Source organism: Desulfocicer vacuolatum DSM 3385 (assembly GCF_900176365.1).
In the GTDB taxonomy this organism is placed as follows: domain Bacteria; phylum Desulfobacterota; class Desulfobacteria; order Desulfobacterales; family Desulfobacteraceae; genus Desulfocicer; species Desulfocicer vacuolatum.
In genome coordinates, this window is the sequence record NZ_FWXY01000013.1 from 57,672 (window position 1) to 115,342 (window position 57,671).

Below are 57,671 nucleotides of genomic sequence, written 5' to 3' on the forward strand. Positions count from 1 at the left end.
CCGGGTTTCCCAGATCCTGTTCCCTGTTGATGGTTTCATAGTGGTCTGTGATGATGGCTGCAAAGGCCTGATTGACAAATTGATAAATACCTTTGTATTGGTTCAGGGCCTTTTCAAAATGAATCACAAAGCTGGTGCCACGGGCAAGCTCTTCACCCAGGGTGTAAGCCACGGGACGATTGTCCACATAGTAGATGCCGCCGCATAACTGTAGTGGATCACATTTTTCAAGGGCTTCCCGGGCCGCGAGATAATCTCCGTGGTCCCGGCGGTTTTTTTGCCATTCATCCAGTACACTCACAGCCTGGGGAATATGTTCATCCAGAAGCGGCCGGCCTTCATAGGCGTAATTATTAACAAATGCTTTTATGAGATTTCGTTTTTTGTGGTATTTTCTACCGGAAAGTTCAGCAAGGCTCTTCCGGGAATAGAGATAATCAAAGTTGTCCCGATCCCGGGTGACGATAAATCCTCTTTCTTCAAAGTGATTTGCCTGGAGTCTGGTGGCACATTTCAAGGTAACATGGGTGTCAAACAAGTTATTGACGGCTGCCTGGGAGGGTAAGCCAAAGGGGCACATGAAAAAGGAAGCACCATTGTCATCTCCCAGAATTACCAGATGTTTTTGATCCACCCTGGTGAGGCGATAGTTGTGCTGCTGGCGAAAAAGATAAATATTGGCAAAGGTGAATTCTGAAATACCCTGTTCAAGTTTTTGGAACATGGGGTGCAGCACTTCTCTATGATCAATGGAAATTTCAACACTGTCTGGATAATCTGGTATCATTGGATATACTCCGTCCTGAAAAATCTGGGCAAGGGCTTTTTGTAACTGCCGCAAGCAGACCTCATTCTGATCCGGTTCTGCCCACAACTCAGCTTGGAACACACCCTTAAATGGTGGAGTATTTCATGTAAACCGCTATGGGCGGACCGTATGATTACATGGGCCAGAAGTTGTTATCGCCCCATACCTGATCCATCAATGCTTGATCCATTTCCATGAGCATATTTAGATGCTCTCGTTCCCATGTGGACAACCAGTTATACAGTTTTTTTTCTTCAGGATCATTGGTGGCATCCGCTTGGTCTGCATAAATGTTCACAGCCCTTTGTTCCATGGCGATGGCAGCTGAGATGGCAGAGGCTTCAAAACCTGCCGATGCAATTTGTTTCATGGTTTCTGGATTCAGCACTTTTTGGGGAAGCGCGCTGCTTTGTGCAGCTTCAAAGGTTCCCGGGTCAAAAGTGCCCCCTTTGTTAAAGGCCTTGAACTGGGCTGACAATACCTTTAAATGCAGAATTTCTTCCTGGGCCATGGATTCAAAAAAATATTTTACTTCTTTATTTTCAGCTTGTTCTGCCACTTTTTTATAAAAGGCGTGGCCGCGTTGTTCCAGAATTATGGCTTTTTTTAAGATGTTTAAGGTGTTACTCTCTGTCATGGCAGCCTCCTAAATTGTATGTTTTTTTATGGGTCTTTTTAAGCTATCTTTAAAGGTCGGGGGATAAATGGAACTTGTAAATCAAATTCTTGTGGCTTTGATTTTGAGTCTACTTTAATAAGTTACATATCCCATTAATGGGAAAAGTGCAATCCAAGGATTGGTTGCTCTCCATGGTTTTAGGGCTTTATGCATGGGAATTATGTTTTTAGTTTGACTTCAAGTTTTTCCATTGATATCCATGCTATTTTATATTGTTCCAACAATGCCATATATATAAATATATCCAGTGGAAGGAAAAATGAACATCATATGTCTATGATGAAGCAAGTAAAGTCTAATATATTAAGGCTTTATATTATAAAAATATCCAAATGGCTCATGCTCACCATGCCCATTGTTTTTCTTTTTTACCGGGAAAACGGTTTGGCTACCCAGGATCTGTTTGTCCTTAAGGCAGTATACTCTGCTTCCATTGTCATCATGGAGGTGCCATCGGGATATTTTGGAGACATGTGGGGCCGTAAAAAATCCTTGATTCTGGGGAGTTGCCTGGGATTTTTGGGCTTTTTGCTTTATAGCTTCTCCTCTGGTTTTTGGGGCTTTCTGCTGTGTGAAATTGTGCTTGGGGTGGGGCAAAGCTTTATTTCAGGATCTGATTCTGCTATTTTGTATGACACCCTGTTGTGGGCAGACAAAGAAAAGCAGTATTTAAAAATTGAGGGAAGACTCATTTCTCTGGGAAATTTTGCCGAAGCCATTGCAGCCCCCATTGGGGTGCTTCTTGCAGCCGTTTCCCTTCGAACTACTTTTTATTGCCAGACCTTGGTTGCTTTTTCTGCCATTCCTGCGGCGTTGTATCTGTTTGAACCCCATAAAATAAAAAAATCTCAACAAAGGGCAGTGGGGCATATTTTTTCTATTATTAATTATGCACTGGTTCAAAATAGAGCTCTCAAATGGAATATTATTTTTTCATCTGTTATGGGCACGGCAACTTTAACCATGGCATGGTTTGTTCAGCCCTACCTTGTGTTTATTTCTATTCCCCTTGCTTTATATGGTGTTATTATACCTATTTTGAACATGACCACCGGAATTACTGCCATGCATGCCCATCGTTTGGAAAAAAAAATGGGAATGACGTGGACGGTTTTTTTTATTGCTGCTTCCATTGGGTGTGGGTATATAGGGCTTGGTCTTTGTCACACCGCCTGGGGGGTTTTGGCGCTTTGTTTTTTTTATGTTTTCCGGGGCATTGCCACCCCTGTATTGAGAAATTATATCAATGAAATAACGCCGTCAGAGATCAGAGCCACCGTACTTTCTGTCAGAAGCCTTGCCATCCGTCTTTCTTTTGTATTTGTCGGTCCTGTGATCGGGTGGCAGGCGGACATTTCTGGAGTGCCATACACCTTATATATCAGCGGTGCACTTGTATTGCTTGCCGGAGGATGGTCAGCCTTGATGTTGGTTCGGGAGCAGAAAGAAAAAGGGGAAATACCCCATTTAATAAAAGATGTTCAGATATGATTCTTGGGGTTTTTGATTTTCATCTGTGAACAATCGCTGTCGGTAAACTCAACGGTGATTTTTTAGATATATCATCATTTGATGAGGAGTAATTTGGGAGGGGGGTTATGATAGTTGCCATTGCAGGGGGGAATCTTCAGGGGGTTGAAGCCACATATTTGGCATCAAAGGCAGGTTGGACCACACTTGTGATGGATAAACGTGCCTTGGTTCCGGCATCAGGCCTTTGTGACCATTTTTTTCACCTTGATGTTCACAATGAGGCCGCATTACTCGATGCTGTGAGGGGAGCAGATTTTATTTTGCCTGCTTTGGAAAACCAGTCCGCTCTTAATGCTTTGGTCTGTTTTTCCCAAAAATATGAGATACCCTTGGCTTTTGATGCCAGAGCTTATGCCATTTCATCTTCTAAAGTAACATCGGACGCTCTTTTCAAGAAAAAAAATATCCCTGCGCCCTTACCATGGCCCCGGTGCGGATTTCCTGCTGTTGGAAAACCAGACAATGACAGCGGCAGTCAAGGTGTTACTTTATTTTATACCCCGAAGCAGTATGAGCAATTTTTGGAAAAATTTGGGAAGCGGCCAGATGTCCTGCAGGAGTATGTAGAGGGACCATCCTATTCCATGGAAGTTATGGGAATGTCTGGAAACTATATTGCTTTGCAGAGTACACAATTATTCATGGATGATATCCATGATTGCTGCCGCGTTACAGCACCCGTGCCCCTTTTTCAAGAGGTCGATGATGAGCTTGTGAACGTTTCTTTGGAGCTTGCCCGGGCAATTGATTTAGAAGGCATTATGGACGTGGAGGTTATTCAGCATAAAGGATGCCTGAAGGTTCTGGAAATTGATGCCCGGCTGCCCAGTCAGACGCCCACGGCGGTTTTCCATTCCACCGGTATCAACATGGTTGCTCTGTTGGGGGATATTTTTGTTCATAAACTCCTTAACCCACCTCATATATGCCAACGCCCTGCCTGGGTGAGTTATGAGCATGTTGCTGTATCCAACCAAGGCTTGTTGTTCCAGGGAGAACATATCATGAGCATCTCTGAACCGCTGAAATTGATACGGAATTTATTTGGAGCCGATGAAGTAATCACCAATTATCAGCAGGGACGCAGGGAATTTGTGGCCACATTGATTATAAAAGCTTCCTCTGAACAAGAACTTGAAAAGAAAAGAAAAGGCGTTTTAAAATCCATAGCTGAACATATTGATTTGTTTTAAATATGACTTGTTAGTCATATATTTTCATTATTGCTTATTAAGGTTTTGCGTAACTAATTGATGTTATTGGATTTTTTTTAAAAAAATCATTGGAGCCAGCATGATGATTGCGGGCAGTTCTGATAACTTATGACTCTGAAAAAATATAGAACAAAATAAAAATTTGCTAAGCTTGTAAAAAGTTTTGAGTTCGTTTTTTAACCACAATTTATGTGTGTAAATTGGGATTAAAGCCAATATTATGATGTGGAGGGGTGCATTGGTGGTGTGCTCAATGTTGAAATTTGTAACCATAAAATATTATCAGGCATTTTGCAAAATCACCTCAAATTTGCTGTTTCCCCATGGAGCTGAAGACCATGACTCGTTTAAAAACGTGTGATATTAATACTATTGTTAAAAATTTAGATAATTACAACAGAGAATTGATTGAAAAAACAGGGCATTCTCTTTTGGGAATTGCCTGCCATGCTTGTGGTCGGAAAAAAGCTGAAATTCTTAAACTAATTGATGATTTTGCAGTCAGTGTGGTTCCTGTCACGGCGGGTCAGGGTATTATAACCACATTTTCCGATACTGTGGCGGCTATCATGAATTACCTTGGGTTTCAAGTGTCTGTAACCACAGCAACGGACACCGCAGGGGTGGCAGAAGCCTTTGAAAACAAGGCCCATGGTATCATGATGTCCGATGATAACCGTTTTGTGGGTTTAAACCTTACACTTCAACAGGTGGCAGATAATTCTGAGTCCACGGGCAGAGGGTATGCGGCTGCTCTGGATCTCATGGCAGGGGGCTTAAAAGAGCAATCCGTGGTGGTGGTGGGATGTGGCCCCGTGGGAACCGGAGCCGCCACATGGTTGAAACATACCGGTGCCCATGTGGTATTGTACGATGTTGATCCCGGTACTGCTCTGGATTTGAAAAATACGTTGTGTAACGATGCCGCAATTGGCCCGGGTAGGGTGAGTATGGCAGATCAAACCCTGGAAGTTTTGCTTCACCGGGTAAGGTATGTTGTTGAGGCCACCCCTGTGGAGAATTCCATTCCTGGAAATGCTCTTTTTGACAATACTTATGTAGCTGCCCCGGGGGTTCCTCTGGGGGTTTCAAAAAACGGGTGTGAGAGGATTTCCAGTCGTTTGATTCATGATAAACTGGAGATCGGTGTTGCCACCATGGCTGTGTCAATGCTGTAGTTTGGTTTTTAAAACAGTCCGGCCCTGTCTTTGGGGGGGATCCCCCGTTTAGGCGGGCCCAGAATAAGGATTCTAATTTGAATGAGATAGTAACATGGACAGATACCCAGCTGTCCCGACTCAAAGAGCTGGAGGCAGGGGAAAACGATTTAATTTGTCCCTGTGCCGCCATGGAAGAGAGAAATCAATGTTTCCAGCGCATTGAAAAGCGTTTGGTGAAGCAACAGCAGCAAAAGTTAAGACAATTTCTCACCGTTGATTTGAAACCACGCTTGATTGAGCTGGAAGAACGCCTCACCGCAGTTCTTAATGAACTGGGATTTTCCCGGGTAACCACCCCTGTGATTATTTCCCGGGAGGCCCTTGACAGAATGACCGTGGACAGGGATCATCCCCTTTCAAAGCAGGTCTATTGGCTGGATGATAAGCATTGTCTGCGTCCCATGCTGGCCCCTAATTTATATCAATATATGGTGAGCCTGGGGCGCTTGAAGGCTCGACCCATCCGATTTTTTGAGATTGGCTCCTGTTTTAGAAAAGAATCCGACGGTGCCAGGCATAACAGCGAATTTACCATGCTCAATCTGGTGGAAATGGGGGTTCCCATGGATCAGCGGCAAAAACGTTTAAAGCAGTTGGCCAAGGTCGTGGCCGATGCCGCAGGTTTGAAGGAGTATGAATTTGAAACCGAAGAATCCGTGGTGTATGGAGAAACCCTGGATGTGGTGGCAGGCAGTGACGGCATTGAAGTGGCCTCGGGTGCCATGGGACCACATCCACTGGATGCTGCATGGCGAATCACCGACTCCTGGGTGGGGCTTGGTTTTGGTCTGGAACGTCTGGTCATGGTGGCCCAGGATTCCCAAAGCATTGGCAAATGGGGTAAAAGTGTTTCCTGGATAAATGGCATTCGATTGAACTTGTAAGGTGCATTTTTGCCATGCTTCATTTTCCAGTTTGCACTTTTTAGAAAGAGATCCCCATTTTCCGGGAAAACTTGATCAAAAAGTGTAAACTACTTTTGAAGCTGTATGAAAGAGGCCCATTGTTTTAGGATTGCAGGTCAAAATGGGTGTTTAAAAGGGTAGGGACAAAAGACAGAAGCTGCCTTTTATCCCCGATTTTTTTAGATTAAAATATGGCTAATATGCCAAAGTTTCAGAAATTGAGGGTTTCCTGGAGCTCATCTGTGGAAAAACCCCAGTCCACATTGTGTGGGGGTAGTTTCTCATCAAACATATCTGGGAGCTGGTCATCTGCCTTGGTAAAGCCGGCCCGTTTATTGAACTCTTTTTCATCATTGAGGATGGATTTGCCAAGACTCACCACATCATCGGGGGTCAGGCTCAATCCGTATTGGGCATTGATCAAATCCACAATGGTCTGAACCCCGTCTTCATTGTCCAGAACTGCAAAGGCTACAAATAAACATAACCCTGCGGCATCAATGGCTGCGGTGGCAATCTGTAGATTTTGTGACAGCTCAATGTTTCCTTCTTTTTTCAGGGGATCAATGTCGCCCCCCACCTTGAGGATATTGGCGGTTACACCATAACCTGCGGTGTGATCTGCGCCCATGGGGGTGGTGGCGTAGGTGACCCCGACACCCTTGACGGCCCGGGGATCATAGGCGGGAAATGCCTGCCGTTTGACCACGGGAAGTCTATCCACGCCCAGGGCGTCACCCACAAATGCTGCGCCATTGCCCAGAATTTTGCCGTTGCCTGTGCCCTTGGCAACTTCTTTTATCAGCTCAATGGCAGCCTTGCCGTCACCCCATTCCAGAAGTCCGCCTTCCATGGCAATACCGATGGCCACGCCGGTGTCTATGGTATCTAACCCATAATCATCACACAGGCGATCCATCATGGCAATGTCATCTATATCCTTTATGGTGGTGTGGGCACCAAAGGCCCAGAGGGTTTCATATTCAAATCCGGCGGTTAACTGCTTTCCATCTGCACTGTTGTACACCTGGGAACATTTGATAACACAGCCCGGGTGGCAGCCTTCAGCAACAATACCGCCCCTTGCTTCTATGTTTTCCACCATTTTTTCGCCGCTGATATCCTGGGCGTGCTCAAATCGTCCATCTCTAAAATTTTTGGTGGGCAAAGAACCGGATTCATTGATAACATTGACCAGTACGGCTGTTCCCAATCCAGGCAGGCCCTGGCCGGTGACCGGGTGGTCGTTAAGCATTTTTACCCATTTTTTATTGGCAGCTTTGAAGGCGTCCGGGTCTGCCATGGTGAGTCGATCGCATCCTTTATCATCCACCACAATGGCCTTTATTTTTTTAGACCCCATTACTGCGCCCAGCCCACCACGGCCCACGGCACGTCCCGGGGTTCCCTTGAGATCTGCCTGCTGGATGCTGGCGGCTTTGAGACGTTGTTCTCCTGCCTGGCCAATACACATGACGCCGGTTTTGGCACCATAGGTGGTCCATAGTTTTTCAATGGCTTCGTAATTGCCCATACCCACATATTCATCAGCCGGTAGAATTTCCACAGAGTCTTTTTTAATGACGATCATGCTGTAGGCATCTCCTGCGGGTTTGCCTTCCAGTACCACAGCTGCAATTCCCAGTCGGGCCAGCTTCTGGGAAACAAATCCACCGGAGTTACTTTCTTTAATTCCGCCGGTGAGGGGGGATTTGGCGCCCACGGACAATCTGCCGGAGTTGGCGGCGGGTGAGCCTGAAAGAATGCCCGGGGCCATGATCAGCTTGTTGGCAGCCCCCAGGGGATGACAGGTGGCAGGTACTTCATTGAGTACCATTTTGGAGGTCAGGGCTCTGCCCCCCAGGCCCGCCAGTTCTGCTGGAATGTCTTCAAAATTAAAGGTAAGCTTTTCTGTGTTTATTCTAAGAATTTTACTCATTTTAACTCCTTTTTGTCCCATGCCGGGCACACCTGATTTAAACAGAGAGGGTGCAAACGGGCAGTTGCATTGGTAATGTGTGTATACACGACAATTACATTAATATTTTTCGGGTTGATGAAGTAGCGGGTTTGAAAAAAATATTTTTCTTGCAAGAAATGGGTTGACTTTTGAAAAATCAAACCGTTAAAAACCACAACGCACAAATATTTTGCATTATAGGCGAGAAAGGCAGATCTGTAAAGCCCATGAGTGTAAAAATATAAATGAAATTCAACTAAAATTGAGGAAGAATTGTTTCTGAATTTAAATAAAATTAATACTGTTTTTTCGTTTATTTTGGTTGTTCCTTTGGGTTAAAGCAAAAGGAGGAAAAGGATGAAGTTGTTCAACGGGTAAAACTGTGTTAAATTAACACTTGAAATTACATCGTTCTGACCTTACTTCCGTTGGAAGTAAACCATAAAAAATGGGCATGTTTCATTTTTCAGTTTACACTTTTTAGAAAGAGATACCCATTCCCCAAAAAAATTTGATCGAAAAGTGTAAACTACTGTTGAAGTTGCATGAAAGATGTCAAAAAATGAAGGGATTTTAAATCCATGAGAATTGTAACCCGGCCCGATTTTGACGGGGTGGTATGTGCTGTTTTTCTTTGTGAGGCAGAAAAAATAAATGAACCCATAAAATGGGTGGAACCCAGTCAAATACAAAATAGTTCCATTGAGATTCGGTCTGGAGATGTTTTGGCTAATTTACCCTATGATCCCCGCTGCTCCCTGTGGTTTGATCACCATGTGTCCAATTCCATGGAAAAGATGCCCCATGGCCTTTTTCGAATTGCCCCTTCTGCCGCCGGTCTGGTCCATGAGTATTATAAAAAAAAAGGAAAGCTGGATAAGGATTTTGATGAACTTGTGAGGTGGACGGACATCATTGATGCAGCCCTGCTGGAAAAGGACCATGTGCTTTATCCTGAAAAATACCCTTATCTTTTGCTTTCCATGACCATCAAAAATCGAAATGGAGCAGATGCTTCATATTGGGATCATCTGGTTCAATTGCTTAGAAATCATCCCATTGAATTTGTGATGGAAGACCCGCAGGTAAAAGTCAGATGTGAACAGGTGGTGCAAGAGAATCGGACCTATGTGGATATTTTAAAAGCCCACACTGTTGTGAAGGGGGATGTCTCTGTGACGGATTTCCGGGAGCTTGACATTGTTCCTTCGGGAAATCGTTTTTCTGTTTATTGTATTTATCCAGATATCATGGCCAGCGTTAAAATACGATACCATGAGCAGGATCGGGATACCACCATTGTCAGCATAGGGCAGAGCATCTTCAAAAAAGGGCTAAAGGTGAATATCGGGCACTTGCTTTCACGATATGGTGGTGGGGGGCATGCTGGCGCCGGTGGCTGCAGTATGAAAAGTGATTTTGCGCCTGGCAATATCCGTGAAATCCTCACCATCCTGGAAACCAATGTCCCCTTGACTTAACCCTGTAGAGACACCTTGTGTCTTGCATGAAATTACAGAGTGTTTTACCAACAATTAATAGTGATTCAGCCATAAAAAAGTCGAGAGTTGTTGATTTATCGTTTATAATTCCATGCAGCTGTTTTTTTGAGATTATCTTGAGCATACGGTAAGTTTAAATCAGCTCATTCCCTAAGAAATCAGTTGGTATAAAGGTTTGAAGCCAAAGTCCACTGTGGTGCTGATGGTACTGGAAATTAATAGACCACCCGGGTGGACTTGGCATCAAAAATATGCATCTGGTTAAGATTCATGGTAATCTCAATGGTGTCCTGGTGGTTAACCACCAGGCGGCTTTCACACCGGGCAATGAATTTCACACCTTTTAAATCCACATGGATGTGGGTTTCATTGCCCAGCGGCTCCACTACATCCACGGTCCCCTGGAACCGGGCCTCCCCCGGAGCCAGCGTCGTTCCCTCGGTGGGATGAATTTCTTCAGTTCGAATTCCCATGACAAGATTCTGGCCATCCGTTATGTTTCCTCCCTCCCTTGGGGGGACCGGGATCTCAAGCCCCTTTTCAAAGAGCAGCACAAAATCGTTTTCTTTTTTTGCAGCTTTACAGGGTAAAAGATTCATGGGAGGGGTTCCAATGAATCCTGCCACAAATGTGTTGGCCGGTTGGGAGAAAAGCTCCATGGGAGTTCCCACTTGTTCAATGTAACCATCCCTTAAAACCACAATGCGGTCAGCCAGTGTCATGGCCTCCACCTGGTCATGGGTTACATAGATAATGGTGGCGTTTACTCTATGGTGGAGGCGCTTGATTTCCGCCCGCATTTGAATGCGCAGCTTGGCATCCAGATTGGAAAGGGGCTCGTCAAATAGAAAAACCGATGGTTTGCGTACCATGGCCCGGCCCATGGCCACCCGTTGCCTCTGGCCTCCTGATAATTCATGGGGTTTTCGGTCCAGCAGATTTTCAAGGCCTAATATTTGAGCCACTTCCTGGACTCTTTCCTGGATTTCGGTTTTGGGTGTTTTGTTCAATTTTAGACCAAAGGACATATTGTTAAATACATTCATGTGGGGATACAGGGCATAGTTCTGGAATACCATGGCAAGGCCGCGGTCTTTGGGAGCCAGGTCATTAACCACCTTTCCACCAATGGAAATGGTTCCTTCTGAAATAACTTCAAGGCCTGCCACCATGCGTAGAAGTGTTGACTTTCCGCATCCAGAAGGACCCACCAGAACCAGAAATTCCTTGTCTTTTATATCCAGATTGATGCCATGTACCACCTCTGTTTTTCCATATTTTTTTACAACTTGATCAAGTTTAAGTTCTGTCATTAAAGTTTTCCGTTTAACGTTTAGGTGGTGGTGCTGTGATCTTTATCAGGTAAAATTTTTTGTTTTTTTATTCTCAAAGCAAAATTTCGATTAATGAGGGACTCAGATCTTATTGATTTACCATTTAACCATACCAAAATTGATATGTTTTATGGATGAAATTTCGGGTAAACGGTAAATTGAAAACTGCTGATTCCCTAATAGCTTCCCTATGTGCATAAAAAAACAATAAATCAATTAATTATGCAACTCTTTTCTTGGATTTTTCATAATAATCTTGACGGGTATTGGTTAAAGCATTAAATCATGAAGAGGTGTTTTTTTTTAAGAAGTTTTATACTATTTATGGATAGTCATAGGTGGCGCAAAAATACCATGGCTGTCCATGGAAGTTGTCGGTGTTGTGCTTTTTTGCCATTGACGCGTTCTGTGGTAATGCTTTGAAGCATAAAATAGTTTTAATAAAAAGGGGGAAACATGGAAATGAGAAAAAGTTTGATTCTGGCCATTGTGGGCATCTGCTTGATATTCCCAGCATCTACCTTTGCTAAACCGGTGACCATTAATTGGTGGCATGCCATGAGAAGTGCCCGGGGCAAGGTGGTGGATACCATGATTGAAAAATTTAATGCCTCCCAGTCTGACTATGTGGTGGTGGGGACCAATAAAGGTAATTATGATGAAACCATGAATGCCGGTGTGGCAGCTTTCAGGGCAAAAAAACAACCACACCTTCTCCAGGTGTTTGAGGTGGGTACTCAAACCATGATGCTTTCTGGAGCCATTTATCCGGTGCATGAGCTCATGGCCAAAGCTGGGTTTGACATTGACTGGGACAATTATCTCCAGGCGGTTCTTTCCTATTACATGAACGCCGATGGAAAATTGATGTCCATGCCCTTTAATTCTTCTACACCTATTATGTATTACAATGTGGATATGTTAAAAACAGCTGGCATTGTCCCTTTGTCAAAGTCGGAGCCCATTACCTGGGATCAACTGGGGGAGATCACCAAAAAATTGGTGGATCAGGGTATTGCACCAGCAGGAATGGTAACTGCCTGGCAGTCCTGGACTCAAATTGAAAATTATAGTGCCATTCATAATCTTGAGTTTGCAGATAAGGCCAATGGGTACAAAGGGCTTGATTGTGAATTGAAAATCAATAACTCCAAAGTGGTGGACCACATCAGACGTTTAAAAACCTGGATTTCCGACAAACGCTTTATGTATGGCGGTCAGAAATATCAAGGTCCCAAGGCTGAATTCATTGCGCAGAATGCCGCCTTTTACATTGATTCCATCAGTGGCATTGCAAAGTTGAAAAAAGCTGTGAATGATTTTACCTGGGATGCGGCTCCCCTTCCTGTGGAGGTATGGATGAAAACTCCCCAGAACAGCATCATTGGCGGGGCTTCTTTGTGGGTGCTCCAGGGGCACAGCAAAAAAGAATATAAAGGGGTTGCCACATTTTTAAAATTTTTGGCCAGTAATGAGATGCAGGAATACTGGCACAAAGAAACCGGCTACTTCCCAATTACCTTAAATGCCTATGATGACCTTAAATCCAAAGGCTATTATACTGAAAATCCCCTCCAGGAAGTGGGTATTAAACAATTAAATCGTGCCGTACCCACAGAAATTTCCCGGGGATTGCGTTTGGGTTATTTTGTCCAGATCCGAAACATTATAAATGAAGAGCTGGAACAGGTGTGGAATGGCGATAAAACCCCCCAGGAAGCCATGGATAATGCCGTTGCCAGAAGTAATATTCAGTTGAGAACTTTTGAGAAGACCTACAAATGATTAATTAACTGCGACAATAATTTTACCAAATTAATTTAAAATTTGCGCCATCTTTCATACACTATTAAAAACAGGCTGCACTTTTTGATGAAGGAATTCTGGAAAATTGGGTATGTTTTTTGAAAAGTGTAAGATGGGAGATGGTGCATGTTACATTTTTTTGGCTCAATGAGCGATGTTGTGATCATGTTTTTTTATCAATAACCTTTGCGAGAAAAACTGGCATTTGTTTCAATCTAATGAAGCAGGTGGAAAATTTTTTACCAATGATTAAACGATCTTTTTTTAAATCAAAATACATTCCTTATCTGTTGATTTTACCTCAGCTGCTCATTACACTTACTTTTTTTTATTGGCCTGCCATCCAGGGTTTAATCCAGTCCTTTCTTCTCAGCGACCCCTTTGGCAGACGCAGTACCTTTGTATGGTTTTATAATTATATTGAGCTGTTCACAGATCCTCTGTATTTAAAATCCATCATGATCACATTGATTTTCAGTGTGCTGGTGGCTGGGGTCTCACTTTTTTTGGGCCTGTTCATTGCCACTATGGCCAATCGAGCGCTTAAAGCCAAAGCGGTGGTGCGAACTTTGCTCATTTGGCCCTACGCAGTGGCTCCTGCCATATCCGGTATATTGTGGCTTTTCCTTTTACACCCTTCCTATGGCATTGTGGCTCTTGGTATTAAAAACTGGCTGGGAATTGACTGGAATCCCGTGCTCAAGGGAAGTGATGCCATGATCATGGTTACCCTGGCCAGTGCCTGGAAGCAGATCAGTTATAATTTTGTTTTTTTTGTGGCAGGTATGCAGGCCATTCCAAAATCCCTGATAGAGGCAGCTGCCATTGACGGAGCAAGTCCCCTTCGCAGGTTCTGGTCCATCACCTTTCCCCTTTTATCGCCCACTTTTTTCTTTTTGTCGGTGATGAACATTATCTACTCCTTTTTTGAAACATTTGGTATTATTCACACCGTCACCCAGGGAGGGCCCGGAGGGTCCACCAATATAATGGTATACAAGGTGTATCAGGATGGATTTGTGGGCTTAAACATGGGGGCGTCCTCTGCTCAATCCGTGGTGCTCATGTCTCTTATCATCCTCATCACTGTGATTCAGTTTAAATTTGTTGAAAAAAAAGTACAATATACAGGTTAATATTATGGTTGAACGCACGCCGCTTCTGGATATTTTTACCTATTTGTTTTTAATGGCAGGTATTCTCATAGTCGGGTTTCCCATTATTTACAGCCTCATTGCCGCCACTCAAACCCTGGAAGATGTTTCAAAGGTGCCCATGCCCCTGATTCCTGGGGATCAATTTTGGGTGAATATGCAGGAGGCCTGGTCACGGGGGGATCTTGGAACCCAGATCATGAACTCCTTTATCATGGCAACGGGCATCACCATGGGAAAGATTACCATTTCAATTTTGGGCGCATTTTCCATTGTTTACTTTGATTACCGATTCCGGGCTGTGGCCTTTGCCTCGGTTTTCTGCACCTTGATGCTGCCGGTGGAAGTAAGAATCATGCCCACCTATGAGGTGGCTGCCAATGTGTTAGGGCCGTTGCAGGCTCTGTGGGATTTTTTACACCTTAATGCCGTGGTTTCCTGGTTTACCGCCAATGAATTTGAACTGGCTCTGGATTGGAGTTTGCTGGACAGCTATACAGGATTAATTCTCCCTCTGATTGCATCAGCCACCTGTACTTTTTTATTCCGACAATTTTTTTTAACGGTGCCAGAGGAACTGTGTGAGGCGGCAAAGATGGATGGAGCCTCCCCCATGACTTTTTTTAGAAAAATTTTATTGCCCTTGTCCAAAACCAATATAGCAGCCCTGGTGGTTATTGAATTTGTGTATGGTTATAATCAGTATCTATGGCCCCTTCTCATCACCACCAACCCCAAAATGACAACAGCGGTCATTGGGCTTCAAAATCTTATTCCCCAGGCAGATGATTTACCAGAGTGGAACCTGGCCCTGGGGGCGGCCATTCTGGTTATGCTGCCACCGGTGCTTGTGGTACTTTTTATGCAACGCTGGTTTGTTAAGGGACTCATAGAGAAAGAAAAATAATGGCGTTTGTAGCCGTTTTTATGAAAAACTCAACTTTCGGTGTTCGCATTTCGTGGTGGGGTCAGGCTTTCGTTATTGACATTATCGAGGCTTTTTCCGTTGGCAAAGGCCTTGGTCGATAACATCAATAACAAAAGCCTGACCCCGTGGGCACACTGAGCCCATCGGTACATTTAAAAATGCTGGCTTTGAAATGAAGCCCGAAAGTTGAGTGAAAAAAAAAGGATGATCTATTTTGAAAAAAACATTGGTATTTTTGTTGATTGTATTATTTTTTGCCACCACAGCTTCGGCAAGTATGAAAATCAAGCTGGCTGTTGTGACAAAACCGGGTTCTGCCCAGAATATTGTGGCAGATAAATTTAAAGAACTCATTGAAGCCCGTTCCCAGGGAGAAATAACAGTTAAGGTGTTTCACTCTGCCTCACTGGGCAATGAAACAGAAATTCTTCAACAGATTCAGATGGGAACTGTGGAAATGGGCATCATCACCGCAGGCCCTTTTGATACCTTTGACCCCATTGTCCGGGTTGTGAATTATCCTTTTTTATTTAAAGACAATGACCAGGCAGACTTGATTCTGGATGGCCCTTTGGGGCAGGAAATCCTTAAAAGTCTTGAAACATCAGGGTTTAAGGGGCTGCATTTTTCAGAAAACGGATTTCGGAATTTGACCAATAGTAAAAAAGCGGTGAAAACCCCCGATGACATCAAAGGGCTTAAAATCCGGGTCATGGCATCTGCGCTTCATAAAACCATCTGGCAGACATTGGGTGCCAACCCCACGCCCATGCCCTGGCCCATTTACACGGAGCTTGAACAAAGCGTCATTGACGGTCAGGAAAATCCTTTGTGGGTGATGGAGGTGTACAAGTTTTATGAGATTCAAAAGTACATGACCATGACCCGTCATGTCTATTCGTCCCACATTGATGTGGCTGGACTGAAATGGTGGAATGCCCTTTCTGATGACAACCGGGCCCTCATTGCCGGCGCAATAAAAGACGCAGCAATTTTTCAACGGACAGATAACCGGGCCAAGAATGCCGGTCGCATGGCTTTGCTTGGAAAAAAGGGGATGATCATTGAACAGCATCCTGATGTAACCGCCTTCAGGGCCCGGGTGGCGGATTTGAAAAACATGGACCTTTACAGTGATCCCCGGGTGAATGCCCTGCTGATAAAAATGATTGAGGCCACCCGATAAGCCGGGAATGGCTGGAATCAAAATATGATAAGATTTTTTCAAACTCTCAGCGATGGCATAAACCGCAGGGTGGAAGCACTGCTTTTTGTCATGGGGGGCACCATGACCTTGATTGTGGTGGTACAGGTGTTTTCCAGATATGTTCTTAATCACTCTCTATTCTGGTCCGAAGAGTTGGCCCGTTTTCTTCTGGTGTGGCTGACCTTTATGGGGGCTTGTGTGGGGTATCACAAGGGTGTGCATCCCGGTGTGGATGTCTGCTTTAAAAGATTTTCCCCCCGGGGGCAACAATGGGCCATGGTGGGAATTCATCTGGCTTCTCTGTTGCTGTTTGGGGTGATGGTGATCAAAGGAATCAGCTTTGCCTGGTTTATAAGGCTTCAGATTTCTCCGGCACTCTCCCTTCCCAAATGGATTCTCATGGGTATTGTTCCCCTGGCCGGAGTGGTGCTTATGATACATGGTGTGCGATTTCTGCTGGAGGCCCTCCATGGCCAAGATTTGATGGATTAGGATGGTATTGTGACTGCGCCGCTGTTGATTATAACCCTGTTTTTTCTTTTTGCCATGAACACCCCCATTGCCATTGCCATTGGGGTTTCATCCCTGGTGAGCATTCTGGTTCAAGGGGACTATCCCCTGATGGTGATGATCCAGCGCATGGTGTCGGGTACCGATTCCTTTCATCTCATGGCGGTGCCGTTGTTCATGTATGCCGGGGTGATCATGGAGGCCGGCGGCATCAGCCAGAGACTCATTGATTTTGCCAATGCTTTGGCTGGCTGGCTGCCCGGGGGGCTGGCTGCTGTCACCATTGTTTCTGCCATGTTTTTTGCCGGAATTTCCGGTTCGGCTGCTGCTGATGCCGCTGCTGTGGGGGCTGTATTGATTCCAGCCATGAAGCGTTCCGGGTATGACTCTGATTTTGCAGCGGCAGTGCAGGCTTCAGGGGGCTCATTGGGGGTGGTGATTCCCCCCTCCATTCCCATGATTATCTTTGGATTCCTCACCGGTGCCTCCATTGGTCAGCTTTTTGCCGCCGGTATTTTGCCGGGCCTGCTCATTGCTGTCACGCTGATTGGTGTTTCCACCTTTGTTTCCCGGCGCAGGGGGTATGCCCCGGACACCCGGTTTTCGTTGAAAAATATTTTTATTACCTTCAGGCGCGCCTTTCTGGCCCTGGGGGCGCCTTTGATCATCCTGGGCGGAATTTTAACCGGCGTGTTTACAGCCACAGAATCGGCGGCCGTGGCCGTGGCCTATGCCCTGTTTGTTTCCATGGTGATTTACAGAAAAATTAGTATAGGCGATCTGTTTCATCTTTTCAGGGATGGGTCTGTCACCGCCTCCATCGTCATGTTTATCATTGCCACCGCCTCGGTGTTCAGCTGGATCGCCGCCATGGAGGATCTTCCCGGTGCCCTGGCAGGCAGTCTCATGGAAATAACCGATAATCCGGTGCTTCTTCTGCTTTTAATCAATGGAGTGCTTCTTGTGGCCGGTACCTTTGTGGAAACCACGGCCGCCTTAATTCTGCTGGTACCCATGATTACGGCCATGCTGCCTTCTCTGGGTATTGACATGGTTCAACTGGGGGTCATTGTGGTGACCAACCTCTCCATTGGCATGCTCACCCCGCCCATGGGCATTTGCCTCATTGTGTCGTGCAGTATTTCCGGGGACTCCCTGGGGGCTGTGAGTCGACGGGTATTGCCTTTTTTGCTCGTCTTGATCATTGATCTTCTTATCATTACCTTTTATTCTCCAGTCACCATGTGGATGGCCCGCTTGGTTCGTTGAGCCTTTTCCGGAATTTTCAACACCTTTCATACAACTTCAAAAGTAGTGCTTTGTCATTTTTAATACTTAGAATCGCCGATTTTTAGAGATGCCGTGGTGTAATGTTGTGCGGTATGCACTATCCTAAATTTTAGCCTTGACCATGCAGTGGTCTGTATTTTTTGATCAAGTTTTCCCGGGAAATGGGTGTGTTTTTCTGAAAAGTGTGAACTTAAAAATGAAGCATGCCGAAATTTCTTATTAATTAATTGATTATGCTCAATGTTGGGTTTATAACACAAGGTGTGAGAATCCAAAAACCACAGGAGGTGGGTATGACCATAAAAATTGGTATTAACGGTTTCGGCAGAATCGGCAGAAACATTTTTCGTGCCATTGGTAAAGATAAAGCCTTTGCTGATGTGGAAGTGGTTGCCATCAATGATTTAACAGATAATAAAACCCTGGCACATCTGCTTAAGTATGATTCGGTCATGGGAACCTTTGAAGGAGAGATCACCGGTGACGACACCGGTATCACCGTGGATGGACGTCACATTGCCGTGTCCGGCCATCGCTCCCCCGGTGATATTCCCTGGGGGGATCTTGGGGTGGCGTATGTGGCGGAGTGTACCGGTATTTTCCGGGATGGTGAGTCGGCCCAGGCCCATCTGGATGCCGGGGCCAAAAAGGTGGTGATTTCTGCCCCGGCCAAGGGAGGGGTTAAAACCCTGGTCATGGGGGTGAACGAGGAAGAGTATGACCCCACTCGGCACCATGTGGTGTCCAATGCCTCCTGTACCACCAATTGCCTGGCACCGGTGGCCCGGGTGATTCTGGATAATTTTGGTATAAAACGGGGCTTGATGACCACCATCCATGCCTACACCGGGGATCAGCGCCTTCTTGATTTTCCCCACAGTGATTTAAGGCGGGCAAGAGCTGCAGGACTTTCCATGATTCCCACCAAAACCGGTGCGGCCGCTGCCGTTTCCCTGGTTATTCCGGAGTTGAAAAATAAATTTGACGGCCTTGCCGTGCGGGTTCCAACCCCCAATGTATCCTTGGTGGATGCGGTGATGGAGGTGGAAAAAGAGACAACGGTGCAGGAGGTGAACCAGGCACTGAAGGCGGCATCCGGGCGATATCTGGGATACTCTGATCTTCCCCTGGTTTCCATGGATTATCAGGGAGACCCCCATTCATCTGTGGTGGATGCGGACTCCACAAAGGTCATTGGAACCACGGTGAAGGTGATGAGCTGGTATGACAATGAATGGGGCTACTCCAACCGGATGCTGGATTTGATTCTATACATGGAAGCCATGAAGCCTTTATGATGGTATTTTGCGGGAGGGTGTGATGGAGCGGGTGTCATTTTCTCAGTTTGTTGAATCATCGGATGCCCTCCGGGCCAATTTAATGGAGACCGCCCAGGAGGTGGTTGTTCGCAGGGAGTATCAACTTCTTCTGGATATTGTGGCGGATTTTCGCGGTATCCATAATCAGCTTGAGCTGCTGCTCACAGAGGTGTGTCATACGTATCGAAATTGGGAGTTGCTGTTACCCCAGTTGAGAAATTTTACCCTTAAAAACAGCAATTACTACAAGCGACATCCCAAAGGGCCTGAAGCCTTTGGGATTTTCAGCAGCATCTATCTGGATGCCTTGAAAGAATCCATCAGAAAAGAGGGGCTGCCCTCCCGTTTAATGGAATCCCTCTTTGCCTGGGTGGATAAATTTATCACTCTTTTTTCCGGGGAAGACTTAAGAGAATATCAAACCGTTCTCAGTGGTCTGTTTGATGATTTGATCAGCCTTGGTAAGGCCCATGACGGGCTTATAATTTTCATGGTACAGGGCCGGATACCCATGCAGCGGGTGGCCCGTCGCCTGCTGGCATTGCAAAAAGAGATATCCCCCACCCTTGATCATTGTTCCCTTGCGCGGCTTATGACCTTTATTCTGGACAATAATTACCGTTACTGGCTGGAAGAAGAGGACCCCATGTTGTGGTTCCATGCCGAGTGCCGGGATCTTTGCCATGATATTCCCACCATGGAATTGTTTGAAGCCATATCCCATGAAGCCCTGGTAAAATATCGTACATCCCTTGCAGACATTGACCCGGAATCCAATGACAATAACGATTTGAACCGGTTGATGGACCTGCCTGCCCATGTGGATTTTGTCAAGGTTTACAAGGAGATTTCCACCCGCATTACCCGGACAAAACCTGCCGGATCCCCATGTGAAGAACAGTCTTCCCATGGGGAAATTGTTCCGGATACAACCATGGTGTACGAACACCAGAAGCTCATGTTTTTGTTCAGAATCATGGACACAAGCGGTCTTTATCTCATCCATGAAGAGACTCTGAGGACCATTAATCAAGGCCTTGTGAGGTTAATCCGGCAACAGCCCTTTGAGGATATTGAAGCTTTTTTGCTCACCACTTTTCAGTTGTTAAAGGTTAATGTCAGAAAATTTCCCCACACCTCCTTAAAATGCATTGAAATTTTGGGAGAAGAGGTTTTTAAACGGGGAAATTCCCGCATGGTGGAGGCTTTTTTGTGGGAGGCTGTGCGCTTTGGATTCCAACATGCCGGTGTCACCGGCATTGACGAAGACTGGCAACCCATAACCAATCCGGCCCATTTGACCAATATCCGGGTGTGGTTGCACCTGATCACCCGGGAGCCCAAATGGTGTGCCACCCTTTTTTCTGCATTGATCATTCATCTCAAGCTTGCCGGTACCTGTGTGAAAGATACAGATCTGTTCCAGCGCGATATTTCTCATCTGTTAAATCATCCCATTGAACCGGTGTATAACCTGGTGAAGCAGTTTGCCAAATTAATGCCTGTTTTTTACAATGAAATCGGTGCTGAAGGGGAGTTGCGTTATGTTTCCACGGAGCTGGATGAGATTCATAAACGTAAGGATCGCCTTATCCATTTTCTGCGAAAACAGAGTCATGTGGAAAGTTCCAATCTCATTGTGGATTTTATCCAGGAAATATTCATTTTCTGGAGAACCCGGGACAAGGCGCGGCTGGAACCCATCCTTCCCCAGGAGGTGCTGGAGGAGGTGGCCGTCACCGGCCCCTTTATTGACGAACAGCATCTACTGGTTGGTCGTATTCAAAAAGAATTTAAATTTAATACCGTTGAAGACCTTCTGGCATGGCAAAAGAAGGATCGAAAAAAATACCTTGACCTTCAAAAGGATATTTCCCCGGGGGAACGGCGGCGATTTGACCTCATGGTTCAAATGTACAAGCTGCTTCATCAAAAATATAATTTAAGTTTCCAGGAACTTCGTTCGGAGCTTATGGATGCCCAGAAAGAGGGCTTTGACGGGATGTCGTCCCTGGCTGATACCCTTGAAAACGGGAATACGGAAAAATCCTTAAAAGCCTTGTTAACATGCCTGGAAGATCTTAAAGAGATTATTCTTTCCTCTGAAACCTTTCCTGCCAAGGAGGCCATTTATCACAAGCGCCACATTGCCGTGGATATTCCTTCGGTGTACGGGCGGTACCAGGAACGAAAATTTGACAGCCTGAGCCTCACCTTTCGCATGGAAAATCTGGCCGGTGTGCTCCTTGAAAAATTACCGGCCACGGTGAACTTGTCTTTTATCACCCAAGCCACTTTTTTTCGCATTGTCTCCTGTCTGAAACTGTTCATGCGGGCCCTGGCCGTGGACGGCATCACTTCCCGACGTCTGGACACCTATCTTTCCATTTTGCAAAGTTCCCTGAAGATCCGGCGTTTTTCCTACACCCAGTACCTGGATATTTTCCGGGGACTGTCCGAAGGGGTAAAGGATGTTATCTATGCCCACTATACCAATATCCACCAGAATAATCTGTCCATCATCATTCCCCAGATAGGCCGGGACAATCTTTTGGGACGATATCGTTCCAAATGGAGTGACGATGATATGGTGAACACCACCCACCGTCTTTCCGAAGATTTTTTCCGGGATCTTATCTCCTCCACCTTTGGACTTCAGCACCTGGATAATTTCATCACCCGGATCATACAGACCCTGGAGCGCCAGCGGGATGTTCTGGATGAGCGTCTCCTGGATCTGCTCATGTCCTATAATCCGGAGAAAACAGTTTCCATGCTCCACGATGTGAATGTCCACACCCATGATCTTATTCATTTGAGCAATAAAGGCTATAACCTGGTGACACTTACCGGTTTGAATTTGCCAGTGCCCCCGGCATTTATTATCACCACCGAGGTGTTCCGCTGTCGGGAGGTGATCCATGGGTTCAACAAGGCAAAAGTGGAGTTCATACGCCGGGTTCGCATGGCCCTTACCCGTTTGGAAGGACTCACCGGAAAGGTGTTTGGTGATCCTGAAAATCCATTACTTCTTTCGGTGAGGAGCGGGGCTGCCCTTTCCATGCCCGGTATGATGGCCACCATTCATAACGTGGGGCTCAATGATGAACTGGTGGAGGCCTATGTCAAGAATCACGGCCATGGTTACCTGGCATGGGATAATTATCGACGGTTTGTCCAGGCCTGGGCCATGATTTCCGGGGTGGATCGGGAGAAGTTCCAGGAGTTGATGGATGATGCCAAAAAACGCCACAATGTGAAGTTCAAGTGGAAGTTTTCCCCGGATCAGATGCGGGAACTGGCCCTTGATTATCAGAAGCTGGCCCGGCGGCAGGGTATCAGTATTCCCGATGATCCCTGGTTGCAGCTCTCCCATGCTGTTGAAATGATTTTTGATTCCTGGAATACCCTAAAAGCCGTGGATTACCGTGAGATTATGGATCTGTCGGACAGTTGGGGGACGGCTGTTATTGTGCAAAGTATGGTGTTTGGCAATAAAAGCAGCCAGTCCGGTTCCGGTGTTTTGTTCACGGCCCACCCCTATCGCAAGGTGCGGCGGGTGGCCCTGTGGGGGGATTATGCTTATGGGGACCAGGGAGAAGATATTGTGGCAGGACTTGTGACAAGCTATCCCATTTCCGTGGAACAGGCCCAGATTGATGGCCGATCTGTGGAAAAGAGTCTGGAAAAAAGTTTTCCCCACATTTACAATGAGCTGCTCTCCATTGCAAGGGATCTGGTGTACGAAAAGCGCTGGAATCCCCAGGAGATGGAGTTTACCTTTGAAGGACCCCGGGCCGCTGATCTTTACCTCCTTCAGACCCGGGACATGATCACCATTAAAAAACAAGAACAGTTTGACGTGTTTGTTCATTCCGATGCCCTGAACACCGAGGGGCTGGGCAAAGGCATCGGGGTATCTGGCTCTGCATTGTCCGGCCGGGTGGTTTTTTCCGAGGGAAATATTAAACAATTACGCCGGGAGGATCCCGGCATGCCGCTGATTCTCATTCGTCCGGATACGGTTCCGGAAGATATCAAGGTGATTGATAAGGCCGAAGGGCTTCTCACCTCCCGGGGGGGGCAAACCTCCCATGCCTCTGTGGTGGCGGTGCGTCTGGAAAAAACCTGTGTGGTGGGCTTGCGGGATCTTAAAGTGCATGAATCCCGTCAATATTGCGAAATCATGGGGCATCGCATTGCTTTTGGGGATCGCCTGTCCATTGACGGCCGAAGTGGACTGGTGCTACTGGGGCATCATCCCACCCAGACGGAAAAACATATTTTGCCTTTGTAGTGCGCTGTCAAGACTAATATTCAGGGTTGAACACCACCAGCAAATGACAACCATGGGATATTTGAAAAATAGCAATCTTAAAATTAAGATTTGACGTTGCAGCAGGTTTCCGGGGCGTTTGTTTTTTTATATAGTGGGCATGGCCTGCCGGACACAACCAATATTAAAAATGGTAGCATGCCCCTCCGATTGGCATTGGGCCCGCCCGGAACTGTAGGCGGTCCAAGTGGCCGGTTCCTATTGCTCCGTGGGGGCTTTGCTGAGGTTGATGCCTCTAAAACGCACATAAGTCAAAAAAAATGCACCACGGAATAGAAACATTCTCTTTCCGTGGTGCATTTAAATTATACGTATATCAGTAAAACTGAATAAAGATTAGATCAGCTCGTTGATATCTGTGTAGTCAAGGTTCCAGGCATCGGAAACACCCTTAAAGGTGATTTTGCCATCCACAACATTGACACCTTTTTTCAGGGCTTCATTTTCCTGAACAGCTTTTTTCCAACCCTTGTTGGCGATTTCCAGGGCATATGGGAGGGTGGCGTTGGTCAGTGCCATGGTGGATGTACGGGATACAGCACCGGGCATGTTGGCCACGCAGTAGTGGGTTACACCGTCCACAACAAATGTGGGATCTTCGTGGGTGGTGGCTTTGGATGTTTCAAAACAACCGCCCTGGTCAATGGCAACGTCCACGATTACAGAACCGTCTTTCATGTCTTTGAGCATATCTTTTGTCAGCAGTTTGGGAGCCTTGGCACCGGCAATAAGAACAGCACCGATAACCACGTCTGCCTGGAGAACCAGTTCACGAAGAACTGAAGGATTGGACATGACAGGGTAGCAGTTGGCAGGCATGATGTCATCAAGGTATCGCAGTCTGTCAAGGTTGGTATCCAGGATGTAAACCTTTGCACCAAGACCACAGGCCATTTTAGCTGCATTAACACCGACCACACCACCGCCGATAACAACAACAGTTGCGGGCTCAACACCGGTAACGCCGCCCAGAAGCACACCACGACCGCCCATGGGCATTTCAAGATATTTGGCACCTTCCTGGGTGGCCATGCGACCTGCCACTTCACTCATGGGAAGCAGGAGGGGCAGGGAACCGTCGGCTTTTTCCACTGTCTCGTAGGCGATGCAGATGGATTTGCTTTTCATCAGACCCATGGTCTGGGGCTCATCAGCTGCCAGGTGAAGGTAAGTAAAAACAATCTGTCCTTCCCGGATCATGTCATACTCAGAAGGCTGGGGCTCTTTTACATGCATTACCATATCTGCTTTGGCATAAACCTCTGCAGGGGTGTCCAGAATTGTGGCTCCGGCTTCAACGTAAAGTGCATCTTCAAAACCACTGCCGGCACCGGCATCTTTTTCCACAACTACTTCGTGTCCGTTCTGTACCATGGCAACAACGCCAGCGGGGGTCATGCAAACTCTTCTTTCCAGTACTTTGATTTCTTTGAGGATACCTACGATCATTTTTTAGTGCTCCTTGTTATTATTTAAATAAAAAATGTGTTTCATCATTTTTTTGATTCATACTGCCTGTTTTCCAAATTAAAAGAATTGGGCAGCAGGCAGTATTAATAAATTTGATTTTATACTAAAGCAATATTCTTGCCAACATGTTAATAAAAAAAATAAAAAAATGTGATATCTGATGTATCTGATTTATAGGGGCTTTTTCACCCCGTTATGGAGGAATGAATTTTATTCAATGAAGATTTAAAACGCTCTTTTTGGTATTCTGGGTTACCAAAAAGAGCGTTTTATTTCTTAATATGCTAAAATAATTGTATAAGATAATTGTTTTAACTTTAGTTACCACTGGTAACTTTTTTATTAAAAATAATATCGTATTTTTTCATTTTTTTTAACAGGGCAGGGTGGGAAATTCCAAGGATCATGGCTGCTTTTCTTACAGTCCCCATTTGCTCCAGTGCCTGCTTGACAATTTTGTTTTCAAGGTCTGCCACTTGTTCCCGGATGGGACGGATGGATTTTCCGCCAGCATGCATGGTGGTATATTCCCCAGGCTGGTGCATTTCATGGCTGAAAAGAATACTGTCCTTGTCAATGGTTTCCCCGGTGCTTAAAAAAGCGGCCCGTTCAATGACATTTTTCAACTCCCGGACATTCCCCGGCCAGTCATGGAGGATCAGTTTTTCCAAGGCATCAGGGCTCAGCTGGGCCATTTTCTTTTTTAATTTGATCAACAGCTGAAATAAAAAATGTTCTGCCAGGATGGGAATGTCGCTGACCCGTTGGCGCAGGGGGGGGATGTGGATGGGCAATACATTTATACGGTAGTATAGGTCTTCTCTGAAGGTTTTTTTTTCAACAAGTTTCACCAGGTTCTTGTTGGTGGCAGTTATGATTCTGGTGTTAATGGGGATTTCCGTTGCCCCCCCAATGGGTCGCACCGCCTTTTCTTGGAGAAGTCTTAATAATTTGGCCTGGGATCCCAAAGGCATTTCAGCAATTTCATCCAGAAAGACTGTTCCCTGGGATGCCTTTTCAAACAGGCCGGTTTTCCCTTTTCTTTTTCCACCTGTGAAACTGCCCCCCAGGTATCCGAACAGCTCGCTTTCCAGAAGGTGTTCCGGCAGGGCTGCGCAATTGATGGGGATGTAAGGGCCCTGGCAGTTGGATGCGGTGTGGATGGCCTGGGCAAAGAGTTCTTTACCTGTGCCGCTGGCTCCCTGGATGGCAACGGTGACATCGCTGACGGCAATTTTCTGGGCAAAGGCAATGGCCTCTTTAATGGTGGGATGATCACCTATGATGTCACTAAAAGAGGTGTGGCCGGGTTCGGATAATGTCTGGGCAAGTTTTTTTATTTCCTGCATGTCTTTGGCAATTTCAACGGCCCCCACAATGTGATCCGAAGAATCCCGAATGGGTTTGCACGTGGAAATATACTGGTATCGTCGTCCCCCCGGAGTGATGATGCTTTGTTTCACATTGTCCAGGGTGGTTCCTTTCAGGCATTTAAGAATGGCATAGTCCGGCAGATCCAGCTGTTGAATGCTTTTTCCAAGAACTTTTTCTGCCACACAGTTGAAAACCTGGCAGGCCACCTCATTGATGGTGGTGATGCGTCCTTCCCGGTCTATGGATATAACGCCGTCACGCATATTATCCAGAACCACCCGGAAACGGTTTGCCCGTTCCTCCTGGGGCAGGGAATCTATGAATTGGGCATCCTTTAAATCTTTAATGGTTCCCATGAAATTTAAAATTTTTTTTTTTGCCAGGGGCGTTTCTCGATTTTCGATTTCCAGGTATACATGGGCTTCTTTGGAACTTCTGATCACATCCATGGAGATGATATTGAATTTATGATTGGCAAGCAGGGTGGAAATGTCCGCCACAATGCCGATGCGTTCTTTAAAATTGAGTTTCAGCTTAAAAATCAAATTTTATTGTTCCTCCTGGGTTTTATATCAAAGCCCTATTTTGTGTGTAGCTAATGTTTTGGCTGGTTGAATTCAACATCTCCCACCCATTTTATAATATGGGGCTGAACCATTTTTGGGACTTGGTCATAAGCTGGGCTATTATAGGTGAGATAAAATTTTATTATCCGCAAAATGCTGTAATTATAGATATTAACTTTTGTGGATAGGATTTTATCACAAAATGGCCCACGTTATGGCCCCCCCCCATTCTTTTGTGCTTTGTCTTGGATAAAACGAGATCAGAATAAGGCCTGCCCGTGGCGGTTGTATAAAATGTTCCGCAAATCAGGGGGGTGTCTTTCAGGTTTTGTTGTGGGTGGAGCAAGGTCAGAATGAGTTCCGCCCATGGCGGTTATATATCAGTTGGGAGGAGGAAGAACAAATTAAAAACATAAATCTAATCGTTTCTGGAGGGCATTAAAAGATGACGCAGCCAGCCAAACACGGTATTGCCCTTGAGAAGTGCCTGCTCATGGAGATCAAGGTTCATGGAAATGGTGTCAGTATCTCCAAATCTGTCTTTGCGTGTGATGATTTTTCTGTCAGGATCAAGGGATTTGATGATTTTTGCCGGATTGCCCGCAGCAATGACATTGGCAGGGATATCTCCTGTGACCACACTGCCGGCTCCGATAACACTGTTTTTACCAATATTTACCCCTTTGCACACAATGGCACTGTCACCGATCCATACATTGGGGGCAAGGGTTACAGGGTGGGCTGTGGTCGGTGGCAGACTGCGGTCATAAATACCATGCCAGTCCGAGTCCGTGATATAGGCATTGCTTGCAATCATGCAATTATCCCCGATGGTAATGCCCTGGGCCGCACTGATGCGAACCCCCGGGGAGATGAGCACATGATCGCCAATGGTGATGCCGGGAATATCTTTTTTATCTGTCCATACGGTGAGCCGGGTTTTTTTGTCCGATGAGGCCAGAAGGGTGATGTTGTCACCAATGCTCACCGGCCCCCCAAACACCTCCACATGCCAGGGTTTTACCACAAAGGCGTTTTTTCCCAGATATTCCATCTGGGGTTTTAGAAAATGGCTGAGATGAAATTTCTGGATACCAAACCAGATTTTTTTGATGAAATAGGGTCTGTGATCTCTTCTCATGCCGGGGTTTCCCCGGTGCATTCTTTAAAAAGAAAGCCGTCCCAGGCGTTGTGATCAAAGAGCCGGGCCGCCGGGGTCAGTCCATAAAGGGCATCTGCCGCCATGAGCACCACCCCGTTGGTCCAGGAGATTTTTTCTTCGGGCCAGATGGTCATATCCGGAAATGTATACCCGCACCAGAAGGTGCCGTCTTCATAGGTGCGTTCCTGTATCCAGGAAAAAACAATGCGGGCAAGATTTACATTGCCCATGGCAAACAAGGTGAGCACAAATTCCGATGTCTCGGCCATGGTGACCCAGGGACGGTCTGACACGCACCGCACGCCCTGTCCCTCAATAATATATTTTTTCCAATATTTTTCTATGCGCCGGGTGGCAGCGTCTCCGGTGAGCGCCCCACTTAAAACCGGGTAAAACCAGTACATGGAAAACCGGGATTTACTGATATTATAAATGGAGATGTCTTCTTTCAGGGAGCGGCCCAGCTTGTGAAAAGCCTTTTCCCACAGTGGCTTTTTTTTGTTGAGAAGTCGGGCAATGGTCAGTGCACATTTTAAACTCATGTAAATGGAGCTGCACCCGGTTAAAAGGGCCATGGGATCAACCTTTCCTTCGGGACTTTTTGCCCAGTATATTTCGCCGCTGTCCGTCTGGAGGCTGATGCTGAAATCCATGGCCTTTTCCAGGCAGTTCCACATTTTTTTAAGGAACGGGGTGTCCCGGGTGATGAGCCAGGTGTGCAGCAATCCCGTTGCAATATAGGCCGCCATGTTGGTTTCCATGGTTCGATCTTTGGGAATACCTTTTATATAAGATGAGTACCAGGAGCCATTGCTGTTTTGGTTTCTGGCCATCCATTCAAATGCCTGTTTTGAGGGGTCGTAAAAACCGCCGATGTTCAACCCCATGGCAGACTCCACAAGGTCCCAGGGGTCTGTTTTGCCGTCAATGTGCCAGGGGATTTCTCCAGATTGATATTGTAACCGGCTGATGAACCGTGCCACTGAGTCTATGTTCATAGATAGGCTTGGGCGTGGGCCGCGGTTTTTAAAATCCATTCAATTCTCCCATTACATTTGAAGTGTAATGCATTGTTATGTTAAATAAGCGTTTGACCTTTTTGAATAAACTTCTTTTATCAGAACGGGCATGGATTGGCAAGGAGGTAAGCTTAAAAACATTTATGAATTTATATTCATGATATTTGCATTGGATATTTAAAAGGTCGGATTGTTGTTATGTGTGTTGCTGTCTTAGTTTAAATAATTATAATTATTGTATATAATAAAATAATCTTTCTTGGAAAAAAATTATTAAATTCCTTGACATTCAGCGGGCTTCTCTGTTACTTAGAAATGAATAGATATTCATAGTTAGCGGATTATGTGATAAATAATATATATAGGAGGTCGTCATGAGTAGAAAGATCAGAAAGGCAGCGGTGATCGGTTCCGGTATAATGGGTGGAGGTATTGCCGCTCTTCTTGCCGGTGCCGGCGTGGATGTGCTTTTGCTGGATATTGTTCCGTTTGATTTGACGGATGAAGAAAAAAAAGATCCCACAGCACGAAATCGCATGGTTAAAGCGGGCATGGATGCGGCCCTTGCTTCTTTTCCATCCCTGTTCATGACCAAAAAAGATGCCACATTGATTAAAATCGGTAACCTTGATGATGATTTTGATAAATTGGCAGAGTGTGACTGGATTGTTGAGGTGGTGGTTGAGAATCTTAAAATCAAACAAGATCTTTTCGGTCGCATTGAAGGCGTCAGAAAGCCAGGCGCCATTATCAGTTCTAACACTTCCGGTATCCCTTTAAAAGACATGTCCCAGGGCTTGAGTTCTGATTTTAAACAACATTTTCTGGGGACCCATTTTTTTAACCCCGTTCGCTATATGCATCTTCTGGAGCTCATCCCCGGAGAGGAAACCCTTCCTGAAGTTCTTAATTTTATTGCCGGTTTTGGTGAGAAGAATCTGGGTAAGGGTATTGTCTGGGCCAAGGATACCCCCAATTTTGTGGGAAATCGCATCGGTGTCCATGGTATCGGGGCCGTGATGTCCTCCATGCTGGAAGATGGATTGAGCATTCCTGAAGTGGATGCCCTGTTTGGTCCGGCCCTGGGTCGGCCCAAGACAGCTATTTTTAAAACCACAGATCTTGTGGGTCTGGATACCATGGCCCATGTGTGTCAAAACTCCTATGACCTTTGTCCTGATGATGAACAGCGGGATGCCTTTGTGGTTCCTGAGTTCGTCAAACAGATGATTGACAAAAAACTTCTTGGCAATAAAACAAAGGCCGGTTTTTATAAAACAGATCTGACACCGGAGTGGAAAAAAGTTCGAAAAGTGCTCAATCCTGCCACATTGGAATATGAAGATCTCATCCGTCCCACCTTTCCCTGTCTGGATGCCGCCAAAAAACTGCCCACCCTTCCCGAAAAAATTAAATGTGTTCTTACAGGGGATGACAAGGGGGCAAAATTTGCCTGGAAAATGGCAGTGAAAAGCTTTCAGTATGCGGCCAACAGAATCCCTGAAATTTCCGACACCGTCATAGAAATTGATAACTCCATGAAATGGGGATATAATTTTGAAATGGGTCCCTTTGAAATGTGGGATACCTATGGCGTTGCAGAGGCTGTTGAGAGAATGAAGGCCGAAGGCTATGATGTTCCGGAAAATGTCGCTGCCATGCTGGCTGCGGGTCATACCTGTTTTTACAAACTGGAACAGGGTAAAAATTACTTTTATGATTTTGCATCAGCCGCCTACAAAGTGGTTCCCATGAGTGACACCATGGTTTCCCTTGCCGCTGCCCGGGGTAACGATAAAGTGGTTCAGGAAAACAGTTCTGCAAGCCTCATTGACATTGGGGACGGTGTGTTCTGTCTTGAGTTTCACACCAAAATGAACGCTTTGAACGCTGAAATCATTGACTCCATTGACGGAGCACTTGACTACGTGGATGCCAATGGGGCAGGGCTTGTTATTGGTAACCAGGCCGGTGGCATGCCCGGTGCTTTTTCTGCCGGTGCTGATCTTTCCCTGGTGTCCCGTCTGGCCCATGATAAAAAATATGCAGAATTAACCACTTTCCTTGAAAGAGCCCAGACCGGTATCCAGAAGGCAAAATACGCTCCCTTTCCTGTGGTGGCAGCGCCCTATGGCATGACCTTGGGCGGTGGATGTGAAACCTGCCTGGGTGCCGACCGCATTGTGGCCCATGCAGAGCTTTACATGGGGCTTGTGGAAATCGGTGTGGGGCTGTTGCCCGCCGGTGGCGGTTGCATGAATATCTGGAAAAAATTTATTGATGCCCTTCCGGCAGGGGTTGCCAAAGATACGGATCTTGCTAAACTCTTTATTCCCGCTTTTATGAATGTGGCCATGGCCAAGGTTTCCATGTCCGCAGCCGAGGCCCGGGCCAATGGATTTTTGGGGCTTGCTGATCGCATCGTATTTAACCGGGATAACCTGGTGGGTGAAGCCAAAAAAGAGGTCTTGAAAATGGTGGATGATGCCTATGCTCCCCCCATGAAAAAGCCCCTGCGGGTTATGGGAAATGCTGCCCAGGGTATGATCAATGCGGAAATTTATAATATGCTCAATGGTAAATTCATGAGTGAGTATGATGCGTTTCTGGCCAAACGCATAGCCTATGTCATGAGCGGTGGGGAAGCCAATAAAAACAGCATGCTGCCTGAAGAAGCTATTCTTAAACTGGAAAGAGACACCTTTGTGGATCTTGTTAAAGAGGAAAAATCACTTGCCAGGATTGACCACATGCTTAAAACCGGTAAACCCCTGAGAAACTAAAACTAACCGTGTACTCTTAATTTGCCGGTTCGCATTTTTTAAAATAAATTTTTTTAGAAAATTCTAAAAAAGTGTGAATCGGTCAAAATGATATACAGATCACAGGAATAGAGAGGAATATCCATGAAAGACGCATATATAGTACAATCTGTAAGAACCCCCGGCTGCAAACAGAGAAGGGGACTGTTTAAAGAGACCCGGCCCGAAGAGCTCCTTTCTTTTATCATGAAAGAGGCTGTGGACAGAACAGATAATTTAAAGGCCCAAGACCTTGAAGATGTGATGTGCGGATGTGCCTTTCCCGAGGCAGAGCAAGGATTGAACATTGGTCGGGTGGCATCCAAGATGGCTGGATTTCCCGACCATGTATCCGGTGCCACGGTGAATCGATTTTGTGCTTCAGGTCTGGAAGCCATTGCCCTGGCATCGGCCCGGGTGCAGATGGGGTGGTCCGAGATCACCATGGGAGCCGGTGTGGAATCCATGACCTTTGTGCCCATGGGCGGCAATGTGCCCCGACCCCATCCTGAATATTCAAAAACCAATCCTGAAAATTATATTTCCATGGGTATCACTGCAGAAAATGTGGCCAATCGCTACAACATCAGCAGGGAGGAGCAGGATATTTTTGCTTCCAAATCCCAAGCCAAGGCAGCCAAGGCCCGGGACAATGGTCTATTTACAGAAATTGTACCCACTCCTGCCTATAAATTTGTTCCCCAGGCCGATGGCACCATGAAAAAAGAAACCTTTATGGTTGAGCATGATGACGGCATTCGTGAGTCCACGCCAGAGGGGCTTGGAAAGCTTAGAACCGTTTTTGCCGTGAACGGATCTGTTACAGCTGGCAACTCTTCCCAGACCACGGATGGCGCTGCCGCCACCATCATTGCTTCCAAGGAAAAATGTGAGGAACTGGGGTTAAAACCCATTGCCCGTCTGGTGGCTTACACCAGTGTTGGTTGTAAATCAGATGAAATGGGTGTGGGACCCCGGTATGCCATTCCCAAAGCTTTGGAGCTTGCCGGTCTCACCATTGATGACATTGATATTTATGAGATCAACGAAGCCTTTGCCTCCCAGGCCCTTTATTGCATAAAAGAACTCAATCTTGAACAGTACATGGATAAAATTAACATCCATGGCGGTGCCATTGCATTGGGGCATCCCCTGGGATGCACCGGTGCCAAATTGACTGCCACCTGCCTTGCCAACCTTAAAGAAGTCAATGGTAAATATGGGGTGGTTTCCATGTGCATTGGCGGTGGTATGGGATCTGCTGCTGTTTTTGAGAGGCTTTAATGCTTTTGGATTGAAATTCGATTTTTTTTACATAACCATCATGATTTGACAAAAAATAAAAGGCCACTCAATTTTTTGTGTGGCCTTTTAAGGTTTTGTAGAGTAAAAAACCGCTGCAAAATTATTGTATTTCGCAGCGGTTTTTTTTATGGTTAGTAAATGCTATATAATTTAAAATTACATGGCTGATTCCGGATGGAACACATCCACTTCTTTTAAATCGTCTCCCAGATATTCCCGCTCATTGGGACCCAGAATACCAAGGGAGAGGCACAGCATGGTCCAGAGATGGACAGTTTGCCATGCATGGTCATTGACATCGCTCAGGTCATGCACCTGGGCATGGCAATTGTGGCAGGGGGTGATGCAATAGTCTGCCTTTGTTGCCAGGATCTGGTTTGTCTTTGTCTGGCCATAGGATCGTCGCGCCTCGGTGAAGCCAGACTGGAGAAAACCACCGCCGCCGCCGCAGCAGAAGTTGTTGGATTTGTTGGGGGTCATGTCAATGAAGTTCTCTTCCCCCACCACGGCCTTGACCACAAATCTCAGGTCATCGGCAACGGGATCTCCCAATGTTTTTCTTACCAGCTGACATGGATCCTGGACAGTGAATTTAATTTTTCTGTCCTTGTTCCAGTCACTACTGGGTTTGAGTTTTCCTTCTTTGATCCATTTTGCGTAGAGTTGAATAATGCTCAGGATTTCAAACTTGTGCTCAATCTTGAATTTTTTCAGTCCTGCCAGGACTGCGAATAGTTCGTGCCCTCACTCGGTGTTGAGCCAGTACTTGGCCCCCAGATCGTCCACTGCCTTGGCTTTGGTGCGGACAATTTTTTCCCAGGTCTCATCTTCGGCCATGAACATGCAGTAGTTTTCTGCGGCAAAACCTTTGGAGCTGTATGTCCAGTCAGCACCTGCAAGGTGGAGGATTTTCCACAGGGGCACCATCTCATCGGGCTCGGTCACCGGTTCCCTGGAGTTCTGGTTTAATACATACATGGCCCCTTCCCGGTTGACGTCGGCTGTCATTTCAGCAAACTCAGGCTGGGCCTCCTGGTACTCTTCCAGGACATCCTCCACCACAAATTCAAAATCCTCTTCTGTGGCACCCATGGCGCTGCAGGTGTCATTTCGAAGGGCCATATCACAGGAACCCACAATACCCTTGGGTTTGTCTTCCCTGGCCCAGGACTGTCTGGCATAAAACACCAGCTGGGGAATATTGATTTCCATGGGGCAGACATATATGCATCGCTGACACATGGAACACATCCAGACCCAGTCCGATGTCAGGATCTCTTCATCCATTCCCAGGGCCGCCATTCTCAGAAATTTTCTGGGATCCATGCCTTCAAGGCCCGTGGCCGGACACCCCGAAGCACATGCACCGCATGTGAGACAGGCATTGAGATTGCCACCGTCAGGCAGAATCTCCATGACCTTGTTTTTGAAAACACTTTTGTGTTTTCTTCCAATTTTAACCGCTGCTTCACCCATGCTTTACGTTCCTCCGTATCCTATTTGTCATTCAAGTGGGTCAAAAGTTTGGGCGTTTGACGACACTTTTTCCTTGGGCATTTTTATGATTTTTGAAAGGGGTATTCATGGTCGGGCTTTTGGGGAAATAGCATAACCGTATAAAGTGGTTATGCAAATTATCCTTGATATCAATCCTTACAGACGCATGTATGGTAAGGGATTAAAATCAATGAACCCTTTGGGCGCCATGTCCACAGCTTTCAGTTAATAATTAATTTGTTTCTGCTATAACTCGTCACTCATAAGTTCTCCAGTTTGATGCCACATAATGTGATTCTTTGAAATTGAACATATCCCATGTGGTATGAAAAATGAGAATTTCGGACTCATGAGTGCCATAAGTATATCGTATTATTTTTCTCTTATTGACAGCATGTTGTCAACCTATTTAAGAAAAAACTGTATTTATGCACTCTTTTTGAGCTTATACTCTATATTCAGACTCCTGACTCTGATTTTTACGTTATTTGGGGAAGAGAAGCAAAAAGCCTTTTTGATTTTGGCTTGTCTAAGGTTTGACATTTTATCAAGGTGCCCTTAATATTTCTTCCCTATGAAAGAGATAAAAAAAATAGAAAAATTACTGAATCGGGTGATGTGCGTGGACCGGCCCCACTTAATCCGGGGGCTTCGCGGTTTGAAAAAAAAAGGGGCCGGAAATGCCGGGAAAAGAGATGCCGGGGAAAAGGAAAAACAGGCAGCCCGGCTTTATAACAGAGCCCTTCGTTCCGCTGCTCTTCGCACAGCCCGGGCCAAATCTATACCCAGGATTGTAGATTTTCCTGATCTGCCCATCACCCATAAAAAAGATGAAATTATCCATGCTCTGAAGCATCATCGGGTGGTGATCATTGCCGGGGAGACCGGTTCCGGTAAAACCACCCAGATTCCCAAATTCTGCATGGAGGCGGGCAGGGGGGCTGCCGGCAGGATCGGGTGCACCCAGCCCCGGCGTATTGCAGCTATCACTGTGGCCAAACGTCTGGCAGAAGAGCTGAGAGAAGAGCTGGGAAGGAGCGTGGGGTATAAAATTCGTTTTGATGATCGCTCCAGCCAAAAGTCCATTATTAAAGTGATGACTGATGGAATCCTTTTGGCCGAAACCCAGAAAGATCCCTTTTTAAATGAGTATGATACACTCATTGTGGATGAGGCCCATGAACGGAGCCTCAACATTGATTTTACCCTGGGAATTCTTCGGGATCTGGTGCAAAAACGCCGGGATTTAAAACTTGTCATCACCTCTGCCACCATTGACACGGAAAAATTTTCCAAAGCCTTTGATGGCGCGCCGGTGATAGAGGTGTCCGGCAGAATGTACCCGGTGGAGCTGCGCTATATGCCGGTGCAAAACCATGATGATCCAGACCAGGATGACCAAGGGTATGTGGAGGCCGCTGTGGATGCTGTGGATATGATCCACAGGGAGTCACGCCAGGGTGATATCCTCATGTTCATGCCCACGGAGCAGGATATCACCGAGGCCATAGAGTTGTTGCGGGGTCGCCAATACCCTGGAGTAACGGTGTTACCATTATATGCCAGGCTGTCGGCCCATGAACAGGCCAAGGTATTTTCCCGGGGACCGGGACGTAAAATTATTGTTTCCACCAATGTGGCTGAAACATCTTTGACCATTCCCGGTATTAAATATGTGGTGGATTCCGGCCTTGCAAGAATCCCCCATTACTCCCCCAGAACCCGCACCACAGCCTTGCCGGTGTCCCCCATTTCACGCAGCAGTGCAGACCAGAGAAAGGGGCGTTGCGGCCGGGTGTCCAACGGAGTGTGTATTCGGCTTTATGATGAGGCCGATTATGGGGCAAGGGCATTGTTTACTTCCCCTGAAATTTTAAGGAGCAACCTTGCCGAGGTTATTTTGCGGATGATATCCCTGGGACTGGGGGATGTTGCATCATTTCCCTTTATTGATGCACCTGCGTCTAAATCCATCAAGGACGGATTTGATACCTTGATGGAGCTCGGGGCCATCTGTACCACCCAAAAAAGAGGGAAAAAGAGCTACACATTGACCCGGAAAGGGCGGGTCATGGCGGGTATCCCTGTGGACCCCAAGCTTTCCAGAATTCTCATTGAAGCTGAAGAAAGGGGCTGCCTTGAAGAGGCATCCGTTATTGCCTCGGCCCTGTCCATTGCAGATTTAAGGCAGCGGCCCCAGGATAAAACCCAGCAGGCAGACCAGAAACACGCCCTTTTCAAGGATCCGGCATCGGATTTTATCACATTGTTAAATATCTGGAAGGCGTGTCACGGGGCGGAAAAGAGATTAAAGTCCCGCAATGGTCTTAGAAAGTTCTGCAAAGAACACTATCTTTCCTTTAAGCGTCTTCGGGAGTGGAAGGATATCCATGGACAAATCATGTCCGTACTCCGGGAACACGGCATCACCGGGAAAAATAAAATATCATTAACAACGGGTACCAAGGGACTTAAAGCCAAAGAATTTGATATTGGGGGGCCTTTGTACATTGAACTTCATAAATCCCTTTTATGCGGTTATCTTGCCAACATTGCCCATAAAAAAGAGAAACATATCTTCCAGGCGGCCAAGGGGCAAAAGGCCATGATTTTTCCGGGGTCCGGGATTTTTAACAAGGCCGGTAACTGGATCGTGGCGGCTGAGTTTGTGGAAACCAGCCAGCTCTTTGCCAGAACCGCCGCCAATATTGATCCTGACTGGCTGGAAGAGCTGGCAGGCCCCCTTTGCACCCGCACCCATGCGTCTCCCCATTGGGAAAAGAAACGGGGGGAGGTGGTGGCAACGGAGCAGGTGTCTCTTTTTGGTCTGGTCATTGTTCCGGAAAGAAGGGTTTCCTATGGCGCCATAAATCCCGAAGAAGCCGGTGATATTTTTATAAGATCTGCCCTGGTGGAGGGGGAAGTACCCCGGCGGTTTCCTTTCATGGACCACAACCAGGAACTCATGGATGGATTGAGTAAACTGGAGGAAAAGATACGAAAACGTGATATTCTGGCCTCGGATGATGAAATTTTTTTCTTTTATAAAGAACGCCTGGAAATGCCCTTTTATAATTTGAAAACCTTTGCCAGGTATCTTAAGAAACGTCGGGAAGATACCTTTTTGCGCATGACCCTTGGGGATCTTCAAAAAAATCAGCCGGATGAAGATCATCTTGCATCCTTACCTGACAGTCTTGAAATGGGGATGACCCGTTTTGATCTTGAATATGGTTTTGACCCCGGTGCCGAACATGACGGTGTTACTTTAAAGGTGCCGGCCATGTCTGCAGGGTCAGTGAAAAATGCTTCCCTTGAATATTTAGTACCGGGCCTTTTCAAAGAAAAAATAACGGCACTGATCAAAAATCTTCCCAAAAAATACCGGGTGCTGCTCATGCCGGTGTCCACCAAAGCCCAGATCATCGTAAAAGAGATGTCCCACCGGGACCGGCCTCTTTTTTCTGAACTCAGTCAATTTATTAACCGCCGGTTTGGTGTGAATGTACCGGCCTCTGCCTGGTCCGATAAGGGGCTTGAAGACCATTTAAAGATGCGCATATCCATCCGGGATGAAAAGGACCGGGAAATTGCAGCTTCCCGGGACAAAGGGGTTTTAAAGAATTTTTCTGACACCATGTTTCCCAGGGAAGATGCCTTTGAAAAGGTGTGCGCCGCATATGAAAAGGAAAATATTGTCTCCTGGACCCTGGGGGATCTGCCGGTTTCTGTACCTGTTGAGGCCGCAGAAGGCTATACCTATGGTGTTTACCCGGCACTGACCCGGGAGGGAGACCGGGTGGATCTTCGTCTTTTTAAAAAACAAGGTGCGGCCCGGGCATCCCACCGGGAGGGGGTGAAAAAGCTTTATGAACTCGTCTATGAGTCAGATATCAATGCCCTTAAAAAAGATTTAAAGCGTACCCGAAAGCTTAAAAAATACGCTGTTTTGGTGGGTGGGGAACTTTCCTTTGACAGGGCATTGTTTAACTGTGTGATGCGGCATCTGTTTTTAAAAGAAATTCGTACCCGGCACGATTTTGAAAGCCATGCCGGGGATACCATTCCCCAGCTGTATGACATTGGTCAAAAACTGGTTTCCGGGGTGGAACAATTGTGTGAAGCCCATGATAAAACAATGGAAACATTAAAACAGATTCAGTTAAAAAATATAAGTCGTCCCCAGATATCACAATGGGTGGGCCGACTTGAATCTGCTGTCACAGCGCTTATTCCCAATGGATTTCTGGAAATCTACACCCTGGAAAGAATTCCCCATCTCAGGCGATATGTCATGGCCATTGGTATCCGTGCCCAGCGGGGAATGGTGGACTTTAACCGGGATCAGCAAAAGGCCGCTGCTGTGGAGAAATACACCACCCGGTTGAACGAAATGCTCAACTCGCTTTCCGTGGATTCTTCCCGGGAAAAGGCCGATGCCATTGAGGAATTTTTCTGGATGATCGAGGAGTATAAGGTCTCCCAGTTTGCCCAGGAATTGAAAACCCCGGTGAAAATATCCCCCAAACGGCTGGAGGAGCGGTGCCGGGCCATATCCCTTATGGTGTAAACTGCCACGGTCAGAATATTGTCTGCCCGTGGCGGTTTTTATTATGAAAAGGCAGTCTCCAAGTTTACCTCGGCAGAGCCCCCGGCCCATCGAGCTGTCCACAGTTCCGGGCCGGGACCATTACCCCTCGGGGGGGGCGGCATCATACCATTTTTCAAGCTTCGTTATGGGCAGAGTCGGATCAAAATAAGGTCTGCCCATGGCAGTTCCAAAGAGAAGATTTAATGTGGATATCGCTTTGCCAGGGCCGTTTCCCGTTCAAAACAATGTTGACCCTCATCCAGTTTTCCCCTCTTGATACATCCCTGGCCGTAAATGAGATATTTTTTCCGGAGTACCGCAACAGCGGCTCTTTGCTGGGAAGGGGTGAGAGCATGGGTTTTTAAAAGCCCCTCAATGGACTGTATTCTGTATTTGTCCAAGGAATGGGACGATGACAGTTGGTCACCATGTCCCCCATGCTTGATGGTGCAAGGCTGATCAACCAGGTAAATGGGCATATCCGTAGCTGTTCTCAACCAGAGGTCATAATCTTCACAGGCGGGCAGGGTTTCATCAAAATACCCTTTAATCTCAAAAAAATCCCGCCGCATCATCACCGCCGAAGGGCTTACAAGGCACAATTTAAGAGAAGGCTCAAATATCATTCCCGACGGTTTTTTGTGTTTGAATTTGGGATTGACCCTTTTGCCTTTGCGTATCCATATCTCCTCGGTCTGGCAGATCATGGCCCGGGAGTGGTGTTGGAAAAAATCCACCTGGCATGCTGTTTTATCCGGTGTCCAGAGATCATCGGAGTCCAGAAAAGCCAGAAAATCACCGGTGCTGTGTTTGATTCCAAGGTTTCGTGCCGCACTGACCCCTTTGTTTTCCTGGTGCAGGAGGGTGATGCTGTCCATGTAAGGTTCCAGGAGCTTTAAAGTATTGTCCGTTGAACCGTCATCCACCACAATAATTTCCATGGCAGGGTACTTTTGATTTATCACTGAAGTCACTGCCTCGGCAAGGCACCATCCCCTGTTAAATGTGGGTATGATGGCGGTGACAAGGGGTGTTTTTTTTATGGGTTTCATGGTCCTTGTCCTATCACAAATCGTATACTTTTTCCAATAAATTCAGGTAATCCTTGACTTGGTAACTAAAATAAAATATGCATCACAAAAAGTGGAAAATGTGATTATTTATTTTATGAATCATATTTTTTTTCTGGCCGAAAAAAAGGTTGAATATCACCATTGTGGGCACGGTTTTTGATTCAGCCTTTTTCGGTATTTTTAAATTCAGTGTGAAAGCATTTTTATGGTGATCCCGTTCAAACGGTTGAGTGGGATTTCGGGAACAGCGTGGTTCCGGCTTTCATACCTATTAATGCCTTAAAAGGGCATGGACAGACACTAAGAGGAGTGTATGGCAAGGCTTAAACTAAAGGAACATGTCATAAATAGAGACTGGTGCAAGGGCTGCGGAATATGCGTGGATTTCTGCCCCAAACAGGTTCTTGAACTTGATTCCAAGGAAAAAGTTATTGCAGCAAGACCAGAGGATTGCATCTGCTGTAAATTATGTGAACTAAGGTGCCCTGATCTTGCAATTGAGGTGCTTACAGACCGGGATGATAAAAATGACTGAAAAAATAAAATTTGTCCAGGGAAATGAGGCATGTGTAGAAGGGGCTTTGTATGCAGGTGTTGATTTTTTTGCAGGCTACCCCATTACCCCGTCCACGGAGATTGCCGAAGTGTTATCCAAGCGTCTTCCGGAAAAAGGGGGAAAATTTATCCAGATGGAGGATGAAATTGCCTCCATGTGCGCCATCATCGGCGCATCTTTAACCGGACACAAGGTCATGACCGCCACCAGTGGGCCCGGGTTTTCCCTGAAACAGGAAGCCCTTGGTTATGCCTGCATGGCAGAAATTCCCTGCGTCATTGTCAATGTCCAGCGGGGGGGACCATCCACGGGTAATCCCACCCATGTCAGCCAGGGAGACATAAATCAGGCCAGATGGGGAACCCACGGGGATCACTCCATCATTGCCCTGACTGCCTCAAACCACCAGGATGTGTTTGCCATGACCGTGGATGCATTTAACCTGGCGGAAACCTATCGAACCCCTGTGGTTCTCCTCTTTGATGAGGCGGTGGGCCACATGCGAGAGAAACTCATTGTTCCCGAAGCCGGTGAGATTGCCCGGGTGGACCGCCTGAGAACTTCCCTGGGCAAGGGCGTTGATTATCATCCCTATCTTCCCCGGGAAGACGGACGTCTTCCCATGTCTGATTTTGGTGGGGATCATCGATACAACGTCACAGGGCTTTTCCATGACATGTGGGGATTTCCCTCCAACAATCCCAAGGTGGTCAGCGGATTACTCCACCATCTCAACGATAAAATTGAAAATAATGTGCACAATATCACCCGGTACAAAGAGCATTTCATGGATGATGCCGAGTATATCCTCATCTCCTATGGCTCCTCTGCCCGGTCTGCCATTCACATTGCCACCAACCGCCGTGCCCGGGGGGAAAAAATGGGGGTTCTGGAGTTACAGTCCCTGTGGCCCTTTCCCGAAGCCATGATCAGGGAAAAATGTGCCAATGCCAAAGCAGTCCTGGTGGTGGAGATGAACATGGGGCAGGTGATGCGCCATGTGAAGGCCGCCGTGGACCGCCCTGAAAATGTATTTCTTGTGAACCGCATAGACGGAAAATTGATCACACCGACGGATATTAAATCACTCCTTCGGGTTATCCAGGGAAGGGGGGTATAAGATGAGTGTAAAAGAGTATATCAGGGAACGGTATTTTCCCCATATGTGGTGTCCCGGATGTGGACATGGAACCATTTTAAATTCCCTTTTGCATGCTGTTGATCAACTGCAGCTGGACAAAAAAGATCTGGTCATGACTTCCGGTATTGGTTGTTCTGCCCGGATTTCAGGATATGTGGATTTTCATTCCCTGCACACAATACATGGACGGGCCCTTGCCTTTGCCACGGGAGTCAAGCTGAGCAAGCCGGAACTGAAGCTCATCGTTCCCATGGGGGACGGAGATGCCCTGGCCATTGGCGGTAACCATTTTATCCATGCGGCAAGACGAAATATTGACATCACTGCCATTGTCATGAACAATCGGATTTATGGTATGACAGGCGGACAGTTTTCCCCATTGTCCGGAGCCGGTAAAAAAGCCACCACAGCCCCCTATTCCACCATTGACAGCGCATTTGATGTGGTGAAACTGGCAACGGCTGCCGGTGCTTCTTTTGTGGCGCGATCCACGGCTTATCACGTTCTTGAGACCATTGATATCCTGAAAAAGGCCATTAATCACAAAGGGTTTTCCGTGGTGGAAATTCTTTCCCAGTGCCCCACCCATTATGGGCGTAAAAACAAGGAGGGCAATGCCTCCCAGATGCTGAAATTTCAGAAAGATACCACGGCAAAAATCGGTTCCAAGGCCCTGGAAAAAAATCCTTTGCTGATTCCCCGGGGTATTTTTGTGGATAATGACGTGCCTGAATATTGCCAGGCCTATGATGAAGTGATTGAAAGAGCCATGAAGGGGAGAAAAGCATGAAACGAACCAGACTGATTTTTTCAGGGTCCGGAGGGCAGGGGGTGATCACCGCCGCCATTATTCTGGCCGAAGCCGCCGTGATCCACGAAGGAAAGAACGCCACACAGTCCCAGTCCTATGGGGCTGCAGCCAGGGGCGGTTCCACCCGGAGTGATGTGATCATATCCGATGAAGATATTATGTTTCCTGAAGTGAATCAGGCCAATACCCTGGTGTGCCTCACCCAGGAGTCTTACAATACTTATAAAGAGCTGGTTCGACCGGGGGGTATCGTCATCACAGATTCCCGTTTTGTGACAACCACCAAAAAAGTGGATGCCAAGCAGATTGAACTGCCCATGTACCAGACCGTGATGGATAAAATCGGTAAGCCCATTGTGTTTAATGTATGCATGCTGGGGGCCGTGCTCGGGGTGACTGAAATTCTCAAGCCACCGTCAGTGATGGATGTCCTTAAATCTCGGGTTCCCGAGGATTTCATTGAGATGAACCGGAAAGCCCTGGATCTTGGCATGGATCTTGGCGCCCTGCGAGCGGTTTGAATCCCTTAAAATTAATATTGGGGTCCCATTATTTTGTCTATTTTGGGACCCTGGGAATTTTTCTTCCCTATTTTAACCTGTTTTGCCATCACCTTGGTTTTTCAGGCCTGGAGATTGGTGTTCTCTCCACCGTGAAAACAGCCGGGGTGGTGGTTTTTCCTGTGTTATGGGCCATGGCTGCGGACAGGCTCAATGCCCGCAAATCCATTTTGCTGTTCTGTTCCCTTGCCAGTGCCCTTGTGTGGTCCCTTCTTTTCTTTTCCCGGGAATTTATTCCCATCCTCATAATCCTTGCCCTTCATTCCATTTTTTATTCACCCATTATTTCTTTTATAGAAGCCTCTGCCATGGATATTCTGGGCCCTGAAAAGAAAAAATACGGCGCTTCCCGGGCCTGGGGATCCTTTGCCTTTATCTTAATGGCTGTGGGGCTGGGCCGCATATTGTCTGATACCTCAACAATGTTTATCATTCCCCTGATTCTTGGCGGTAGCTGTCTTCAGTTTGTTCTGGGACTGGGCATGCCAAAGGCAAAGAAAAAAATGCGAAAAGCCCCCTCTGAATCAGGGTTAATTTCTTTTTTTTCGCTTAATACCGGTTTGTTTCTTTTGGCAGCCTTTTTCATGTTGGTGAGCCATGGGGCCTATTATGGTTTTTTTTCCATCTATCTGGAAGAGATGGGGCTTTCCACGGGTTTTATCGGTATGGCATGGGGGCTGGCATCCTTTGCCGAGATTGGTGTCATGGCTGGCTCGGATCGCATTTTCAGGCATTTTAAAATTCGCACTGTTCTGCTTTTTTCCTTTATCGTCGCCATGCTCCGCTGGTGGATATTGTTTATGACCTCATCTGCCTTGGTGATTCTATTTTCCCAGTTGCTCCATGCCTTTACCTATGGAGCCTTTCATGTGGCAAGTATTCTTGCCATTGAAAAGCTCTCACCCCGGGGGGGCAAAACCGTTGGACAGGCAGTGAACAATGCCGTGACCTATGGGGCGGGCATGATGGTGGGATTTTTTTTCAGTGGCATGTTTTACGATGCCTGGAAGGGATACCTTTTTCTGGCAAGCAGCGGCATTGCCATGTCAGGGGGAATGTTGATGCTTTTTCTTTATTGGAAAAATGCGTTTGTTGAGTAAATTTTACCTGGCTTCCTGGCTGTGCGATTGTTCTTAGCATTTTAACGGGATAACCAAAAGTTCATCTGCATGCGAGGCGTGTTTGTTGCAACTTTTGGTTGGAAGGTGAGCGCAGCGATTCCTTCCAACCTATTGATAAAAAACGTATTGATAAGATAAGACTGGAACCCCTTAAAGGGTAAATATTCGGTGAGCCCCCTCATCGCCTGTTTTGGCCTGCTCACATAGCAATTGTATGCTACGCAGTCCCAAACAGGCAAATATGAGGCTCTGCCTAAACCTTTACATTGCCAAGCCGAATATTTACCATATAACGAAGCAGGCTCCAGTCAGTACTATTAAAGTCAAAGTATCATATGATTTTATGTTTGCCACCCTTGCCGGGATGGGAAAAAACTACATGTTTCGTACTATTTTGAGACTTTCCAGGGTCTCGTAGGTTATGTTACCCACGGCCAGACCTTTCTCTTTTTGATACGCTTTCAATGCTTTTGTGGTTCTCCACCCCATGACACCATCTATAAAAACAGGATCATGTCCATTATTTCTTAATGCGGTTTGTAATCTTGTAATAATGTCCTCACCCATATTGGTCTCGCACAACACCCTGCGCCATTCCAGCTTACCGTCGGTGAGTTTTTCTGTCCGTTCAATGGTGGTGTATTCAGCGGGTATAGTGATGCGTTCCTCTCTTGGAGGGGTAATCATTTCTTTTACTTTCACAGTTTTGTACTCCGCAGGAATGACAATTTTTTTCACTGTGGCAGGTGATATCAGGACTTTTCTTTTCACTGTTTTGTATTGGGCTGGGATTTCAATTCTCTTGGAGGTTGCCGCTGTTTTAAGGGTCTTCTTTTTAACGGTTTTATAAGTTGCGGGCACCTCCACAAGGCACATGATTTCACCGGTATTATTGTCCACCTTTTCCACCAAACCCTCACCTTTTTTCCAGATAGTGTGGGCAGGTTTTAACAAAATGGTTTCTTCCTCCCAGGTGTATTGTGCAGGAACATTAACCATTTTGTAAGAGGCTTCTTTTACCAACACCTTTTCTGTTTCCCATCCATATTGGGCTGGTATGACCTGGAGCCTTTCAGACGATTCTTTAACAAGCACCTCTTTTTCCTTGTATCCATATTCTGCGGGTATGATTTTTACATATTCGGATGCTTGTTTTTTGAGTACCGTTTCCTTTGTTTTTTGATAGGTGGGGTTTACAAAGACCCTTGCATAACATTCCCCCACCTTTGGGTTGGGCGGAAGAAGGGGGGCTGTGCTCATTAATCTTGCTTCATCAGCCTTTCGTTGCTGTTCTTCCAGTTCAAATTGAATCTGTTCAGCGCTTTTTTCTGTCATGGACAGTTTTTTTTCTGCTGTTTCAAGTTCGGTGTTAAGGCTGGATATTGTTTTGTCTTTTTCCGCCAGTTGAGTTTGAAGTGATTTGACTTGATCCGGAGTAGATGTCATTTGAGATGCACAACCACCAAGGGCAAATACAATGAGAACACCGGCTAAGAAGCACACCATCCTGATAAATTTTTTCATATTACGCCTCCTTTTTAATGTTGCAATTTCTGGCACATGTACGAAATGGATATGGAATCGTTATTTCGTCTGGTGCACCAATGTGGACACGGGATAGTCTAAAAATTATGCAATGTGTTGGTAAGAAAAGTATTATTAAGAACAATTTTATGTTTTGGGGTAAGTCTTCTCTGTTTGAGAAACAATTTGTCCAAAATTATCTTTCTGACATCATGCGAACGGTTGTTAGAATAATGAGCTGAACTGTTATGTAAAGAGGATTTGAATTAAAATATTAAGGATTTTTAGCGTCTTTCATATCACCACAAAAGCAGTGCATTGTCATCACTTAATCTCAGGATTGCCGGTTTTCAAATATACCAAGATGTAATGCTTTGTGGCATGTTCAATCCTAAATATTAACCTTGACCATGCAGGGGGCCACATTTTTTTGGAGGAATCCCTTGAAAAACGGCGATATGGTTTTAAAAAATGTAAAGTAGTTGTGAAGAACGCTGAATCTTTTTAAATAATGTTAATAATTGTAAAGCGCTGGGGCAAATTGTCAAGAAAAAAATAAAGGGATGGCAAAAGATTTCATGATTTTGTATTTCCGGCAGTTAATGATTATGATTTGGAGTAAATAATTGAGTTGAGTTTTTTGGTGAAAAATGATCTGTATGGATTTCCTTGTTATTGATTAATATTTTTCACTGACTGGATTTCCGGGAAATCTGGGTTGGTTAGATGGGGGATTGTGTTGAGTGCTGTACTTCAGGGCGTCAGCAATTTTCAATCTACCGTTTATTCGGGGTCTCATTAATGGAAAATAGTAAGCAGAGATTGTTAAATGGTAAACCAATAAGGTCTGAGTCCCTTATCAGTGGATACAAAGAAGGCTTCACCATGAACAAGGGAAGCATTGAGTGCGGTGGATGTTTTTCAAATGATGAATCTAAATTTGAGCGTGAAATAAAATATGGAAAAACAATATATAAAAAAAGATCTGGTGGCTGACTGGGAATCATTGCAGCGAATATTTATAAGACCCGAAGACGACGCTTCGCGTGAAACCCTGATTAAATATATGGAGCAGATTCTTTTTGGACTTCATGATTTTTTAAATAAAAATGTGGGGGTCACCGAGGCCATCAGTCTCAAGGCGTTAACCGATCTTTATAAAGAGACCGTGATCAGTCCCCATCCTGAAAAAAAACTGGCTGATGTTATCTCAGACATTATCCAGGGCATCGCCCCCCGGGCTGTTAATGTGGCATCACCCTATTTCGTGGGACATATGACAGCTGCCATTCCTTTTTTCATGGTTCATTTAAAGGCCATAGTGGCGGCCTTGAACCAGAACGTTATCAAGCTTGAAACCTCCAAGGTTTTGTCTGTGCTGGAAAAACAGGTTCTGGCAAAGATTCATCGTTTGATTTATAAAAACAGCGAAATTTTTTATCATACCCACGTCCAGAGCACAGATACCACACTTGGTTCTTTCACAACCGGTGGGACAACGGCCAACTTAACAGCCCTGTGGGTGGCACGGAACCTTTTATTGAAACCATTTGACCGTTTTCAAGGGGTGGAGGCCCAGGGCATGGCAGAGGCTCTCAAAGCCTATTCTTTGGATAAAGCAGTTATCCTGGCATCCCCCAGGGGGCATTTTTCCCTGAAAAAGGCCGGGGGGATTCTTGGCATCGGGCATAAAAATGTCATTCCCGTTGATGTGGATGCCCACCATCGTGTGGATGTGTTAAAACTGAACCGGAGGATTGTTGATCTTAAGAAAAACGGTAAAATCGGTATTATGGCGGTGGTGGGAATTGCCGGTGCCACAGAAACAGGCATTGTGGATCCCCTGGATGCCATTGCCGATGTGTGTGAAGATCATGGCCTTCATTTCCATGTGGATGCGGCATGGGGAGGCCCGGTGATGCTGTCTGAACGGTATGCCTTTAAATTAAAGGGTATTGAACGGGGGGATTCTGTGACCATTGACGGGCATAAACAGTTTTTTATGCCCATGACCTGCGGTATGGTTTATTTTAGAGATCCCCTGGCCATGGACGCCATCGCCTACCATGCCAACTATGTGAACAGAGAGGGCAGTGTGGACCTTGGTATTAAAACTTTGGAAGGTTCCAGGGAGGCCAACTCTTTGATTCTGGACAGTTCCCTGAAAATCATGGGAACCCGTGGGTATGGCTTAATGGTGGATCATGGCATTGAAACGGCCCAGGGCTTCAGCCGGGCCATCCATGCCCGGGAATTGTTTGAAATGGTCACAGAGCCAGAACTTAATATTTTAACCTACAGAATTTTGCCCCCCAAAATTAAGGAACAGATCCTTTCCGCCTCCCCAGGGGAGAAGGAAAAACTGGAGGACAGGGTAAATCAGCTCAACATTAAAGTTCAGCGGGAACAGAGGGAAGCCGGCAAAAGTTTTGTGTCAAGGACCCGCATCCGTCAGGGCACCAAAGACACGGAAGGGCAGGTGGTGTTGCGGGCGGTGATCATGAATCCCATGACAGACATGGATATTCTAAATGAGGTGCTGGATGAACAGGAGGAGATTGCAAAAAAAATTTTGCAATCTCCTGAACCGTTTTGATTTATGACAGGGGTGGGCAGGCGCATTTTGCCTGTTTAAAAAGGCCTTGGCTTAAGCTTCCAAAGGAATGATAACTATGTTCACCCTTCTGTTGTCTGCATCGCTGGAAGAGACCGGTTGAGATTCCCCAAATCCCATGACCTGCATCCGTGCGGGATCAACATTGCGCTGGACCAGGGCATCGGCAACGGCCTGGGCTCTTCTTTCCGAAAGGGTCATGTTGTATGCTGCGGCCCCTTTGCTGTCGGTGTGTCCTTCCACGCGGATTCTGGTCTGGGGGTAATCCCGGAGAACCTTTGCCACCCGGTCAAGCTCTGAATAGGCCCCGGGTTTTAATGTAGATGAGTTGGTGTCAAAGAACATATTGGATTTAAAGGTTGCTGTGAGAACGTTTTGGGATCTTGACACACTGGCTGCCTGGGATGCTGACACCACATTTCTCAGGTCAGCCTCCTGGCGGTCCATGTAGGCACCAATCTGATTTCCGGCAATGCCACCCAGTGCAGCGCCAATGCCTGCACCGATCAGGGTTCCTTCGGTATCCCCGCCAATGACCTGGCCCAAAATAGCCCCCACCCCGGCCCCCACCATGGCCCCTTCTTTGGTTTTACTCTCTTGGTTTGTGGTTCCTGCGCAGGATACGATGAAAAGAGAAAGGGTGATGAGAACAGTTAATCGCATTTTTTTCATGTTAAACTCCTGAATTTTTTAATAAGCAATAATTACGCCTCATTGCCGGTTTGCACTTTGTCGATCCATATTTCCGTTTTCGGACAACTTTAAAAAAAGTGCAAACTGCTTTTAGGCATACGTATGGATGGCAAACAATGCAATCTCATTAAAAATAAGAGATAAATTGCATCCGCACCTCTTTTGATAACTCTAATTGTTGCTGTGGGTTTTATCAAGGAATAAATATGGAAAACAGCAAGAACTTTACAAATGGTTAGCCGTGGCGTATATCTTTTGGGGGAATTTGAATTGGGTAAATTTTCTGTTTTTTACCCATAACGAAGCTTGAAATACACCCCTGATTTGGGGAGTATTTCATATAATCGCCACGGGCGGACCTTATTTTGACCCGGTTCCGCCCACAACAAAACTTGAAATATACCCCTGATTTGAGGAGTATTTCATATAAAAAAATATATATCTGAAATAGAGAGGTTATTTTATGAATATTATTGTTCTTGCAACAAGAAATAAGGGTAAAACCAGGGAAATTCGGGAGTTGTTAAAATCATTTCCCATTGAGATTAAAAACTTGGATGACTTTGGCCCCATTCCAGAAGTGGAGGAAGACGGAGAAACCTTTGATGACAATGCCTACAAAAAAGCGGCATTTGCAGCCAGAGTATTGGGGTATCCGGCCATGTCCGATGACTCGGGACTGGTGGTCACAGCCCTTGGGGGAAAACCCGGGGTGCGTTCGGCCCGTTATGCGGGAGAAACAGCCACCGATGCTGACAACTGTGAAAAACTTCTCAGGGAAATGAAGGGAAAAGAGGATAGAAGTGCTGCTTTTGAATGCGTCATATCCATTGCCATTCCAACGGGGGCGGCCCTGACCTATGAAGGTCGATGTGAAGGGGAGATCCTTGAATCTCCCCAGGGAGAGAACGGTTTCGGGTATGATCCGCTTTTCTTTTTTCCAGAGTTTGGGAAAAGTTTTGCAGAAGTCTCCATGGCGGAAAAAAGCCGGGTAAGCCACCGTGGAAAAGCTTTGCAGGAGGTGGCCCAGGAATTTGACAAGATATTGGACTGGCTGGATATCAACATGCCACGCATGGAGACATTTACCTGTAAATCTTGATCAACAGCCCTGTGGTTTTTCTTATCAGCTTGCTGGTATCCTTTATCTTTTGCTTGAATAATTGCCACAGGTAGACCTTATTTTGACCTCGGCCTACCCACAACAAAATTTGAAATACACCCCCGGTTTGCGGAGTATTACATATAACCGCCACGGGCGGACCGTATTCTGATCCGGCTCTGCCCACAACAAAGGTAGAAATACTCCACAGATTTACGGAGTATTTCATATAAAAAAATAAAACAGGGTAAAATAATGGAAAAAAAATCAGTCCATGAGCTGGTCATGGGAAATCGAAGCTACAGGCGCTTTGATGCTTCCATGAGAGTGGAAATAAAGACATTAAAGGGACTTGTTGATCTGGCAAGGAACACTGCTTCGGCAGGAAATCTCCAGCCGTTGAAATACATTCTTTCTGCCTCTGAAGAGAAAAACAGGGAAATTTTTTCCTGTCTTGCCTGGGCCGCTTATCTTCCAAAGTGGAAAGGACCGGAACCCGGGGAGCGTCCCAGTGGCTACATTGTGATCATGGGCGATAAAAATATCACTGAAAATTTTCGCTGTGACCATGGCATTGCGGCCCAGACCATCCTTTTGGGAGCCAGGGAGCAGGGACTTGGCGGATGTATTTTTGCGGCCATTAATCATAAAAAAATTCGACAATATTTATCCATTTCCCCAAGCCATGAAGTGTTGCTGGTGATTGCCCTGGGAAAACCTGTGGAAAATGTGGTTCTGGAGCAGGTGGGCGAAGATGGCAACATACGTTATTGGCGTGACCGGGAATCGGTGCACCATGTGCCCAAACGCAAACTTGAAGAGATCATTGTGGCAGCCCATTGAAAGGTTGTGATCCAATCAATATGGTTGTTAGCCGGATTTTTTCAGACCGGACAAATTCTTAAAGCCTGTTTAAAAATAGATCAATCGCCTGCAATCTCATGAGATTGCACTTCGATTTCCTGATTTTTAAATAAGCTCTTAAAAGGAATAAATTCATTGCATATTTTTCTGATCAATCCCGCCTGCCTGGACCGTCGCATCACCGATGAGGATGCCTTGGCCGTTCCCATGGGACTTTATTATCTGGGGGCGCTTCTGAAGGATAAGGGGATTGAAGTTACCCTGGTGAACCTTGCCGCTGTACCAGAGCCCCTGGCCCATCTGGAAAATCTTTTAAAACAGCATCAACCCGATATTGTGGGTTTTTCTCTGCTCAATGCCAGCCGCCATTGTGCCATGGACGGTGCCGCCCTGGCAAAAAAAATAAATCCCCATGTCACGGTGGTGTTTGGCGGCCCGGGTGCCACCTTTCTTGCCGGGCATCTGTTTTCGGTGTGCCCGGCCCTTGATTATATTGTGAAAGGGGAGGGGGAGCGCAGTTTTTGTGAACTGGTGGATCATATTATTTCCACAAATATCAGCCCCCCCCATCACATCAAGGGGCTTGTCTTTTTCCGTGATAAAAATATTGTGGACACCGGAGATTCCGTTCTTATTGAGGATCTGGATTCACTTGCCCATCCTGCCCGCTATTTTGATTATCAGCACATCAGTCTTTCCCGGGGATGCCCCGGCCGGTGTCGATTTTGCGGGTCTCCCCAATTTTGGGGTAAATCCCGTGTGAGGTTTCACTCGGTGACCTGGTTTGTGGATGAAATGGCATTACTCATCCAGCGGGGCATAACCCATTTTTTTATTTCCGATGATACCTTTACCATGGATAAGGCCCGGGTGATGGGGGTATGTCGTGAAATTGTCCAACGAAAACTGGCATGCACCTGGGTGGCCATTTCCCGGATGGATTTTCTGGATGAAGAGATTCTTTTTTACATGCGAAGGGCAGGGTGCATTCAAATCAGTTTCGGGGTGGAAAGCGGATCTGAAACCATTCGAAAAACCCTTGGTAAACCTTTTAAAACCGGTCGTATTGTCAAAGCGTTTGAGATGACACGTTCTTTTGGTATTCTGCCCCGGGCTTACATCATATACGGTTCCCCCGGAGAAACCACGGCCACCATCCAGGAAACAGTTGATCTCATTGAAAAAATTAAACCTTTGAGTCTTGTTTCTTACATTTTGGTCCTCTTTCCCGGCACCGGGCTGTACAATGATCTTCTGTCCCGGAAAAAAATCTCTCCCCATGTCTGGAAACAGAAAATAGAGGATATTCCCTGGTTCCAGCTGGACCCGAATCTTACTCTTGAACAGGTGACCGATTTTGGAAAAAAAATTCGGAATACATTTTTTTCCCGGATTGAGCAATATGCCCTTGAAATAGCGTTGGTGGACAACAGGGCGCTTTATCCTTTTCATGCCGATTTTCTGTCCAGACTGGCCATGACCTTCAGTCATGGGGATTACAGCAACCATCCCCGGGTGAAAGAACCTTTAAAAACAGCGGCTTTGCTTTATGAACGTTCCCTTTCCTATGCACCGGATGCCAGGGCGTATCTGGGACTTGGCATGCTTCATCAGAAACAGCGCCGTTTTGACAGGGCTGTGGCATTGATGGAAAAAGCCTTGATTCATTTTGGAAATGATAAATCTTTGAATATCTGCATGGCTGTGAGTTTGATGAATCTTGGCCGCTTCAGTGATGCCCTGTCCTTTCTTGAAAAATTTAAATCCCATGATGATATTCAGCCCTATGTTAATGCCTGTAAATCCAAATTATAGTCCAAAAGCTCAGGCTGATCTGCCATGGTAGTTTTTATATATAAGGCAACCTCAGCAGAGCCGCCCCCCGACGGGCAATAGGAACCGGACAATTGAGTTGTCTACAGTTCCGGTCCGGCCCATTGCCCGTCGGGGGGCGGCGGTATATTACCATTTGGCTTCGCGTCTACGACCCTATATTTGTTGTGTCCGCCGGGAGATGCCCGTTGATATGAAATACTCCATCAATCTGTTGGAGTATTTCTACTTTTGTTGTGGGCGGAACGAGATCAGAATAAGATCCGCCCGTGGCGGTTATATGAAATATTCCGCAAATCAGGGGTGTATTTCAAGCTTTGCTGTGGGCAGGCCGAGGCCAGAATACGGTCTGCCCGTGGCGGTTATAAAAAATCATGAATGTCAAAGGAGCCTTTAAATATGGTCCCAGATGAATCTCAACCCACTGATGTACCCATAATAAAGCAGATTCTCAGCCGAAAAATGACGGTGGCCCTGATCATGGGATTTTCCTGTGGTGTACCCCTGCTGCTAACCATTTCTGTGCTCCAGGCCTGGATGAAAAAAGCCGGGGTTGATTTAACCGTGATTGGCACCTTTTCCCTGGTGGGGCTGCCCTATACCTTGAAATTTGTCTGGGCGCCTCTGTTTGATCGTTTTACCCTGCCGTTTCTGGGCAGAAGAAAGGGGTGGCTTTTAGTGGCCCAGGTGGCCCTGCTACTCTCCATTGTTCTTTTGGGTTTAATGAATCCTGCCAAATCCCCATGGATGGTTGCCTTTGCTGCATTTCTGGTTACCTTTTGCAGCGCCTCCCAGGATATTGTGGTGGATGCCTACCGCCGGGAGGACCTCACTGACAAAGAGCTGGGATTGGGCTCATCTTTGTATATTTACGGATACCGGGCTGGCATGTTGCTGGCATCGGGGGGCGGCCTTATCCTTGCGGATCACATCTCCTTTTCCATGGTGTATCTGATCATGGCAGCTTCCCTTATTCCCGGCATGGTGGCAACCGTGATGACACCGGAGCCGGAAAAAGTGTCTGGACAGCCTGACACCCTTGCCCAGGCTGTTGTTGAACCCCTGCGGGAATATTTTTCCCGGGAAGGTGCTTTGCTCATTCTTTTGTTTGTCATGTTCTATAAAATCGGGGACACCATGGCTTCGGCCATGACCACCCCTTTTTACCTGGATGTGGGTTTTTCCATGACCGAGGTGGGGGCGGTGGTTAAAATTTTTGGCTTCTGGGCCACCTTGCTCGGTACCTTTTCCGGTGGAATATTGATGCTGAAAATAGGCATTAACAGAAGTTTGTGGGTATTTGGTTTTCTCCAGGCCCTTTCCACCGCAGGGTTTGCCTGGCTTGCCGTGGTGGGACACAGCATTGGATGGCTCTCCGGGGTGATTGCCTTTGAAAATCTGTCTTCCGGCATGGGAACGGCTGCCTATGTGGCATTTATGGCGGCCTTAACCGATAAACGCTTCACTGCCACCCAGTATGCACTGCTCTCCAGCCTCATGGGAATTCCCAGGGTGCTGGCTGCGGCCCCCACGGGATTTTTTGCAAAGCACCTGGGATGGGAAAGTTTTTTTATCTGCTGCACACTTGCGGCCCTGCCCGGTATGTTGCTTTTGATGAAATGTGCGCCCTGGAACGGTGCAAGGCATTGACACTGTGAAACCCTGTTCTATCTTTCAAGCTTTGTTGTGGATGGAGCCGGATCAGAATTCGATCCCCCCGTGGCGGTTTATATGTCCCATTTATTCCCTTGGTTGTAAATAGGAAGTACGCATGCAAATGACAGATTACCAGCTGGCAAATGCCATTAGAAAAGAAAAAGCGCTTTTAAAAGAAAGGTCACAGATCCTTGCCGGGGACTCCCAGCAGGCCCTTGATGATATACTGAGTTCAAATCAACCGGCCACATTGATTCAATCCTTTCCTGATCAGGATCTTTATTATCTCATGCATCACATCGGTGTGGACGATTTTATTCCTGTTCTTTCCCTTGCAACCTCCCGACAATGGGAGTACTTCCTGGATATGGATGTGTGGCAGGGGGACAGACTGGATCTTCCCTGCATGACCCGGACACTGGAGATGCTTTTTAAAGCCGATCCCCAGCGTCTGCTTCGATGGATCATCAAGGAAAAACCGGATTTTCTGGAATACTATTTTTTTAAGAGCATGGAAATCCGTATCCTTGAACATGATGAGAATCCATCGGACTTTGGAGATGATTTCACCACATTGGACCATCAGTTTTATTTTAGATTTCCTGAAATTTCTCTGGAGGTCAAAGATGTGGTCAATGAAGTATCGCTTCTGGCAATAGGGGATGAAGGAGATGCCGATCCCGCAGGTGAGCTGGAAAAAAACCGGGAACGGGCAGAGTCTCTGATCACCGGAATGCTCAATGCCCTGGCACAGATGGACCTTTCAATATGCCAGGCTGTGCTCATGGAAAGTACGGCTGTTATCCCCTCTGAAACAGAAGAAGAGCAATATCGTTTAAGAAATGTAAGGCTGGCTGAAAAGGGATTTTTACCCCATTACGAAGCCGTTGGTGTGTATCAACCCATGGCGCTGAAGGATATCAAACCCCGGGCATCGTCATGGCTCACACGTCCCTGGCTGGGAACGGATTTACCGATTTTCCCCTGCTTTACAGACAGCCTCATGCCCAGGGAAAGCCTTTTTGCCAGGGCGCTTGCGGGCGTGGCGGACGAGACGGCTCTGATGAACCTCCAGGCTGAACTGGCTTCATTAGTAAATCATGTCATTTCTGCTGATCAAGTAACCATTCGATCCCGGAAAGATATGGAGGGTGCGGTTAAAAAAACCTGTGCGTATCTTTCCCTGGGGATGGAAATAATCCATGGACAGACGGACACGTGCCTTGCCCCCCATGGGGTGGGTATTATTATGACCTATTCCCTTGAAACGATTTTCCACATGGCTTCAGGTGCCGGTATTCGGCTTAAAACCGCTGCAAGACAATGGTATGAGACAAGCTGGATTTCTTCCCGGGATCTTTCCTTGTCCTTTCTCGGGGAGAACTGGCTGGGTGTCGCCGGAGGGCTTTTCCTGGCAAGACCGTTATATTTTGATAATTATGTTACAGGTGTATTGTATCGACCTTTTGCCGGTTTGTCTGATTTGATGGAAAGTGCCCGGCAGCTGGCAATCATCCAGGAAGTGGATGCACTCATGGCCGTCATGGATCCGGAAATAGCCCTTGATACTTCAGGTCTGCTTACCTGGAAATCGCTTTTGTTGACCTTGTGGGCCCGATCCTGTCTGGGGATGGATATGGTGGTTAAATCCATTCCTTTGCCCGGTTTCCAGCCTTTTTTTCAGGCACTGTTTTCAAAGGATGATAAGAACATAAAGAAAAGATGCATTACCCTTGACAAAAGAGCTGATTTTCTTTTGTGGCTGGCCCGGACCGCAGGGGAAAAAACGTTGAGTGAAAATATCAAAGATGCGGTAACCGTTTTATTTGATGAACTTGAGGATGAGTACGGCGGTGTGATGGAAATGGACATTGAGCCGGAATTGATGGCCACCCATTTTTTCATTGGTGAATGATTTGAAAAAATTAAAGATTAAATTCCATGTTGCAGGCAACACCCAGACATGCCATGCTCTCTCCACGATCCTTTATGATCCGGCGGCAATGGTCCACGATTTTATCCATCTGGATGTCTGTTCTTTCCTGGTTAAGGTGAAATAATCCCAGTTCTTTTACCCGGGCTTTTATGGCAAGCTCAATCACATCTGTATATGCAGAGTGTCCCCATCCTGTTTTTGAAGGGTATTCGTCGGGGGTGAACTCTGCATCATGGAAAAGAAGATCTGCATTGCTGCAAAAACGTTCATACGCTTCATTTTCCAACCCCTTAGGGTGCCGGTAACCCAATTCGTTATCTGTGAGAAACACAAAGGATTTTCCATTTTCCGTAAATTTATAGCCCAGTCCGCCCCCGGGGTGATTCAGGGCAATGGTGGAGATGGAAAGAGACCCAATGGTAAACTGATCTTTCATGTGGTCTTTGTACCGGATGTTGGCTTCAAGGTCCTTCATGGTGATGGGGAAAAAAGGCGGTTGGATGAGACTTTTAAAAATTTCTTCAACAGTGGTGTTTGAAAATGAGCTGTTTTGAACTGTCAGGGTTACCCCGGGGTCCTGCAGGGGCTTAAAGAAAGTAAAACCGGAAATATGATCCCAGTGGGCATGGGTAAGAAAAAGATACAGTTCCTGCCGGGGGGCTGCAACAAGATCAATTCCCAGTTTTCGTATACCGGT

Annotated in this window: 42 protein-coding genes (2 of these 42 cut by a window edge); 28 read left to right on the forward strand and 14 right to left on the reverse strand. The window is 46.4% G+C overall.

Annotated elements, in window-relative coordinates; genetic code table 11:
• Together B9A32_RS12565 and B9A32_RS12570 are read right to left on the reverse strand one after the other, a co-directional pair.
• Nucleotides 1–787, reverse strand: the 5' portion of a protein-coding gene (locus tag B9A32_RS12565; RefSeq protein ID WP_084069873.1) for a DUF2156 domain-containing protein. Its footprint begins 116 nt before the window's first position; only the first 787 of its 903 coding nucleotides appear in the window; its start codon is at nucleotides 785–787; its stop codon lies beyond the left edge, outside the window.
• Between the two features lie 154 nt (nucleotides 788–941).
• Nucleotides 942–1,445 (reverse strand): ferritin-like domain-containing protein, encoded by a 504-nt coding sequence (locus B9A32_RS12570; protein WP_084069793.1) that lies wholly within the window; start codon nucleotides 1,443–1,445, stop codon nucleotides 942–944.
• Nucleotides 1,446–1,763: 318 nt separating this feature from the next.
• Between B9A32_RS12570 and B9A32_RS12575 the strand changes: the two genes are divergently transcribed.
• The 4 genes from B9A32_RS12575 to pylSc all read left to right on the forward strand — a co-directional run bounded on the left by B9A32_RS12575 (nucleotide 1,764) and on the right by pylSc (nucleotide 6,338).
• Nucleotides 1,764–2,978 carry an MFS transporter gene (locus B9A32_RS12575; protein WP_212637922.1) on the forward strand — a complete coding sequence of 405 codons (1,215 nt, stop codon included), beginning with the start codon at nucleotides 1,764–1,766 and terminating at the stop codon, nucleotides 2,976–2,978.
• Nucleotides 2,979–3,085: 107 nt separating this feature from the next.
• Complete coding sequence (gene pylC, locus B9A32_RS12580; RefSeq protein WP_084069795.1) at nucleotides 3,086–4,213, forward strand: 3-methylornithine--L-lysine ligase PylC; 1,128 nt, start codon at nucleotides 3,086–3,088, stop codon at nucleotides 4,211–4,213.
• A gap of 359 nt (nucleotides 4,214–4,572) precedes the next feature.
• Entirely contained in the window at nucleotides 4,573–5,412 is an 840-nt protein-coding gene (pylD, locus tag B9A32_RS12590; RefSeq protein WP_170923813.1) for a 3-methylornithyl-N6-L-lysine dehydrogenase PylD, read from the forward strand.
• 77 nt (nucleotides 5,413–5,489) lie between these two features.
• Complete coding sequence (gene pylSc, locus B9A32_RS12595) at nucleotides 5,490–6,338, forward strand: pyrrolysine--tRNA(Pyl) ligase large subunit (RefSeq protein ID WP_212637923.1); 849 nt, start codon at nucleotides 5,490–5,492, stop codon at nucleotides 6,336–6,338.
• 232 nt (nucleotides 6,339–6,570) lie between these two features.
• Here pylSc and B9A32_RS12600 read toward each other — a convergent pair whose 3' ends face one another.
• Nucleotides 6,571–8,298, reverse strand: coding sequence for an aldehyde ferredoxin oxidoreductase family protein (locus B9A32_RS12600; protein ID WP_084069798.1), 1,728 nt, complete (start codon nucleotides 8,296–8,298; stop codon nucleotides 6,571–6,573).
• A gap of 602 nt (nucleotides 8,299–8,900) precedes the next feature.
• On the opposite strand from B9A32_RS12600, the gene B9A32_RS12610 reads away from it, so the two are divergent.
• Nucleotides 8,901–9,800, forward strand: a complete 900-nt coding sequence (locus tag B9A32_RS12610; protein WP_084069800.1) for an exopolyphosphatase — start codon at nucleotides 8,901–8,903, stop codon at nucleotides 9,798–9,800.
• A gap of 236 nt (nucleotides 9,801–10,036) precedes the next feature.
• On the opposite strand, the gene B9A32_RS12615 is transcribed toward B9A32_RS12610, so the two are convergent.
• The gene (locus tag B9A32_RS12615; RefSeq protein WP_084069801.1) at nucleotides 10,037–11,134 is read right to left on the reverse strand and encodes an ABC transporter ATP-binding protein; all 1,098 of its coding nucleotides are present in this window, start codon (nucleotides 11,132–11,134) and stop codon (nucleotides 10,037–10,039) included.
• A 477-nt stretch (nucleotides 11,135–11,611) separates the two neighbouring features.
• On the opposite strand from B9A32_RS12615, the gene ugpB reads away from it, so the two are divergent.
• The 8 genes from ugpB to B9A32_RS12655 all read left to right on the forward strand — a co-directional run bounded on the left by ugpB (nucleotide 11,612) and on the right by B9A32_RS12655 (nucleotide 23,666).
• Entirely contained in the window at nucleotides 11,612–12,940 is a 1,329-nt protein-coding gene (gene ugpB / locus B9A32_RS12620; protein ID WP_084069802.1) for a sn-glycerol-3-phosphate ABC transporter substrate-binding protein UgpB, read from the forward strand.
• Nucleotides 12,941–13,206: 266 nt separating this feature from the next.
• On the forward strand, nucleotides 13,207–14,097 hold the full coding sequence (locus tag B9A32_RS12625) for an ABC transporter permease subunit (RefSeq protein WP_084069875.1): 891 nt from the start codon (nucleotides 13,207–13,209) through the stop codon (nucleotides 14,095–14,097).
• Between the two features lie 4 nt (nucleotides 14,098–14,101).
• Entirely contained in the window at nucleotides 14,102–15,022 is a 921-nt protein-coding gene (locus B9A32_RS12630) for an ABC transporter permease subunit (RefSeq protein WP_084069803.1), read from the forward strand.
• A 256-nt stretch (nucleotides 15,023–15,278) separates the two neighbouring features.
• Complete coding sequence (locus tag B9A32_RS12635; protein ID WP_232367146.1) at nucleotides 15,279–16,229, forward strand: TRAP transporter substrate-binding protein; 951 nt, start codon at nucleotides 15,279–15,281, stop codon at nucleotides 16,227–16,229.
• A 24-nt stretch (nucleotides 16,230–16,253) separates the two neighbouring features.
• The gene (locus tag B9A32_RS12640; RefSeq protein WP_084069804.1) at nucleotides 16,254–16,742 is read left to right on the forward strand and encodes a TRAP transporter small permease; all 489 of its coding nucleotides are present in this window, start codon (nucleotides 16,254–16,256) and stop codon (nucleotides 16,740–16,742) included.
• 9 nt (nucleotides 16,743–16,751) lie between these two features.
• Nucleotides 16,752–18,029, forward strand: coding sequence for a TRAP transporter large permease (locus B9A32_RS12645; RefSeq protein WP_084069805.1), 1,278 nt, complete (start codon nucleotides 16,752–16,754; stop codon nucleotides 18,027–18,029).
• Nucleotides 18,030–18,343: 314 nt separating this feature from the next.
• Nucleotides 18,344–19,348: a type I glyceraldehyde-3-phosphate dehydrogenase gene (gap, locus tag B9A32_RS12650; protein WP_084069806.1), complete on the forward strand. Its 1,005-nt coding sequence runs from the start codon at nucleotides 18,344–18,346 to the stop codon at nucleotides 19,346–19,348.
• A gap of 22 nt (nucleotides 19,349–19,370) precedes the next feature.
• Nucleotides 19,371–23,666 (forward strand): PEP/pyruvate-binding domain-containing protein, encoded by a 4,296-nt coding sequence (locus B9A32_RS12655; protein ID WP_084069807.1) that lies wholly within the window; start codon nucleotides 19,371–19,373, stop codon nucleotides 23,664–23,666.
• Between the two features lie 375 nt (nucleotides 23,667–24,041).
• Here the strand turns inward: B9A32_RS12655 and ald are convergent, their stop codons facing one another.
• From ald to B9A32_RS12675, 4 genes are all read right to left on the reverse strand, one after another.
• Nucleotides 24,042–25,154 (reverse strand): alanine dehydrogenase, encoded by a 1,113-nt coding sequence (gene ald, locus B9A32_RS12660; protein ID WP_084069808.1) that lies wholly within the window; start codon nucleotides 25,152–25,154, stop codon nucleotides 24,042–24,044.
• Between the two features lie 338 nt (nucleotides 25,155–25,492).
• Nucleotides 25,493–27,094: a sigma 54-interacting transcriptional regulator gene (locus B9A32_RS12665; RefSeq protein WP_139795817.1), complete on the reverse strand. Its 1,602-nt coding sequence runs from the start codon at nucleotides 27,092–27,094 to the stop codon at nucleotides 25,493–25,495.
• Nucleotides 27,095–27,533: 439 nt separating this feature from the next.
• On the reverse strand, nucleotides 27,534–28,256 hold the full coding sequence (locus tag B9A32_RS12670; protein ID WP_084069809.1) for an acyltransferase: 723 nt from the start codon (nucleotides 28,254–28,256) through the stop codon (nucleotides 27,534–27,536).
• Nucleotides 28,253–29,275, reverse strand: a complete 1,023-nt coding sequence (locus B9A32_RS12675; protein WP_232367147.1) for a phenyltransferase domain-containing protein — start codon at nucleotides 29,273–29,275, stop codon at nucleotides 28,253–28,255. Before B9A32_RS12675 ends, B9A32_RS12670 begins: the two co-directional genes overlap by 4 nt.
• Nucleotides 29,276–29,670: 395 nt before the next feature.
• On the opposite strand from B9A32_RS12675, the gene B9A32_RS12680 reads away from it, so the two are divergent.
• Nucleotides 29,671–32,079, forward strand: a complete 2,409-nt coding sequence (locus B9A32_RS12680; RefSeq protein WP_084069811.1) for a 3-hydroxyacyl-CoA dehydrogenase/enoyl-CoA hydratase family protein — start codon at nucleotides 29,671–29,673, stop codon at nucleotides 32,077–32,079.
• A gap of 123 nt (nucleotides 32,080–32,202) precedes the next feature.
• Nucleotides 32,203–33,381 carry a thiolase family protein gene (locus B9A32_RS12685; RefSeq protein ID WP_084069812.1) on the forward strand — a complete coding sequence of 393 codons (1,179 nt, stop codon included), beginning with the start codon at nucleotides 32,203–32,205 and terminating at the stop codon, nucleotides 33,379–33,381.
• A 177-nt stretch (nucleotides 33,382–33,558) separates the two neighbouring features.
• On the opposite strand, the gene B9A32_RS12690 is transcribed toward B9A32_RS12685, so the two are convergent.
• Nucleotides 33,559–34,878, reverse strand: coding sequence for a (Fe-S)-binding protein (locus B9A32_RS12690; RefSeq protein ID WP_084069813.1), 1,320 nt, complete (start codon nucleotides 34,876–34,878; stop codon nucleotides 33,559–33,561).
• Between the two features lie 595 nt (nucleotides 34,879–35,473).
• Between B9A32_RS12690 and hrpA the strand changes: the two genes are divergently transcribed.
• Entirely contained in the window at nucleotides 35,474–39,469 is a 3,996-nt protein-coding gene (gene hrpA, locus B9A32_RS12695; protein ID WP_084069814.1) for an ATP-dependent RNA helicase HrpA, read from the forward strand.
• A gap of 221 nt (nucleotides 39,470–39,690) precedes the next feature.
• Here hrpA and B9A32_RS12705 read toward each other — a convergent pair whose 3' ends face one another.
• Nucleotides 39,691–40,542, reverse strand: coding sequence for a glycosyltransferase family 2 protein (locus B9A32_RS12705; RefSeq protein ID WP_084069816.1), 852 nt, complete (start codon nucleotides 40,540–40,542; stop codon nucleotides 39,691–39,693).
• A 334-nt stretch (nucleotides 40,543–40,876) separates the two neighbouring features.
• Between B9A32_RS12705 and B9A32_RS12710 the strand changes: the two genes are divergently transcribed.
• From B9A32_RS12710 to B9A32_RS12730, 5 genes are read left to right on the forward strand one after another with little or no spacing between them, the layout of a single operon-like run.
• Nucleotides 40,877–41,098, forward strand: a complete 222-nt coding sequence (locus B9A32_RS12710; RefSeq protein ID WP_084069817.1) for a 4Fe-4S dicluster domain-containing protein — start codon at nucleotides 40,877–40,879, stop codon at nucleotides 41,096–41,098.
• Nucleotides 41,091–42,239, forward strand: a complete 1,149-nt coding sequence (locus tag B9A32_RS12715) for a 2-oxoacid:acceptor oxidoreductase subunit alpha (RefSeq protein ID WP_084069818.1) — start codon at nucleotides 41,091–41,093, stop codon at nucleotides 42,237–42,239. Before B9A32_RS12710 ends, B9A32_RS12715 begins: the two co-directional genes overlap by 8 nt.
• Nucleotide 42,240: 1 nt before the next feature.
• Nucleotides 42,241–43,050 carry a 2-oxoacid:ferredoxin oxidoreductase subunit beta gene (locus B9A32_RS12720; protein ID WP_084069819.1) on the forward strand — a complete coding sequence of 270 codons (810 nt, stop codon included), beginning with the start codon at nucleotides 42,241–42,243 and terminating at the stop codon, nucleotides 43,048–43,050.
• Complete coding sequence (locus B9A32_RS12725; protein ID WP_084069820.1) at nucleotides 43,047–43,592, forward strand: 2-oxoacid:acceptor oxidoreductase family protein; 546 nt, start codon at nucleotides 43,047–43,049, stop codon at nucleotides 43,590–43,592. The genes B9A32_RS12720 and B9A32_RS12725 overlap by 4 nt, the downstream gene beginning before the upstream one ends.
• A 17-nt stretch (nucleotides 43,593–43,609) precedes the next feature.
• Entirely contained in the window at nucleotides 43,610–44,731 is a 1,122-nt protein-coding gene (locus tag B9A32_RS12730) for an MFS transporter (RefSeq protein WP_232367148.1), read from the forward strand.
• Nucleotides 44,732–45,127: 396 nt separating this feature from the next.
• Here B9A32_RS12730 and B9A32_RS12735 read toward each other — a convergent pair whose 3' ends face one another.
• Nucleotides 45,128–46,276 carry a peptidoglycan-binding domain-containing protein gene (locus B9A32_RS12735; RefSeq protein WP_084069822.1) on the reverse strand — a complete coding sequence of 383 codons (1,149 nt, stop codon included), beginning with the start codon at nucleotides 46,274–46,276 and terminating at the stop codon, nucleotides 45,128–45,130.
• Between the two features lie 801 nt (nucleotides 46,277–47,077).
• Between B9A32_RS12735 and B9A32_RS21135 the strand changes: the two genes are divergently transcribed.
• The gene (locus B9A32_RS21135; RefSeq protein ID WP_139795818.1) at nucleotides 47,078–47,272 is read left to right on the forward strand and encodes a hypothetical protein; all 195 of its coding nucleotides are present in this window, start codon (nucleotides 47,078–47,080) and stop codon (nucleotides 47,270–47,272) included.
• On the forward strand, nucleotides 47,235–48,872 hold the full coding sequence (locus B9A32_RS12740) for a pyridoxal-dependent decarboxylase (RefSeq protein WP_084069823.1): 1,638 nt from the start codon (nucleotides 47,235–47,237) through the stop codon (nucleotides 48,870–48,872). The genes B9A32_RS21135 and B9A32_RS12740 overlap by 38 nt, the downstream gene beginning before the upstream one ends.
• A 51-nt stretch (nucleotides 48,873–48,923) precedes the next feature.
• Here B9A32_RS12740 and B9A32_RS12745 read toward each other — a convergent pair whose 3' ends face one another.
• On the reverse strand, nucleotides 48,924–49,562 hold the full coding sequence (locus B9A32_RS12745) for a YiaD family glycine zipper/OmpA-like lipoprotein (protein ID WP_084069824.1): 639 nt from the start codon (nucleotides 49,560–49,562) through the stop codon (nucleotides 48,924–48,926).
• Between the two features lie 484 nt (nucleotides 49,563–50,046).
• Between B9A32_RS12745 and B9A32_RS12750 the strand changes: the two genes are divergently transcribed.
• Nucleotides 50,047–50,685 (forward strand): XTP/dITP diphosphatase, encoded by a 639-nt coding sequence (locus B9A32_RS12750; protein WP_084069825.1) that lies wholly within the window; start codon nucleotides 50,047–50,049, stop codon nucleotides 50,683–50,685.
• Here B9A32_RS12750 and B9A32_RS21760 read toward each other — a convergent pair.
• Entirely contained in the window at nucleotides 50,669–50,914 is a 246-nt protein-coding gene (locus tag B9A32_RS21760) for a hypothetical protein (RefSeq protein WP_212637924.1), read from the reverse strand. The two genes, B9A32_RS12750 and B9A32_RS21760, sit on opposite strands and share 17 nt — an antisense overlap.
• Before the next feature lie 26 nt (nucleotides 50,915–50,940).
• Here B9A32_RS21760 and B9A32_RS12755 point away from each other — a divergent pair, with 26 nt between their 5' ends.
• The 4 genes from B9A32_RS12755 to B9A32_RS12770 all read left to right on the forward strand — a co-directional run bounded on the left by B9A32_RS12755 (nucleotide 50,941) and on the right by B9A32_RS12770 (nucleotide 56,953).
• Nucleotides 50,941–51,528 (forward strand): nitroreductase family protein, encoded by a 588-nt coding sequence (locus B9A32_RS12755; protein ID WP_084069826.1) that lies wholly within the window; start codon nucleotides 50,941–50,943, stop codon nucleotides 51,526–51,528.
• Between the two features lie 156 nt (nucleotides 51,529–51,684).
• The gene (locus B9A32_RS12760) at nucleotides 51,685–53,364 is read left to right on the forward strand and encodes a B12-binding domain-containing radical SAM protein (RefSeq protein WP_084069827.1); all 1,680 of its coding nucleotides are present in this window, start codon (nucleotides 51,685–51,687) and stop codon (nucleotides 53,362–53,364) included.
• Nucleotides 53,365–53,781: 417 nt separating this feature from the next.
• Entirely contained in the window at nucleotides 53,782–55,032 is a 1,251-nt protein-coding gene (locus B9A32_RS12765) for an AmpG family muropeptide MFS transporter (protein ID WP_084069828.1), read from the forward strand.
• Nucleotides 55,033–55,153: 121 nt separating this feature from the next.
• Nucleotides 55,154–56,953, forward strand: a complete 1,800-nt coding sequence (locus B9A32_RS12770) for a DUF6178 family protein (RefSeq protein WP_084069829.1) — start codon at nucleotides 55,154–55,156, stop codon at nucleotides 56,951–56,953.
• Nucleotides 56,954–56,963: 10 nt separating this feature from the next.
• On the opposite strand, the gene B9A32_RS12775 is transcribed toward B9A32_RS12770, so the two are convergent.
• Nucleotides 56,964–57,671, reverse strand: partial view of an MBL fold metallo-hydrolase gene (locus tag B9A32_RS12775; RefSeq protein ID WP_084069830.1) — the 3' portion only. Its footprint extends 132 nt past the window's final position; only the last 708 of its 840 coding nucleotides appear in the window; its start codon lies off the right edge, out of view; its stop codon occupies nucleotides 56,964–56,966.

Excerpts from the sequence above, each read along its gene's own strand:
- B9A32_RS12570 (WP_084069793.1), bottom strand. The coding sequence starts at position 1,445 with ATGACAGAGAGTAACACCTTAAACATCTTAAAAAAAGCCATAATTCTG.
- B9A32_RS12575 (WP_212637922.1), top strand. The coding sequence starts at position 1,764 with ATGATGAAGCAAGTAAAGTCTAATATATTAAGGCTTTATATTATAAAA.
- pylC (WP_084069795.1), top strand. The coding sequence starts at position 3,086 with ATGATAGTTGCCATTGCAGGGGGGAATCTTCAGGGGGTTGAAGCCACA.
- pylD (WP_170923813.1), top strand. The coding sequence starts at position 4,573 with ATGACTCGTTTAAAAACGTGTGATATTAATACTATTGTTAAAAATTTA.
- B9A32_RS12600 (WP_084069798.1), bottom strand. The coding sequence starts at position 8,298 with ATGAGTAAAATTCTTAGAATAAACACAGAAAAGCTTACCTTTAATTTT.
- B9A32_RS12610 (WP_084069800.1), top strand. The coding sequence starts at position 8,901 with ATGAGAATTGTAACCCGGCCCGATTTTGACGGGGTGGTATGTGCTGTT.
- B9A32_RS12615 (WP_084069801.1), bottom strand. The coding sequence starts at position 11,134 with ATGACAGAACTTAAACTTGATCAAGTTGTAAAAAAATATGGAAAAACA.
- ugpB (WP_084069802.1), top strand. The coding sequence starts at position 11,612 with ATGGAAATGAGAAAAAGTTTGATTCTGGCCATTGTGGGCATCTGCTTG.
- B9A32_RS12625 (WP_084069875.1), top strand. The coding sequence starts at position 13,207 with ATGATTAAACGATCTTTTTTTAAATCAAAATACATTCCTTATCTGTTG.
- B9A32_RS12630 (WP_084069803.1), top strand. The coding sequence starts at position 14,102 with ATGGTTGAACGCACGCCGCTTCTGGATATTTTTACCTATTTGTTTTTA.
- B9A32_RS12640 (WP_084069804.1), top strand. The coding sequence starts at position 16,254 with ATGATAAGATTTTTTCAAACTCTCAGCGATGGCATAAACCGCAGGGTG.
- gap (WP_084069806.1), top strand. The coding sequence starts at position 18,344 with ATGACCATAAAAATTGGTATTAACGGTTTCGGCAGAATCGGCAGAAAC.
- B9A32_RS12655 (WP_084069807.1), top strand. The coding sequence starts at position 19,371 with ATGGAGCGGGTGTCATTTTCTCAGTTTGTTGAATCATCGGATGCCCTC.
- ald (WP_084069808.1), bottom strand. The coding sequence starts at position 25,154 with ATGATCGTAGGTATCCTCAAAGAAATCAAAGTACTGGAAAGAAGAGTT.
- B9A32_RS12670 (WP_084069809.1), bottom strand. The coding sequence starts at position 28,256 with ATGAGAAGAGATCACAGACCCTATTTCATCAAAAAAATCTGGTTTGGT.
- B9A32_RS12675 (WP_232367147.1), bottom strand. The coding sequence starts at position 29,275 with ATGAACATAGACTCAGTGGCACGGTTCATCAGCCGGTTACAATATCAA.
- B9A32_RS12680 (WP_084069811.1), top strand. The coding sequence starts at position 29,671 with ATGAGTAGAAAGATCAGAAAGGCAGCGGTGATCGGTTCCGGTATAATG.
- B9A32_RS12685 (WP_084069812.1), top strand. The coding sequence starts at position 32,203 with ATGAAAGACGCATATATAGTACAATCTGTAAGAACCCCCGGCTGCAAA.
- hrpA (WP_084069814.1), top strand. The coding sequence starts at position 35,474 with ATGAAAGAGATAAAAAAAATAGAAAAATTACTGAATCGGGTGATGTGC.
- B9A32_RS12705 (WP_084069816.1), bottom strand. The coding sequence starts at position 40,542 with ATGAAACCCATAAAAAAAACACCCCTTGTCACCGCCATCATACCCACA.
- B9A32_RS12710 (WP_084069817.1), top strand. The coding sequence starts at position 40,877 with ATGGCAAGGCTTAAACTAAAGGAACATGTCATAAATAGAGACTGGTGC.
- B9A32_RS12715 (WP_084069818.1), top strand. The coding sequence starts at position 41,091 with ATGACTGAAAAAATAAAATTTGTCCAGGGAAATGAGGCATGTGTAGAA.
- B9A32_RS12720 (WP_084069819.1), top strand. The coding sequence starts at position 42,241 with ATGAGTGTAAAAGAGTATATCAGGGAACGGTATTTTCCCCATATGTGG.
- B9A32_RS12725 (WP_084069820.1), top strand. The coding sequence starts at position 43,047 with ATGAAACGAACCAGACTGATTTTTTCAGGGTCCGGAGGGCAGGGGGTG.
- B9A32_RS12735 (WP_084069822.1), bottom strand. The coding sequence starts at position 46,276 with ATGAAAAAATTTATCAGGATGGTGTGCTTCTTAGCCGGTGTTCTCATT.
- B9A32_RS21135 (WP_139795818.1), top strand. The coding sequence starts at position 47,078 with ATGGAAAATAGTAAGCAGAGATTGTTAAATGGTAAACCAATAAGGTCT.
- B9A32_RS12740 (WP_084069823.1), top strand. The coding sequence starts at position 47,235 with ATGGAAAAACAATATATAAAAAAAGATCTGGTGGCTGACTGGGAATCA.
- B9A32_RS12745 (WP_084069824.1), bottom strand. The coding sequence starts at position 49,562 with ATGAAAAAAATGCGATTAACTGTTCTCATCACCCTTTCTCTTTTCATC.
- B9A32_RS12750 (WP_084069825.1), top strand. The coding sequence starts at position 50,047 with ATGAATATTATTGTTCTTGCAACAAGAAATAAGGGTAAAACCAGGGAA.
- B9A32_RS21760 (WP_212637924.1), bottom strand. The coding sequence starts at position 50,914 with ATGAAATACTCCGTAAATCTGTGGAGTATTTCTACCTTTGTTGTGGGC.
- B9A32_RS12755 (WP_084069826.1), top strand. The coding sequence starts at position 50,941 with ATGGAAAAAAAATCAGTCCATGAGCTGGTCATGGGAAATCGAAGCTAC.
- B9A32_RS12765 (WP_084069828.1), top strand. The coding sequence starts at position 53,782 with ATGGTCCCAGATGAATCTCAACCCACTGATGTACCCATAATAAAGCAG.
- B9A32_RS12770 (WP_084069829.1), top strand. The coding sequence starts at position 55,154 with ATGCAAATGACAGATTACCAGCTGGCAAATGCCATTAGAAAAGAAAAA.